This window comes from Planococcus glaciei (assembly GCF_900099655.1).
GTDB lineage: Bacteria > Bacillota > Bacilli > Bacillales_A > Planococcaceae > Planococcus > Planococcus glaciei.
The window spans coordinates 1-57,671 of the sequence record NZ_FNDC01000012.1 but is presented as its reverse complement, the minus strand read 5'-3'; the positions used below and the strand labels follow the sequence as shown (position 1 = coordinate 57,671).

Genomic DNA, 57,671 nt, shown 5'->3' with positions numbered 1-57,671 from the left:
TATTGCGGGCGCTTGCCCGAAATAGGGATCAACAAATGGTCAGACTGGCTCTTTTTAGCCGCTTTGCGGTCCTGCCAGAAGTTGAGTAAACCGATGACGGTATCGCTCCACTGATCGGCCTGGACCACGCTTTGTCTGTCGTTATCCACTCGTGACGCGATATTGACTGTCTGCGTCCGGACGGCTGAATTCAAATCGAGTACTGAATTTTTTGTGCCTTTAGCAGCGTCCACGAACACCGTAACTTTTTCGGATTTCACTTGCATGTCTTCTTTCAATTCATTCGCCGTATGCGACAGGCTCGAGGTTTCCAGTTTGAGCTTGTCCATGCGCCCTTTTAAATTGTCAGCTGAACCTTTGATTTCTTTCATCGGTTCTTTCATTCCTTTTATAAATAAGAAAACTCCGATTCCTGCAATGATTAGCCCCACCACAACTATTGCGAGTGCTATGTACCACCAAATAGCAGAGTCCATGCGATTTCCTCCTCCGTGTAATTGACGTCTCGGATATCCTATACCCGTTCTGCCGGCTTCAATAACCTGCAGGAATGCACAATTTCCTAAGAGATGGCCATAAAAAGAGTAAGATATCTGCTTTTGAAGCAATCAAAGCGGCAACCGCTGAATTTAGGCAACTATAGGAAAGGAAGCAGCCAAAGAAAAGCCTTGCAGCGTTACTTGTAAATTTTATAGTCGTCCTGCTCTGATTTTTTGGCTTCGTATAAAGCCATGTCCGCATATTTGATCAGTTGTTTTTCGTTTAGCGTGTGGTCTGGGTAAAGGGAAATGCCGATTCCTGCTCCTATTTTGATTTCAAAGCCATTGAAGACCAGCGGCGTTTCAAAGGACTTTAAAATCCGTTGTGCCATGTTTTCGGCTTCTCTCTTGGAGCTGAGTTCAGGCAATACCACTCCCATTTCATCTCCGCCTAAGCGCGCCGCAGTATCAATCGGGCGGACACAAGCTTGGAGCCGGTTTGCCATTTCCTTGATGACAGCATCTCCTGCATCGTGGCCAAAGCGGTCATTGATTTGTTTGAATTTGCGCCCGTCGAGCATGAGGATGGCCACTTTTTTGCCGGACCGTTTGGCTTGGTCAATGGCTTTTTGCAGCTTGTCATCAAACGTTCTGCGGTTGGGGATGCCGGATAAATGATCGTAAAAAGCCATTTTCGCGATCTTGTCCTGAAGCCTCTTCCGCTCCGTGATATCGCGGGCAATAGTGAATAAGCGTTTCACTTGCCCGTTTTCAATAACGGGAGTAGGGGAAACTTCCATCCAGATATAATGGCCGTCCCGGTGCAAATAACGGATTTCAATAGTGGCCGGCTTTCCGCCGTCAACCAGCGATGTCACGCTTTCCATTAAATCGAACGCATCTTCCGGGTGGACATTCATCGTAAAGGGGCTGCCGATATAAACATGGTCCGGGTAGCCCAGTATTTTTTCGTTGGCGGGCGAGACGTATTCAATCAGTCCGGAAAGGTTGATCAAGGTGATGATATCGAATGTGCTTTCGGTTATGATCTTGTATTTCTCTTGGCTTTTTTGCAGTTCCTTTTCGGCTTTTTTAAGTTCCGTCACATTTTTATAAATGATGGTGGCTCCAATGATTTCTTTTTCCGCATTTCGCACCGGGGTATAAGAAGAGATGATGTTGAGCGGTTGCCCGGATTTCGTCATGCGGATGGTGTCATGAGAGTTTACCGTTTCGCCATTCAGAATTCTTTCGACAATCTCGAATTGGTCTTTGACCATGTGCGGAGGAATAATGGTTCCTCTACCGGAAATCATTTCTTCTTCCGTAAAACCAAAGATTTCTTCAAACGCCGGATTCACTTTCAGGATGTCGCCTTTTGTATCAATATAAAAAATAGGATCCGTGGAATTTTTCCAGAACACTTCAAGCTCTTCTTTCGTTTCTGTCAAGGCTTTTTGGGCACGGTTCATCTCCGTCACATCGGTGACGATGCCGTGTAATCCAACCAATTGCTCATCGACTATGATTGGGATGTTCATCGCTTGAAGGTCGATCAGGTGGCCGTTTTTATGGCGGAAAGCCATTTCGAAACGTTCCGGTTGCTTATTATGAATCGTTTTGTAGAAATGGTGCTTTATTTTTTTCATTTCAGACTGCAGCAGGATCGGCTTAAAGGACTGCACCAGCATTTCTTCCATTAAATAGCCGGTAATTTGTTCTGCACCGGCATTCCCGCTTTTTAAAATGCCGTTTCGATCAAATGTGAAAATGCCGTGCGGATGGTTGTCAAACAAGGACTTGTACCGTTGTTCACTTTCCCTTAGAAGACGCTCCATTTCTTTTTGTTCGGTAATATCCTTTGCAATGGCATAGACGCCGATTACGTTTCCATCAATCATAATGGGAATGGTGTTGACGTAAAATTGCAGCAGCTGTTCTGTTTTTGTGTAAACAGCTGTTTCAAATTCAACGGAACTGCCTTCCAGCGCTTTGTCAAAATGAAATAATGTATTTTCCAGGCAAGATTCGTGCACCAAACCGACAATGGATTTGCCGAGCAGTTCTTCTTCGCTGAAACCGATAGCCTCGGTCACCATCTGATTGCTGCGGATGAAAATTTTATTGTGGTCAAATTCAAATACCGCATTTGCATTGTTTTCGATAAGCGAATTCAATCTTTTCCGTTCAATTTCAATTTCTTTTCGCGTTTTTTGCAGCGCCCGTTCTTTTAGTTCCCGTTCTGTGGCATCTCTGATGACAGCGAGTATGTAACGGCATTCCCCATTTTCGGCAACAATCGGATTGAGCACGGTCTCGCCGATAAACTCACCGTGTTCCGTCTCAATGCCTTCCATAAATTCTATCGATTTCTTTGAGGATTGGGCTTTCTGATGGAAGTGAATGACAGTTCTGCTGTGTTCCGGCGACAGCACATCTTCAATGCGTTTGCCAATAAGATCCTGTGTTGGCATAAGTGCCAAAGCAGATGGATTTACATAGGCATAACGGAAGGAATCAGCGTCTTTCTCCATTAAAAAAACAGGGTCTTTGATCAAGTCAAAAAGAGCGGTAGAAGCCAGAATACCCTGGCCTTTTTCTTCTGAAAAGTACTTCATAACTAAAGATCTCCCTCCGGTAATTAAAGCGTGGCGGTTCAAATGAAATAAACATATTAATAGGCTGTTGATTGACAGACCTCGGATGCTCGGAAAACTTTTTCAGTTAATTGTAAAAGGCATATATTCCCATGTCTCTTTAGTTTATCCGATTGGCCTTGAGGAAGATAGTAAGATATGAAATATATTTTGAGAATTTGATTAAGTTTAAAATCATACTGGAAGATTTGAAATACATGGCTGCAGAGAAATTAGCAGGAAGGAAGATGAAGTCTTTTGGAGAATGGGAAAGGCAGGCCAAGCGGGAGAAAAAAACCGCTTAGCCTGCCTTTTTAACTGTTTTTTAGAAACTTTGATCAACCCTTTTTATTTTGGCGACAATTCGTTTTCAACAACCCATTTGTGATTGGTAACCGGGTCCCCGCCTGTTGTGGGCGTGAAGTCGATCATATAGACTGTTGCTTCTTCAACTGAATCGATGGTGGCAGTTGCCCCGTTCATTCCTTCCATATGATCCGCTGCAAGTGTCGCTTTATCACCGGCTTGTAAGGGTTCATCTCCTGGCTGTTCAAGTTCTTCGTGAATCACCCATTTATGGTTTTTCACCGGTTCGCCTCCAGTTTCCGGGGTATAGGAAACCGAATAAGCGATGGTGTCAAAGGCACCGACAATTTCCGCTTCTGCACCTTCCATTCCTTCCATATGCCCGGTTTCAATTATTGCCTTGCTGCCCACCTCAAAAGCCGGATTTTCGGCTTTCTTCAAATTTGCCGGCACTTCTCCGGAACCCGAATGGTCCATATTCATATGGCCGGATTCCTGATTCATGTGTTCTTCCGGTGCGTTGTCCATCGGCATTTCACTAGTTTCGCTGTTTGTGCTGCAGGCGCTTAATGCGATAACTGCCAAAAGCGGCAGCATTCCGGTCTTCCATTTGTTTTTCGGCATGGTGATTCCTTCTTTCTGTGAAGTTATAAAAGAACTTTACCCGGGAACTATGCAATTTGTGTGCAGTAACCATGACATTTCCATGTTGCTTTTTAGCGGAAAAATTTTGACGGCTTGGTGAATTGGAGATAAATGAGCTCTACTTGGGAAGAAACTGCACAAAAACTCAAGAATTTTAATGTAAACTGGTAACGGGAAAATGCTCAAAATGAATTTGGAGGAATACAGTCATGACAAAAAAGATAAAGGTTTTCACACTGGGAGTGGCGGCGCTTTTGCTGGCCGCATGCAGCGGGGAAGCCGAGGACTCTTATGAAGTGCCGTTTGAAGGGGGCATGAGCCACGTACACGGACTGGGCTATGCTGGGGATGAAAATGCTTTGTATTTCGCTTCGCATCATGGGCTGAAAATCTACCGGGATGGCAAGTGGTTTGAAACGCCGGATAATTTACATGATTATATGGGATTCAATGCAACCGATGAAGGCTTTTATACATCCGGACATCCGGGCGCAGACTCTGACTTGCCGAACCCACTGGGGATTCAGCGCAGTGAAGACGGCGGGAAAACCATTGAAGAAATCGATTTTCAAGGAGAAACGGATTTCCATGCGATGGCCGCAGGATACAACAGCCATGACCTCTTTTTAATTAATCCCGCAAAGAATTCCAAGTTGGAAGCCGGCGTTTACAAAAGCGGCGATCAAGGGGAAACGTGGCAGCCTGTGAAGGCCGCTGGGCTTATCGGGGACGTAGCGTCTTTAGCTCTTCATCCGACCGATTCGAATTACGTGGCAGCGGCCACTTCAGCGGGAGTTTTTCTTTCAAAAGACGCCGGGGCTACATTCCGGGCTTTGACGCCAGATGGTGAAAGAGGCACAGCAGTGCATTTCACAAAAGAGGGCCTGATTTACGGAAGCTTTGGGACAGCTGCGGTTTTAATGAAGTATACTATGGAAAATGAAGCGTTGGAACAAATGGATATACCGGAACTGCCGGATGACGCCATTGCCTATATTGCGCAAAAACCGGCTGATGGGCAAGAACTGGCTTTTTATACATTGCGCGGGCACGCTTATTTGTCAGAAGACGGCGCGCAAAACTGGAAGCAGTTGCTGGACACTGGAAAAACCAAATAGAAACTTGAAATTATGTGATTTGAAGCGGATGGCTTTTTGTGAAATGCCGAATCCGTTTGTTGAGTCTGAAAGAAGGGTGCTATGTTTAACAAACTTGCATTGAAAATCGGGGCGCTGTTTTTCATTTTTATCCTCATTGTGGAATCGTTGTTGTTTTTGATTCTGTATGTGACGTTTGTCGATGAACGCGTGGATGAGGTCATGGCGAACCTTTTGGCCAGGGGCAATACCCACAGCGAAGTTCTGGAAGACAGTTTTACGGCTGCAACATTGAGCCATGTCGCCATGATGGAATCGGCTTCTGATTTTATTGTCATCATCACGGATGCCGATGGCAATGAATTGACCCACTCCGATTCGATTGAACCTGAAATGGAAGACGTACTGCAGCATACGGATTTTGGCCAGGTGCCGGAACAAGGGGAAATCCTTGTCGATGAGTGGGACAAGAAACGCTTTATCGCGACCGATAGCCCCATCACCATTGCCGGTGAACATCAGGGACATGTGTTCATGTTTGCCGAAACGGCGTTGATCAAGCAAATCGTCAATCACCTCCGCAATCAGTTTGTGCTGGTGGGCATCGTTGCTGCAGGCCTCACGGTTGTTACCATCTTTGTACTGTCACGCCTGATTACGCTGCCACTGATCCGGATGAAGGAAGCAACGGAACAATTGAGCAAAGGAAATAATCAAGTTCAATTGAATTTGGAGCGAAACGATGAACTGGGTGAATTGGCCAACGCCATCACGAGGCTGTCTACCGATTTGGACCGTCTGAAGCGGGAGCGCAATGAATTCCTGTCCAGCATTTCCCATGAGCTGCGAACACCGCTGACTTATATAAAGGGCTATGCAGATATTGCCGGCAGAGCGGATATTTCTGAAGATGAAAAAAGGGAGTACATTTCCATTATCCGGGAGGAAACCGCCCATTTGACGGAATTAATCCGGCAATTGTTCGAACTCGCACAACTGGATCACAATCAGTTCCCGATTCAAAAAAAGGCTGTCTCCGTCAACGCGTTGTTTGAATCAGTCGCCGCCTTGGTCCGGCCGGCATTCGAGGACAAGAATATCACCTTGGAGGTTCATTGCCAGCCGGACATGACGGCGTTCATTGACCGTGAACGCTTTCAGCAAGTGCTGCTGAACATTCTCGACAATGCCCGGAAATATTCGGACAAAGGCAGCCGTGTAATGCTTTTAGGAAAGTTAGAGAAAGATACCGTACTGATAACCGTCAGCGATGAAGGGAATGGCATTCCGGAAGAAGAGCTTCCCTTGGTTTTTGACCGGCTGTATCGGGTCGATAAATCCCGGTCGCGCCAGCATGGCGGCAGCGGATTAGGCCTCGCCATTGCAAAGGAAATCGTCGAATCGCACGGCGGCCGGATAGCCATTCAAAGCGACTACGGGAAAGGGACGACCGTCCGGATTGAATTGGGAAGGAGGGAGCCAGTTGCAGAAGGTCTTGTTGGTGGACGATGAACAGCGGATGCTGGATTTAGTATCTCTTTATTTAAAGCCTCATCAGTATGTTTGCACGAAAGCATTGGGGCCCTTTGAAGCCCTGAACTTTTTGGAAAAAGAAATTTATGATTTGGTGCTGCTGGATGTCATGATGCCGGAAATGGACGGCTGGGCGCTGTGCCGGGAAATCCGCAAGTTTTCGGATGTGCCGATCATAATGCTGACAGCACGGGAACAGAAAGAGGACATCATTAAGGGATTGAAACTGGGCGCGGATGATTACGTGACCAAGCCCTTTAACGAAGAGGAATTGCTGGCCAGGATGGAGGCTTTGCTGCGCAGAAGAGTGTCTAAAAACAGCATCGAAGTCGATGGCCTGCTATGGGACGAAGAACGGTTTGAACTGAGTTATAATGGTCATTCCATCAAGCTGACGCCGAAAGAGTTCCTGATGCTCGGGCAGCTATTGAAAAGCCCCAATAAAGTCTTCAGCAGGGAGCAATTGATCCAGTTGGTCTGGGGATTTGATTCGGAGACGGAAGGACGAACCATTGATTCGCATGTCCGCAATGTCCGGGAAAAAATCCGACAGGCCGGCTTTCCGATTGACAAGCACTTTCTCACGGTCTGGGGAATCGGCTATAAATGGATCAACGAAGCAATGGATTAGAGTGCCAATAGAAAAGGCCCGTTGGAAGAACCTCTTCCAGCGGGCCTTTTGGAATTACGCAATGTTGCGGCAAGCTTCTGCACATTTGCGGCAAGCCTCCGCACAATGTTTGCAATGGTCGTGATGGTCTGCGTGCTTCGCGCATTCGTCGCCGCATGCATCGCAAATTGCAGCGCATACTCTGGCCAGTTCCGGCACAAACGGCGAATTTCTCGAAATTGCCTGTTCCAAAAAGGCGCAGATGTCTGCACATTCCCGGTCTAACCGGATGCACTGAACCATCATCTTCACGTCTTCCTCTTGCAGGCAAGCGTCAAAACAGTGGTTGCACGCTGCAGCGCAATCGTGCAAAATTTGGATGAGTTCCTGATGCTGATCATGAGCCATATTAAAACCTCCATTTTTTTTAGTTTTCTTTAATACCTCTTCCCGTTCGCCCTTCCATTAAACGAAAAACGCCAAACTCCATCAAAACTGCATATTTTGGGTGGCTCTAGAAATCGGTACAATACTTTCGTGATTCCTATCGCTGCTGGTGTCCTTGCGCCATGGGGGTTAGTGATCAGTCCGGCGATAGGCGCTGTTGTCATAAGTCTGAGTATAGTGATCGTCGCAATCAATACGAAGCTTTTGAAGGCTTAATAAAATAATATAAAATATTTTTACAAATTAAGTAATTTATGAAAAGACAGCGTAAAATATAAAAGGAAGGAAGAAGCTCAGGTTGAACCGAGCCGCTATATCCTTCTTTTTTTATTTTGTCGATTAGATAACTAGATATACTTCATGATTAGAAATAAAAATCCTTGTCTAATAAAAAAGTTAAAACTATTTCTGCAGGCTTTACGAATATATGTAGGAAGCGATGAAAGAGATGTGATGAAGCAAGTGGATTTGGAAAAACGGTGGATTCGGCGTGTTCAGCGGTCGGGGCACGAGGACAGCGCGAATCAATTAGTAAAAGCCTACTATAAAGAGATATTCGCTTTTGTCTACAAACAAGTTGTCGATGAACAGGGGGCACTCGATTTAACGCAGGAAGTATTTATTCGCATGCTGCAGGCCATCAGCAGCTATGATTCGCGAAAAGCCTCTTTTCGGACATGGCTGTATCGCATTGCAACCAATCATTGCATCGATTATTTCCGGTCGAAAAGCTACCGGACGACTGCGCGGACAGATTACATAGAAGAACAAGAGATAGAAAGTCCGGAAGATATTTTACAGGAAATTACCCAAAAAGAACGAATGCAGGAGCTGCAAGCGAGTCTGGCGCTTTGTGATCATACAGCCCAACACATTTTCCGTTATAAATTGTTTCTGGATCAGACCTTTGGGGCAATTGCGGAGGCTCTGCATTTGCCGGAATCGACAGTAAAGACGAAGTATTACAAAACGGTCCGTTTTATACGAAAGGAAATGGAGGAGATGCGATATGACCAAGGATAACTGGAATATCCCGTATCCAGATGATCAGGAAATCGAACGGCAGGCGGCTTTGATTGTCCAAAAAGCTCTTCCGGCAAAACCAAGTTTTTTCAAGGCTATGAAAGGCATTAAAAATCAGATGGGCTGGCAGTATTTGTTTCCCAATCGCAGCGAAACTGTCTTCGCAAGTCTCCTGTTGGCGGTCACGATCTTTTGCATATGGCTGATTACCTCAGACAGCAAATCGATTTCACCTTCCCTTTACGGCTATGTGTTTCTTGCATCGCCCATTTCGCTACTGCTTATAACAGCCTATGCTTTTTATGAAAAGTGGGAGAAGCAGACTTTTGAACTTGAAATGACGATGAAGGTTACGATTTTCCAAGTGATAGCTGTGCGGATCTTGATCTTCAGCGGTATTGCTTTACTTATCAATATGACAGCGGCGCTTGTTATGGCCTTGAACTTCGATGTCGATTTTTTGCGGATATGGATCATTTCTTTGACGGGCCTCTTTGGTTTTTCGTCGGGGCTGCTGTGGTTTGTTGCACAGGGCAATGTCTGGCGCCGAACAATCATCTTTTCACTGAGTTGGCTGTTCATCAATAGCGCATGGCTGCTCACGATGAATGAGTCTTATTTGCGGGTCGTGTTTCAACTGCCGCTCGTGGTGTATATCGGCATACTGCTTATGTTAATCGGTTTCTTTTTCTATACATTTACAAAAGCATTTACTCGGAAGCAGGAGGGATTATGGACATGCTGACAGTCAGCGAACTAGGCAAGGATTACGGCAAATTTACAGCTTTACAGAACATGAACCTTCAATTTGACAACGGCATTTATGGCTTGCTGGCGCCGAACGGAGCGGGGAAAACGACGCTCATCAAAATGCTCGTCACTCTAATCAAACCGACAAGCGGCGAAATCCTCTATGACGGCAAACCCATTGAAGCACTGGGAGAAGACTACCGTGAACTGATTGGCTATTTGCCTCAGCACTTCGGCTATTATAAGCATTATACGCCGCAGAAATATTTAAGTTACTTGGCTGCGTTAAAAGGAATGGACAAGAAAACGGTGGACCGCCGCATTGATGAAGTATTGGAAATGGTCGCTCTGAGTGATGTGAAACATAAAAAGATGCGAAAATTCTCAGGCGGCATGATTCAACGTGTCGGGATTGCCCAGGCGCTTCTTGGGGATCCCAAGATATTGATCTTGGATGAACCGACTGCGGGGCTCGATCCGAAAGAACGTGCCCGTTTCCGCCATCTGCTGTCGGATCTGGCACGCGAGCGCATCATCCTGATTTCAACGCACATCGTGTCGGATATCGAATCCATTGCCAATGAAATCGTCATGATCCGCGACCAGACTCTGTTGTATAAAGGCGACACAGCCACTATTTGCGAAAGCCTGCGGGGGAAAATCTTCGAAGTGGCTATGCCTTATGGACATTTCGGTGAATTCCGGAAGCGATTCCTGACACTTGAAGAAAAGCAGGAGCACGGGCAGATGTTGGTGCGCTTTTATGCGCCGGAGCAGCAAGAGGCAGGATGGCAGCCGGCCGAACCGGAATTGGAAGATGTGTTTTTAGTGGAATATGCCAATGAAAGCAGCATCAGGTAAAGCCATGTGGATTACGTGGCATGAAATGAAAAAAGCCATCACTTCGCCGGTCATTGTGGTCTTGCTCGTCTTGTTTATTGTCTTTAACGGCTTTCAGATTTTCAGCCAGTCTTTTTTGAGGGATGAATTAAAAATCGTCAATGACATTACATCCTCCTACGGCAATGCCATAACGGAAGCCGGTTTACTGGAAATGCAGGGAGACATCGATGGCGATGCAGAACAACTTGGCGCACAACAAGATGCTGAAATGTATTTAGAAGAAATGACTTACGAAAAATATGAGCAGGTAAATCCCGCTGGCCAAAAAGCAATCGACCGCCTCAGTTTGAATTATACGTATTATGCATTGGGAATGGATTTGGAGGCACGCTACAAAGCCATCGATATGGAAGAGCTGAGAAAAGACCTGTTTGATGCGGTACCTATGGAAGGGAGATTGGCTGAATTCATGGGCGGACAATTTACAAAATGGGAAAACCGCTACAAGGAAATTGTGGAAACCGAAGAATACAAAGAATGGTTTTTTGCGGGACATTACCGCATGCACAGTGAATTGTTCCGCTCGCTCGTAAAGAATATCGCTGTCCAAAGCATTTTGCTTGTCGTCTTGATTACAGCGCTCATTGCGAACTACGAAGTGGAGCAGCGGACACAATTTACCATCTACGCGACAAAAAAAGGGCGCACTTTAATCTGGCATAAGCTTAAAGCTTGCTTAAATGTCAGTTTGCTGGCGTTCGTGCTGCTTGCCGGATGTTCTCTGGGGCTGTTTTTCATCGTTTATGACTATTCGAGTGTCTGGAGCACGGCAGTAAGCAGCGGACTGAACTGGGAATATAAGCTTCCTTACATCACATGGTGGCCGCTAATGGTCTGGCAATACTTGATTCTAGTTTTGTTGGTAGAGCTATTTGCTGTCCTGCTTGTCGCGATTCTAGCTTTCACTGTGAGCTTATATATTAGGAACAGTTATTTTACTTGGGTTATTTGCCTTTCGATGCTTATCGCATTGTTTTTGCTGCCCTCCTTCCTAAATGCTTTTCCCATGCTGCAATTTATCGCCAGCCTGAACTTAAGCTTACTGCTGATGAATCCCCATATGTATTTTACAGGGGGCACCACGTTTACGATGATCCAGTACTTTGAACTCTGGACAATTCTTCTTTGGTTGATTATTTCACTAATAAGCAGTGGCTGGTCAATACGAAGATTTTATAAAAGGGATGTGGCATAGAATGCAATTGTTCCGGTTGGAAATGAAGAAAATATTTTCTTGGAAGCTGTTGATTCTTATCGGCATTGTGAATGCCTTACTATTCCAATTGCGCCTGGAATTTGATTTGGAGTATTTTCCGAACGGCCGGCCTGCAACCGATCTCTTTTTGATTGAGCAGGAAATTATTCCGAAGTACGGTGCCACATTGGATGAAAGCGAATTCCAGGACTTGAAGGCGACTTACGGAGAACGTGTAAAAGAAGCCGATGCTTATTTTGCAAAAGAGAAGCAAGCACAAGAGCTCGGCATTACAGATTATCAGACCTTCCGAAATCATTCGAATACAAATCCAAACATGTCGGGATACCATTTGGATTTGTTGTATGACAATGTCCAAAATCTATTATGGGAACTGCAGGCATGGGAATCCTTGATTGAAAATCATGAAAATGAAAAATTGTCTTTAGAAGCGAATATCGAGACGACTGCTGGGGCACGCCAGCAGCATTTTGAACAACAGCAAACAGGGGAACAGCCCGGTTTTTATTCCAGCGTCGTGCTCGACAATTTTTATACGTACAAAACGAATATGGCAATCATTATTTTGATCAGCATCGCCCTATTGATGTCGCCGGTTTTTCTGCGGGATTACCGGGCGGGCTTGGTTCCTATCCAGTATACGTCGAAGCTTGGGAGAAAGGTCTACCGGGCGAAATGGCAGGCAGGCTTATGCAGTGCGGCTTTGCTGGCAGCGGTGCTCCTGACCATTTACATGGGCTTGTATTGGACAAACGGCACCGCAACCCACTTCAATTTGCCGCTTGCGTCTTTTGGCTGGTATGACTATTGGTATGACATGACGTTCCTGCAATACATCTTCTTATCGGTAGCCGCCATCTTTTTTGTGGCAATGCTTCTTGGTGTAGTGTCCATGGCGGTTTCGACCGTTGTTCCGAATGCCATCGTTTTGATTGGAATCCAAATCGTTGTTTTGTTCATCACGATTGCGGGCGTTGTGATGTACTTGATCCGGGATATCCTGAACATCTGGCTGCCGCAAGCATTAGTTCCAACCGGTTATAGTATGTTGGTTCTCGTCACCATCGTTTCCGCATGGCTGATCTGGAAGCGTGAAATGCGCAAAGATATTGCTTAGAACGTCAGAAAAATAAACCGCTGAATTTAAAAATCATGACAATAAAACCTTCGCTGCTTTTAGCGGAGGTTTTCGTTTTTAAATAAGAAAAAGATTTGAAAACCTTTAAAAAAACTTTTTCATAAAGCAGCTTGTTAAATGAAACTATTCCCGAAAATCTTACGTCTACGAAGTATAAAGGAAGGGGGAGGATGGGACTGTGGCCAGGAACTTAAACGAATCTAAAGTAAGTGATGAGCAGATGGAAAAGATTATGGACAGCTGCGGCGAAGAACTGATTCGCCTGGCTTATTTTTACGTTCAAGACTGGCAGGCTGCCGAGGACATTGTGCAACAAGCCTTTCTTGCTTATTATCAAAAGGCCCATCAGTTTGAAAACCGCTCCTCGCTGAAAACCTACCTTTCCAAAATAACGATCAATAAATGCCATGACCATCTAAGAAGTTGGAAAAATAAGCGGGCCTTGTTTACGGATACCATCGAAAACCTGATGTCAGGCGGAAAGTCTCCAGAAGAAAATGTGGAAGTCCGATCGGGCCAAGCCAATTTAACAAGAAAAGTATTGGGGCTGCCAATTAAATACCGGGAAGCCATCCTTCTTTACTATTACCAGGAATTCACGACGAAAGAAATCAGCCATTTGCTAAACAGCCAGGAGAACACAATTAAAACGAGAATGAGAAGAGCGAAAAAGCTGTTGAAAGACCAAGTCGATGCAAGCGAATGGGAGGGGTTCCAGGATGAACAAGCTTAAACGAGAGATGGATGCGTTTATCGGCAGCGATCCCCGGTTCAAGGAGTCCTTGAAACAAAAAATAAGAATGGAAATCAAAAATGGGAACAGAGAAGAACCTTATGCTAAAAGAAGAAGTCCCATTAAATACGTCGTCATTTTTGCGCTTCTCCTGTCAGCCATCAGCTTATTTCTGGTCCTGAATTTGAATGAAGGTGAGCAAGAACCGCAAAATACAAATTTCGGCCAGCCGGAAACTGCTGTCCTGACTGACCCCGACACGGAGGCAGAAATTGCTGTTTTTACGGAATACGAGGCGCCGATGGAAATCTTGAATTTTAAGTACGATGCGATGGACCGGGGAAATCATGATTACACTGTTTATCCTTTATTGATTGACCCCAAAGCTTATGATGACAAATCCGTTTCCAGAGGAGATGTGATTGTCTATGAAATAGAAGCATTTGATGGGAAAAAGAAGACTGTCTCCCGCATAATCGGGCTTCCGGGGGAAACAATCGAAATCAAAGAAGGGCAATTCTATGTCAATGGCCAGCAGCTGGATACTTTTTACGGCAAGGCACATCGAATGGGCATCGGGACTCTTAAAGAATACGATGCCGCCCTGAAAGAACAAGGATCTGAACAGAATGTCGGATCGATGAAAGAAGTCTTTTCACAGACAACACCCGCATTCCGACTAGCAGAGGATGAAGTGTTTGTGGCGGGCGATGATTGGTTCAGAGGCAACCAGGAAACGCTTCTGCTTTCTGAAATTGAAGGAGAAGTAATGGGGTATGTAAAATGAGATAGTGGATTCGAACCGCTAATAAAAAAGGAGGGACTTGGCTGCAAGTTCCTCCTTTTTTAGTATGCCGACACTTCTTAATATTAGCCAACTTTCGCTTATGAATCGTATTTTCGGCGTTACTGGTCGTATTTCGGTGACATCTGGTCGTAAATTTGCGACTACTGGTTGTATTTCAGAAACTACTGGTCGTATTTCCAAAAATCGCGGCGATTGACAACGCTGAGCATGAAGAAAACTCATATTTCCGCTTCAACTTCCTTCAATTTCATTAACTGCATCCCGCTCCAGGCGTAGACAAGAGAAGCAATGTAAAAAATCGTGGCAATCGTCAGGAAGTCGACGAGGTATCCGGTGGCAATCACTGCAATCGCTGCCGCAATGGACGTCCATACATGATAGCGTCCGATTTGGGTGCCGGCCAATTCTTTGGTTACAAAGCGTGCCAGAACGGTTTTTTCAGAGTTTTTTTGGACTGCTCCAAGTACGCCCATCAGCACCTGCAGGATGTAGACATGATAAACTTCAGTGGCCAAAGGGAAACAAAGGAGAAGGACTGCCATCCCCCAGGAATAGACGCCTAGCAAAGTTTTGTCGCCGACGCGGTCTGCGTATTTCCCGATCAGCGGATAGCATAGCGCCGCTGTCAGCGCAAACAGCCCATAGGACCAGCCGAATTGTGCGTAGCTGTTCCCGACATTTTTGATCAGCAGAATATAAAACGGGAAAATCATGCTGGACGCCATGCCGATGGTGCCTTGATAATAGATGAAACGTTTATAATTCATGGCCGGTACTCCTCATAAAACAGATTTTTGAAGCGGTGGTCCGGATCGTAGCGGTCTTTCAGCTGGAAGAATTCATTTGTTCTCGGATACGCTTTCTGCATTTGCGCTTTGGTCGGATAGCCGAAATAAGGCAAGTAATAACTGCCGCGGTGGGCGAGTGTCACATCAATCATTTCCTGCACGATTTCCCGAGTATCTGCCACACTTTCGGGGTCGGTTCCTTGGTTGATGAGCAGCACCAAAGAAAACATATCTTCTTTGGCATACGATAATACCGCATTGTCGTTTTGGCCGACATAGCGGACGGTGACATTCAATAGATTGAAATCGGGATGGGCTTCCAAAACGGCTTTCAATTCCGGAATGTACGATTCAAATTCATCGACGGGAACGAAATATTCCTGTAGCACTTCCGTTTTCCGGCTATTGTCGTATTCCATGAATTCCGAGTCTGACCGCATGACGTTGTTTCTTGAAACGAGCTTCCCGTCTATCCCTTCCGTGTACGTTTTCTGGGTCTTCCAAAATGTTTCTTTTCCGGCATCATTGATGCGTGACAGTCCTAGGAAAAACTTCGGCACCGCCACGAGGTTTTCCGTTTTCAACTGCTTGTGTTCAGGAAGCTTGCTTTGGTCCGGAGCCGTCTCATACGTGATGGCATACATTTCTTCCAGCAGCGATTCCGGTGCAATGGAAAGGCGCGCCAAATGCATTTTGGCTTCCGGTTTCGCTTTCACCTGTTCTTTAAAATAAGCCGGGTAATCCCGGAAATCCATGCTTTGAGTCTCCGTAACATACAATTCGTCTTCAGTAAGCTGAAACGTAGCATCCAATATGATGCCAAACAAGCCATAGCCGCCGATCACCGCATAAAACAGCTCCTTGTTTTCCGTGGGGCTCAAGTTCCGGATTTCTCCGTCAGCAGTCAGAACGCGCATCGACAATACCGTATCCGACAAGCCGCCGTGGCGGATGTCCAGGCCATGGGCATTGACGCTGAGTGAGCCGCCGATGGTAAAAATGTTTTGCGACTGGCTGACTTTCAGCGACAAGCCGTACGGGTTGACTGCTTCCTGGATATCCGCCCATGTGGCCCCGCTTTGTACGGTGACTGTCTTGGCGTCTTCATCGACTTCGAGTATCTGGTTGTACGGCTTCATATCGACCATGATGCCATCCGGATACACGGTCTGCCCGCCTTGGCTGTGCTGCATGCCGGCAATGGAAAGAATATCTCCGCTCCGGTTGGCATTCTGTACAAGCTGCTGCAGTTCCTTTTCGTCTGTCCCTGGTTTTACCGTTCTGATTTTGACGGGCAAAAGCCGCTGGTGCGCTTCTGCAGTGGAATCATGGAGATGAGCGGAATAGAAGTAAGCCGATAAGCACAAGATAAAGCAGTATAATAAAACCAACCCAATTTTTTTCATCGCTTTCACCACCCTTTATTGATTAAGTTGTGTTCAAATGTTATATTTGGTGTAATATTACACTATAAGTGAAAATAAAACTAGAGGTGTTTGGATGAATCAACAAGAATTAATTGAAGTCGTGTCACAAAAGATGCGATTGATCCGGCTGGAAAACGAATTTTCACAAGAAGAAATGTCGAAAATTCTGGGCCTATCCAAAAAGACATTGATTCAAATTGAAAAAGGCAGAGCCGAAGCCAGCTGGAACGTAGCGGTTACGTGTGTGGCGTTATTTGAGCAAAGTGAAATTCTGCAGAACGGTTTAGGGGATGACCCGCTGGAAGTGGTCCGGCTGGTAACGTTCAACAATATCGACCAGGCTTCCGTAAAGACGATGGGCGGGAAGGTTTGGTGGAAAGAACTTGAAAAGCGTGGAGCGTACAAGCTGCAGCAGAATGTGGTGAGCCAGCATTTCCGGATCATTGATGAGGCCAATTACCGCCGGTTCAGTTCGTTTGACGAGGAAGAAGCGAAGCTGCACTTGAATACGCTGGAGCGAAAAGCAAAGGATGCAAGCAAGAAGAAACCTTCAAATTGAAAAAAGATGGATGAACGCAACGGATCTTTAACACAAGCGAAGGAGGAACTCAAATGAAACCAAAAGTATTCATAGCAAGGCCGGTGCCGCCGGCAGTAGAAGCCTACATAGCCAAATATTGCTACTACAAAATCTGGAACAAACAAGAACGCATTCCGGACGCTGTTTTGCTGGAAGAAGCGAAAAGCGTGGATGGGCTGCTGGTCCAAAACCCGCCGATTACCCGTAAATTTCTTGCACAAGTGCCGCAGGTGAAAATCATCAGCAATACATCGGTCGGCTACGATTCATTTGACGTGGAAGCGATGAAGGAACTCAGTGTGATCGGTACACATACGCCATTTGTACTGGACGAAACGGTGGCTGATCTGGTCTTTGCGCTGATGCTGTCAGCTGCAAGAAGGGTGCCGGAAATGAATGAGTTTGTCAAACAGGGGAAGTGGACCAAAGACACAAAGCCGGAGGAATTGTTTGGGGTGGATGTACACCATGCCACGCTGGGGATTGTCGGAATGGGCCGCATTGGGGAGAAAATCGTCAGAAGAGCCGTTCATGGTTTTGAAATGAATGTCCTTTTCCACGCGACGACGCCAAAACCGGAGCTTGAAGAACAATACGGCATTCGCTACAGTTCGTTAGACGAGCTGCTGGAAAAATCCGACTTTGTCGTATTGATTGTCCCGTTGACCGAGTCGACTCGCCGTCTATTGGGGGAGGAACAGTTCCGCCGGATGAAACCCACAGCCTATTTAATCAATGCCGCAAGAGGAGCCGTGGTGGACGAACAGGCGTTAATCGGTGCACTGGAAGCAGGAGAAATTGCTGGTGCGGCACTCGATGTGTTTGTACAGGAGCCGGTCGACCCGGAAAATCCGTTGTTGAAGATGAAGCAGGTGACGGCGGTGCCGCATATCGGCTCTGCGACGGCCAAAACCCGCGAGGCGATGGTCATGAAAGCTGCTGAAAATTTGGTGGCCGGTGTAACAGGGGGCACTCCTGAAAATGTGATGAAAGAATTGAAAGAGCTGGTGGAGCAGAAGAGCGAATGATTGTAGGGTTCAATCAGCTTTTTCTTTGAGAAATGGATACAGTGATAAAGAAAGAAAAAACACCTTTTGTTGGTTTAAAGGAATTGCATTTCCTTTATTCAACGAAAGGTGTTTTGTTTTTTATGGAACCGCTGGATTTTTTCGGCATTGAGTTGCTCAGGCTACGCTCTTTCTGCTTCTGACGTCTCTGCCGCGTCTTCTGTGTCGCCTGTCCGTACTACCAAAACGTCGCAATGGCTGCTGCGGACGATGTGTTGGGATACACTTCCCATCAAATATCGTTCCACGGCATTCAAGCCTTGAGCCCCGCAGACAATCAGGTCCGCTTCCACCCGTTTTGCGTAATCCCGCGAGATGACTTTATACGGCGATCCGGCAGCAACAAACGCATTCACTTCTGGAATGCCTGCTTCCAGCGCATTTTTTTTATAACGATCGAGCAGTTCCTTCCCATGATCGAATACCCGGTCATCGACATCGGGTATCCGCTTCGTCATTGCGGAATAGGAACGGGTATCTACGACGTAGATTAAATTCAATACGGACTTGTTTCGAAGCGCAATTTCCACGGCTTTTTTGAATGCCCATGCAGCTTCATCGGATCCATCTACTGCTGCCAAAATTTGTTTGTACGCAAAATCCACTTTTATCTCCTCCAATAGTTAGTCTTCTTAATGAGTAAAATTCTCCAAAGCGGGAATGAAATCCTGCAGGCAAAAGAAAGAATTTTCAATTGTCAGTATAATTGAGAAAAATCCAACTTCCGTTCTGCTAAAAAAGATTGAAGTGTTTTTCTTCTATTCAAAGCAGCGGTCCAGGATTAGAAGGTTTAGAAGTGTCCAGAACGGTCATATGAGGAGTAAAAGAAAGGAGAGAGGAAGAATGGCAAAAAGAATTTTATGCATTGTTGCAAACCCGGACACTCGGGCCGATTCTTTCAGTTCGTCCGTTTCCAGAGCATTTTTGGATGAGCTGCGCGCAAGCCAGTCAGATTACGAAGTCAAGGAAGTGGATATATTTGAAACGGAGCTGCCGGCTTTGGATTTCAATTCAGAAAACAGAGTGGAGGAGGCGGAAGGAAAAACAAAGGATTTCGGTCTTTTGCTTGATCAAATAGCGGATGCAGAAGCTGTGGTTTTCATTACGCAAACAATCGGGTTCGGGATTCCAGGCCACTTAAAGTCATGGATTGAAGTATTGGTGGCAACAAGAAACACGCAGAAACTGGCAAATAAAAAAGGCTTCCATCTGCAGATAGAAGACGATACGCTTGTTCCGGTCTTCCAGTTGAAAGAACATGATTTCTTGCGGAATTTTTTAAAGGAATGTTCAATGGATATGTTGGAAACTTGCGCATTAAGGCATCTCCATCAGGAAAGGAGCGAACCCGACAACTTCCTGATGGAACTGATACAGGATGCAAGAGAAGCGGCCCGGGACTTTTCAGGGTTTCTTAAACGGTAAAAAGAACTTCATTTTGAAATAACCATCTGTTTTTAACGCGGAATATTAACATCTTTTTAGTCTAAGGCATAAAATCCTGTACGTCCTTCGCAAAGGGCTTACAGGATTTTAAATTTCACTGATTATCAGCTGTTTTATCTAAAGGTTCCAAAACCCAGGGAAGATCCACTTCAAACTCCAGCTGAAGAACCGGCGCTGGAAAATCTTCAGGAACAAACATCAACTCTGTGGAGAAACCGATGGTGAAATTGTCGAGGTTCAGCGTGTTGGATTCTTTCCAGGTAGAGGAAGTGGTCAGTTCGCCTTCTATAACAGTCCCCGTGAAATGGTAAAAACCCAAGTACGTATGAAGCCCTTCTTCGTTGGATGGGAATTCTGAGAGTTCTGCAGGCATCTTCGGGTCGATTCCAAGTGCTGCAAGCAAAGCAATGAACTTTGAACTCATCCTTCCAGTGGAAGCTGTGAAATTGCTGCAGTATGCACAATTGCAAACGTCTACACCTTTAGCATAGAATTCCTGAGTTTGATCGGAATCCAACCCCAATAACCAATTAGCGATTTTTAACTGAGATTTCATGTATAGCGTTCTCCTTCCCGCTTTTAAAAGAAGTGTCCGATAGGAAGTTAATTCTTCGGCGAAGGTGTTTTCTTCTCCATTACCTCTGCCAGCTGATGGGAATTCGGATCTTTTTCTTCGTGGAGTTTCGCTACGATGTTTTCGTAATCCTGCGCATTGCGGTTCTGGCTTAATTTGTTTGCCGCCTGGATCTCTTTAATCTTAATTTTGAATCCGACAATGCCTTTCACTTCTTTTTCCAATAGCTCAGAAGACAGCTTGTCCCATAAGACCGGGTTCTCCCGGTGCTCTTCGTATTTCAATAACAGATTCGTCAAGTCCTGTTTCAATTCTTCCTCACTTAATAGCTGTGCCGCTCCGTAAACATGGACCGACTGGTAGTTCCATGTTGGAACGTTTTCATGCTCGTACCAGGAAGAGGAAATGTACGCGTGCGGTCCTTGGAACATGACCAGAACCTCATCATTCGCCTCAAACGTGCGCCACTGTGGATTGCCGTATGCCATGTGTCCGGTTATAAAGGTATCTTCACCTTCTTTGGCCCACTGCAAAGGCAGGTGGGTAGCAATGGGCCTTCCTTTTCGAGTGGTGACCAGTGTCCCAAAGGAGTTTTGCTGGACAAATTCCCGAATTTCTTCAAAATCGCTGACTTTAAACTGTTTTGGAATAAACATGATGGACCGCCTTTCAGAAGCTGTTATTGGAGTGACTTTGTCATGATCAAGTCGATTTGTTCGTCGTCGCCCATAAAGAACGAATGGGCGCCAGTTTGCACAAAGCCTTTCTTTTGGTAAAACGCAATTGCGTTATCATTTTCTTCCCATACGCCAAGCCAAACTTTCGACTTGTTCAGCTCCAAAGCCATTTCCATCGACTTGTTCAGCAGCTGCTTTCCGAGCCCGTGTTTCTGAAAATCTTTTTTTACGTAAATCCGTTCAACTTCCAGCGAATCCTCGCCCATTTCTTCCGACTGGGCATTCCCGGTATTGATTTTCAAATAACCCGCGACTTGCTGGTCGTATAGAACAAAGTAAAAGTGGGAAGAGGGGTTGGCTATTTCACGTTCCAATTGCTCCAGGTTATAAGCCCGTTCCAAATAGGCATTCAAATGTTCCGGTGAATTTTGTTCCTGAAAAGTTTCCGTAAATGTTTCTTTGCTGACCGCCTGGAGTTCGACTACGTCATCCAGGGTGCACTTCTTAATCATCATCTGAACTTTCGCTCCTTTGCTTAATAATCCCGCTTGTTTCCTTTTTTTACAAAATCCCAATCCGTTTCGATGTTCTTCCGGATCCGCTGCAGCAATTCAAAAGCCATTTCTTCTTCCAGCTCAGAAAAACCGTCCAATGCCACTTTATTGGAGTGATCGTTTTCCCGTTTGATGAACGGGTAGACAGCGTTGCCTTTGTCTGTCGGGAACAGCTTTTTGATTTTTTTGTTGCCCGGATCGTCTTTCTTTTCAATAAACCCGTTTGCCTCCATCTTTTGAATCGCCCGTGTGGCGGTGGAGCGGTCGACTTTAATCAAGTCGATCAATTGTTCCTGGATAATTCCAGGGTTCTCGCAGATCCGCACCAAATACAAATACTGGCCTTTGGTCAAATCGAATTCCTTGAATTCGATGTTGCTGATGGAATCCAGGGCCCGGGCAATCATGCCGATTTCGCGCAGAATTTCTTTCATAAGGAGCTCCTTCAAAAAAAGTTTTTGTTGCATTTGCAATAAAATATCGTATATATTGAATGTACTGCAAATGGACCGCCAACGCAACAGGAAAATGAAATTCTTATTAAACCATTAGGGGTGAAGGATATGGAAACCAAACTTATGTCGAACGAACAAGACCTAAAGAAGGCCTTTGCGATTCGGGAACAAGTTTTTGTGAATGAACAAGAGGTGGCGATAGAAGATGAATTCGATGAATTTGACGTGATTGGAAGCCCATGCCGGCACATACTCGTATTTTACGACGGGCAAGCTGTAGGAACCGGGAGAATCCGGTTTCTGGAGCAAACAGGGAAACTGGAGCGAATTTGCATATTGGAACCGTACCGGAAACTGGGAATCGGCAAAATCATTATCGGGTCATTGGAGGAAATTGCCGAAAGCCAAAGCGCAGCCCAAGTGAAATTACACGGACAGACGCAGGCAGCAGGCTTCTATAAAAAACTGGGCTATGAGAGCCGCTCGGCTGTCTTTATGGAAGACGGAATCCCTCATATTGTTATGACGAAAGATCTGTCTCATGGAAAACGAATATGAAGAAGCCATACGCAAACTTTGCATTTTTCCTGCTGGGAATCATGGGACTGGCCCTTGGCATTTCCTTAACCATCTTATCTGACTTAGGGACGTCGCCATTTGACGCAGTTTTGGTGGGCTTGTCTATTAAGGTGGGGCTAACCGTTGGGAGTTGGGAAGTCTTGCTGGCTGTCCTCATGATCGGCTGCAATTCTTTACTGACCAGGCATCGGCCGGAAGTGATGGGACTGATCACAGCAGTCATTACAGGCGTTGGAATTGATTTATGGCTTTTTCTCTTAGGCAGCGTGGTCACACCTGAAATCTGGAGCGCCAAGGCCATTTGCTTTACTTTCGGCCTGGTTTTAATCGGAGCGGGGACCGCCACTTATCTCCTGACAAATTTCGCCCCCATTCCGATAGATCGGTTGACCTTAATCATTAAAGACTTAACGCGAACCGACCTCTTTGTTTCACGGACGCTGATCTATCTTGGCTTTTTGATTGTGGCTTTTCTCGTGGGAGGGCCGATTGGAATTGGAACGGTTTTAACGGTTTGTTTTGGAGGCCTGATCCTTAATTTCTTTATGAAGCCAATCGGAAAAGCCTTGAAAGCAACGCTCCATACAGAATCATAAAATAAAACTTCAAGCTCATCTTGTAAAAAATGGCATCTGCAGATATACTAATCAAAAATAAATAATTTAGCGATGATGAGAAGAGTAGATTGACTGCGTTTTTTCCAGAGAGCTTCGGCAGCTGAAAAGAAGCAAAAATGCGCAATCGAAAATGGCCTCGGAGCTTCGCGTTGAACCTTCCGTTTGGAACCAGTAGAATGCGACAAGAGTTGGCACTTGTTATCAAAGCCACAGTACAGGAGCAGAAGCTTTGTACTGACTGAGGCTGCTGGCGTGAGTTGGCAGCAAATTAAAGTGGAACCGCGAGTGAACCTCGCCTTTATTCGATTCGGATAAAGGCGGGGTTTTTTACTTTCTAAAAGAGGAGTGGAGAAGATGAGCGTATTTATTGGAGGCGCCTGGCCGTATGCCAACGGTTCGTTGCATTTGGGTCATATCGCGGCCTTGCTGCCGGGGGACATTTTGGCGAGGTATTACCGGTTAAAAGGTGAGCGGGTTTTGTATGTTTCAGGCAGTGACTGCAACGGGACGCCGATTTCCATCAGGGCCAATCAGGAAGGGAAAACAATCACAGAAATCGCCGATCACTACCATCAGGAATTTACGGAAAGTTTCTCGAGGCTCGGCTTCACCTACGATTTGTATACAAGGACGGACAGTGCTTTTCATCATGAAACGGTTCAACGGATCTTTTTGGACTTGATGGAAAACGACCATATCTATAAGAAAGAAACCGACCAGATGTACTGTGAAACTGATCAGCGTTTTTTGCCTGACCGGTATGTAGAAGGGATTTGTCCGGTATGTGCCCATCCGTCCCGCGGCGATCAATGCGACAATTGCTCAACCATTTTGGATCCGCTGGACTTACTGGAGCCGAAATGCAAGCTTTGCGGAAATGCGCCGACGGTGAAGAAAACGGAACAATTTTATTTTGCGTTAAGTGCTTTTCAAGGAGAACTTGAGACCTATGTTAAAGAAGCAAAGGACAGGGGTGCTTGGCGCGAAAACGCCATTCATTTGTCTGAACGCTACTTAAAAGAAGGGCTGTTGGACCGGGCAGTGTCCAGGGATTTGCCAAACGGCGTCCCTTTGCCGGTAGAGGGCTATAAAGATAAAAAGGTGTATGTCTGGATCGAAGCCGTTTCGGGCTATTATTCCGCAAGCCGGCAATGGGCTGCTGAAAATCACGAGAGCGATGAAGAATTCTGGCAAGGAGATGCAAAGGCTTATTATGTCCACGGCAAAGACAATATCCCATTCCATACGATCATTTGGCCGGCAATACTAAAAGGCATTGGCGTCCAGGGCTTGCCGACTCATATCGTCTCCAACGAATACTTGACGCTTGAAAAACGGAAGCTGTCGACAAGCAAAAATTGGGCTGTGTGGGCACCGGATATTTTGGATAGATACAACCCGGATTCCATCCGCTATTTTCTGGCCATCAACGCGCCTGAAAACCGCGACACGGATTTTTCCTGGCGTGAATTCATTTACAGCCACAACGGCGAACTGCTTGGAGCCTATGGAAATTTCATCAATCGAACTTTGAAATTTATCGAGAAAAGCTACGAAGGAACCATACCAAAAGCAGAAGTGGATTCCAGCATAAAAAGAACAATTGAAGGGCTTTATGAAAGCGTCGGCCGAAAAATCGAGGAAGGCCATTTCAAAGAAGGCATTGAAGAAGTGTTCGCGTTCGTCCGCTTTGCCAATAAATACTTTGACGAAAAAGAACCGTGGAAAGAAATCAAAGAAAACCGGGCTTCGTGTGATCAAACGATTGCCACGTGCATGCTGATCATTGCGAACCTCAGCCAGCTCTTAAACCCGTTTTTGCCGTTCTCGACGGAAAAGGTACAAGGCATGCTGGCAATGGAAGTGTTGAGATGGGGCTATGTAGATTGTGAAACTGTGCAGGTATCGAATATCAAGCCGCTGTTCGAACGCTATGACATAAAGCGGATTGAAGAAGAGGTTGAAAAGCTAAATAGTGAAGCGAAGTGAAATTGAAGCCGTGTAAAATAATCTGAATAGAAGAGTTTTAAAAAAGCAGAGATTATTATGGCATGATTTTTTACAAGATTAATAATTTTAATTAAACTGCTCAGAAAATATTTAAGCGAGTATAATAGGAAAAAAGAGCCTGTAGATTGTCTTATGTTATTAAGATAGGGGTGAGGGCAAATGAAAATAGTGATTATCATTCTAGGAATAATTGTGCTCGCATTTTCTGCCTATGGATTGCTTACAGGAAATACCGCAGGGATTTTGCCTTTTATGTTGTTGGCTGTAGGACTGTTGTTTATAGCGGCTGGAATTTCTGAATTCCGAAAACGAAAAGTAGATGGTTTAATCAATTTTGTCCTTGCTGCTTTTATTTTAGTAGCTGCTGTTTATGCGTTTCAATAAAACGGAACATGAAGTTGTAGGATTAAACAAGATTAAAAGGATAGCGCCTGCTATCCTTTTTTTGCGGCCTTTAACCGGTTTATTTAAAATTGATTGATCTCTTCCATGATCGATTTCAACGTTTCAATCGACTTAAAAGGATCGCCTTTGTATTCCATGCTGTGATCCACATTGGGGAAAAGTCGCGAAATCAGATTTGAATTCTCCGTCAATAATTTGTACCTTTCCTCTGAATAGCAATAATCGTTGTCGCCAATGAAAGACAAGCCTTTGTTGGGGTTCTGGACCATTTTATCCAATACATCATCACGGTGGATTAATGGCGTCAGCCAAACCACTTTAGCATCTTTAAAAGCGTCTCTTTCCAGTTCGGTGCACAATGCAATCGTTCCAAGTGATTTGCCGACTAAATAAAATTCTTTATAAGCCCCATCCTTCAACACTTCATCAATAACGGTCTTCACATCCAGTTTAATTGCTGTACTCAGTTCATCCATATCAAAGCTGTCATAATCCGTGTCGTTGTATCGGTAGTTCACATTCAAGACATCAAATCCTTTTTTTAACAGGATTTCTTCTGAGTAGTGGAACAAGGGCCTTTGTGTCGTATATCCAGCGCCGGGCAGGAATATGGCCAGTTTATTTGATTGTTCTTCATGCGTGATAAGTGAATAAGGAATATCTAAATCCTTGTAGCCTTTGATTGTTTCTTTTTGCATGTTCATTAAATGTACCTCCTTTTTCAATAAGATATTAAATTAAGAAGAGACTCCATAAAGCTTTGGAGATCAGCGGTCCAGATGTTCAAATAATACATTTTGTCAAAGTAAATCATGATGCCTAAAAGGACAATGATGGCGCCGCCAAATCTCATCAGTCCAGCTGAATATTTCAAGATGAATTTCGTCTTGCCGATAAAGAACGCCATGATGATAAACGGCACACAGAAGCCAAGCGAATAGGTGGTTACCACTGCAATCGTATGAGCAGGATTGACTAAGCTTCCATATGTGATAATCGCACCAAATATCGGTCCGATGCAAGGCGTCCATCCGGCCGAAAAGATGAAGCCGACCACAAACGAATTCAAGTAAGTGGCGGATTTCTTTTGGTAATTGAGGCGTTTTTCACGGAACATAAATTCAGGTTTGATAATGCCCATTAAGAACAAGCCCATGAAAACCAGGAAAATGCCGCCAAGCATTTGGATCAGGGTCTGGTTCGTCCGGAATAAGCCGCCAATTGTGCTTAACGAAAAACCAAATATGTAGTAGATGACAGAAAAGCCTAATGAGAAGAAAATCGAGTGCATTAAGATTTTCTTTCTGAAAGAAGCCTGCTTGTTTTCCTTTAGCTCGTTTACAGAGACACCGGTGATATACGAAATAAAAGAAGGGTATAAAGGCAGACAACACGGAGAGACAAATGCCAAAAATCCCCCGGCTAACGCAATGAATATTGTAATGTTTTCCAAGTTCAACACCTCAACAATATTCTAGCACAATAAGATAACTTTTATTTCCATAGTTCCCATTAAATATTACAATTAAGAGGACATCCATTTTGATTGAAAAAATAGAGATCTGCCATTATTTCTGAACGAGGAGGAGTAAAATGATTTCCAAAGAACAACCGGCTTATTTGTCTACTGGAGAATTATCCAAGCTATTGAACGTTTCCGTTCGGACCATCCGCTATTACGATCAAATTGGTTTAGTGGAACCTTCTAAAAAAGAGGCAGGTGGAAAACGGTTCTATTCCAAAGAAGATATCCTGAATCTGCAAAAAATCCTGTTGCTTAAATCGTTGAACCTGTCCCTGGAAGACAGCCGGCGTATCCTTGCAGAGCAGTCGATGGCGGCGGTGTTGCTGGCACATAAGACAATTCTAAAAGAAGAAATCGAAAGGCTCCATGCCTCGTTGAAGCACACACAGTCGCTGTTAAATATTCTGGACTTGCAGGACAGCCTGCACTGGGAGGATTTGATTGCTCTGGTCGCGGGTGCTGATAAGGAAAAAGAATGGCGCCGCTATTTTTCCAAGGAGCAGCAGACCACTTTGAAAAGCCAGTTGCCGAAACTGGAAAGTGATGATTCTACGACGAAAAAGTGGATCAATTTGATCAAGCGGATAGAACTGTGCCTGGAAAAAGGGATTACCCCTCAATCACGGGAAGGGCAGCTAATTTCAGAAGACGCAGATCTCCTGTCTGCGGAAACTTTCGGCAACAATCCGGAACTCACAGAAGCGTTTTGGGAAGTCCGAAAATCAGCCCAAGCTTCAGAGGAACTTGGACTGTATCCGATAGACCCCGGAGTCATTGATTTTTTGGAAAGCGCCAGTAAAAAGGAAACTCTCTAAAATAGAATCAGCCGATTATTCAGCCTAAAAGCAAGTTAAGCGATGGCCGTTAAGATTACCGCGATTCCATTGAAAACTCCATGGATGATGATGCTGGGAATGACAGATCCCGTTTTTTGGTAGACCCACGCAAAAATAAGGCCAGATACAAAATTGACGGGCAAGGTGTTATAGGTCGGGATGTGGACAATCGTAAAAATAACTGAGCTGAACAGCATGCCCGACAAAATGCCGTAACGGCTTTGAAAGAACCGGTAAAGAAAGCCGCGGTAAAAAATTTCTTCATATACCGGCGAAATGACGGCTGCGGAAACAAAGGCGATAATGAAATTGAAAACGTTCATGTCCGTTTGAAGGCTTTCGGTCTTGCTGTTATCGGAACCAATTCCCATAAAAGACATGATCATCACCAATCCGACACTGACCAGGATTAAGATAAATGTCCATACGGCAATGAGCTTCCAATGGCCAGGCGAAAAGGGCCGGACTCCGACTGCTGCCCATGACTGGTTTTTGGGTTTTAATACGAAAAAGAAGAGTGCCGCCATAAAAATAAAGGACATGATCAAGCCAATGGATGTGCCGGCATAAAGCTCGTTTTGGAAAAGTTCCAGCAATGTGTTATATAAGCTGTGTTCAATAAAAAAGGGGACGAAAACCAATGCCAGGAACAGCAAACTGAATAGGTCCCGCCAGTGCCAATTAGTATTTCTTTCAAATGTTTCCGTTGTCAATTTAATCCCTCCAACTTTTTTTGGTATCTCCAGCATAGATGGTGACGTAAGGTCACCTGCAAGTGTTTTATCTTAATAAAAAAGGCAAAAGGGCCATTTCATATTAAGTTGACTTTGGGTAAATTAGATGGTAAATTGATTTTAATTAAAGACTATAAGGCTCTTTAATATCTTTTTTAAAATAGCAGCAAATGATTTGGTGAATTAATAACGCCGTTTTTACAAAACGGCATAGAGGAGGAAATGAATGATGGCCCATCATCGCAATCACACCCATGGACAGCACCAGCACAAAGGGAAAGTATCTTACTTAGATAGCCCGAAAAGAAGAGAGGAAATGCCGCCGGAAAAACTATTGAACTTAATTCCCATAAAACAGAATGCTACAATATTGGATTTCGGGGCAGGGACCGGTTATTTTTCCATTCCAGCAGCTAAACTAGTGGACGGACCAGTATATGCGTTAGATCTGGATAACAGCATGCTCGAAATGATCCGCTCCAAAGCTCAGCAGGAAAACATTACAAATATTGTGCCAATCCAAGGCCATTCAGATAAAATCCCATTGCCTGACTCATCCATCGATGTCGTCATCGCTTCATTGGTTCTGCATGAAATCCAGCCCTTAGCGCCGACTTTAACGCAATTGAAGAATGTACTGAAAGAAGACGGCTATTTAATTTGTGTGGAACTGGAACCTAAAGCCGGACCGGGCCAACACGTGCCCAGAATTACGTTGGCCGGCATGGAACAGGCAATTACGGAGGCAGGACTTCGGATTACGGAAAAACACTTTCCAGCTGAATCTTTGTATGTCCTGATTGCCCAAAAACCATAAAATTTTTTACTCAAATAAAGGACTTAATGTGTCTGCAAAGGTTTTGATTAAAAGGGCATGCGGCAAAACACGTACCGGGGCATGAAGAGATTAGAATCTGCAGATAAGTTGACGTGCAACAATTTGGTTGCGTATAATAAAGATATGAAAAATGACGACGCAGTATTCAAAGCTCTTAATGATTCGACGCGGCGGCTGATCCTGGACGAAATGGCGGAGCGCCATGAACTGACTTTGTATGAATTGTCGATCCGCCTTATTTCAAAACACAAGCTCGATATGTCGCGGCAAGCCATTGCCAAGCACCTTGCTTTATTGGATGAAGCGGGCCTAGTGAAATCGGAAAGAAAGGGGAAGTACCGGGTTCTCCGGTATAATAGTGAACCGTTGAAGAATTTGCTGAACAGATGGATCGATTGACCCGCAAACGTACGGCATGTCTCACAAAGTTGTAGCGGAGAAGTTAACAAGGAGGATAAGACAATGAACATCATCGTTACCAGTTTGTTTGTAGAAGACCAGGACAAGGCATTGAAATTTTATACGGAAACGCTCGGCTTTGAAAAAAAGCACGACATCCCCATGGGGAAATTCAGATGGATTGCATTGGTGTCTCCTGAAAATCCGGAAGGCACGGAACTGTTGCTTGAACCGAACGATCACCCGGCATCCCGAGAATACCAGCAGAAGATCTTTGCTGAAGGCATCCCGGCCACCATGTTTGGCGTTTCGGATATTCACGCTGAATACAAACGCTTATTGGATTTAGGGGTTCAATTTTCAATCGAGCCGACTGAAATGGACACGGTCACAATCGCAGTGTTCGACGATACATGCGGAAATTTCATTCAGATTGCGCAGCCGAAATAAAAAAGTTAAAGAGCAAAGCAAAAAAGGGTTTCTTCGGAGATCCTTTTTTTATGAGAAAAAGGTGCTCCAAAGGAAGTGTGGGCATCAAGTAAAAAAATTTAAATGTCGAAATGAAAATTCGCTTCTCTGCGTATTGCAGTTACTTAAAATTGCTATGCATAAGCAACAGGTATACTCTGAAGGTGATAAATTGAATTTTCTGTAATTTTTAATCTGCTATCAGTCCCTTGCAAGCGTGTAACGAAGGGAGAGTTTCATCATGAAAGCAAGTGTCCATCAAAAATACGGACCGCCAGATGTAATGGAATTAAGAGAAGTGGATAAACCGTTGCCTAAAGATGACGAAGTACTTGTAAAAGTGCATGCTACAACAGCGACTTCCGGAGACTGCAAAGTACGGAGGGCGGATCCGTTTGCCGTCAGGTTGTTTTATGGCATGAAAAAACCGAAAGTCGGGATTTTAGGATCTGAATTATCCGGAGAAGTAGAAGCGATTGGGAAAAACGTCAAGCAATTCAAGGTCGGGGATTTCGTGTTTTGTGGGACCGGGGGTAATCTCGGTGCTAATGCCGAGTATGTCTGCCTGCAAGAGAAAAGTGCCATCAGTCTCAAACCTTTCAATATGACGTTTGAAGAAGCGGCTTCTGTTCCATTTGGAGCGACTACTTCTTTATTCTTTTTAAGAGATAAAGGCCATATTAAACCGGGCCAAAAGGTTCTGATATACGGCGCTTCCGGTGCACTGGGCACATATGCGGTCCAGCTCGCCAAATCGTTTGGCACGGAAGTGACCGCGGTCTGTGGTCCGAAAAATTTAGAGCTCGTAAAATCGCTGGGAGCCGATTTTGTGGTCGATTATACGAAAGAGGACTTTACAAAAAACGAAAAAACGTACGATTTGATCTTTGACACGGTCGGAAAAACCTCGTTTGCAAAATGTAAGAATTCGTTAAAGGAAAACGGCATCTTCTTAGCGGCTGTTGCAGGAGTGCCGCAATTTGCCCGGATGATAGTTACTTCAGCTGGCCGCCACAAAAAGCTGAAAGGCGGAGTAGCATCGATGAAAAAAGCAGATCTGCTTTTTTTGAAAGAATTGATTGAAGAAGGGAAGATCAGATCGGTTATCGATAGAAGGTATCCACTGGACCAAGTGGCGGCTGCGCATAAATATATTGAAACGGGCCACAAACATGGAAACGTGGTTATCACGATGATCCCGCAATTTTAAATTCTGAAGGAATTTACAGGTTAAAAACAGAGCATGCCTTTCCGGCGGATTTACTATAAAAAATGACCCAAGCAAAAGCGGCAAGAGTAGCCTTGCGCTTATGTTCAGGTCTTTTTTTATGGAAGAGACTAGCAGTTCACTGTAGTTCTGGCTGTTGATAGAGTTTTGAAACGCTGAAAACTTAAATGGATTTGACTCTTTTTCTTCTTTTCACAATCATTAAGACAGTGATTGCCGCAATTGGCACCAACAGAAGGTTGGCGTACTGGCTGAAAATCTCTCCAGCTTGGGTCCACTGAGGCCCAAGTTTGAATCCTAAATAGACATAAACGGTTGTGATCGGAAGCATCGCGATGTATGTAAAAAAGATGAATTTCCAGACGTTCATTTTTGCCATGCCGCATGGAATGGAGACCGCTGTACGGACGCCCGGCAAAAAGCGGCCGAAGAAAGCGACACCGCCGCCGTATTTTTCGAAAAAGCGGTCAGACTTATTGATATGTTCTTCGGTGACCAAGAAGTATTTGCCGTATTTCAGCACCATCGGCCGTCCGCCGTATCGGCCAAGTGCATACAGCGTTAATGGGCCAAGCACGCCGCCGATCGAGCCAGCCAAAATTGCGCCGTATAAAATCAAATCGCCTTCATAGACCCAATAGCCTGCTAAAGGCAGAACCAGCTCCGCCGGCATAAATTCAAATGTCAAAGCAAGCATGATCCCGAAGTAGGAGAGCCCCTTAAACACTTCCATTAATTGCAGAATGATCGTTTCCAAATCTTATAGCCTCCTTACTCTCTGCTGTTCTTACGAGAAAATGATTCCCGATAAATTCTCTGTTTCAAAGTACGAAGTATACCACGAATAAGGAGGACGGAAAAGTAGCTGCATAAAAAAACTACATGAGCTAATCTAAAAGCAGACATGGAATACGTGAGTTGTAGAGACAGTTGAAGAATCCTGTAAACGCAAAAAGGAGAAGAGGCATAAAGCAGCATCTTCTCAATACCTATAGGATGTTTAAAAATGAAAATTGGGTCTTCCCGTTTTTCTTCATAGACGAAGAATCAGTGTTTACCCTGAAAATTGGTGCTCCCAGCATTTTGCAAGGAAATCTTTCGTTTCGGGAGTAGCACTCATCGCCAAAGGTTCATGGAGACGCTGGACATGTTCGACCATAATATGGCCAATGCCCTCATTCCGGAAATCAGGATGAACGCTGGCATGATGAACGTTGAATGTATGTTCATTTAATTCAATGCCAATGGCACCGACAAAATTTTCATCCACTTTCCAAAAGTACAGGTGCCAATTCGGATCTTCTTCATATAAATGGATGGTGTGATGGAGGACATTTAATTTTTGCTCGTTGGACATGAAAGATAACAAATCCATGGCAACTTTCTCATGAGAATTCTCGAACTTGATAAGTACCATTAAAAATCCCTCCTTAGTGATAAAAAACGCAGAAACGCCGAAAAGAATGGTTCATTCTTTTCGGCGTTATTTCCAGCGCTATTGTCTGGTATACTCGTCCTGATTTTAAATTTTAAGTCTTCATAAAAATGATACGGAAATTTTCATGACATTTTTAAAAGATTGATATTATATTTTTTAGATATATTTATGATACTAAGTCGGATATAAAAAGTCAATGAAAGTAAAATATAAGGAATGCATAATAAATGCTCCATTATCTAACGTGCCGAATAATCGAGCATTCGGAGAAAGAAACTTAAATTCGATTAATTTGTTAAAGCTGGCATTTACGATATTTTCGATGCTTTTAAATGACTTAGAAACATCCGATTTATCTGCTTGTACTTTAGAAAAGCGAAATAACAATAAATTTCTTTTTCATCTCCCATAGGCAGGGCTGGGTAAATTTGTTAATATTGTAATAACCATAATTTGTCTGGATTTACTTTATTAAGAGGAGGCCGTTCCAATGCCGGAAAAAAAGCCATTTAATGACGCGGTCGCACATATGCAAAACATCGAAGGGGCTCCAAGTTCGATTGAAGTGAAGAAACTTCCACGCTTTTTGCGTTATTTCGGCTATTTCATGGCCGGATTTTTTGGGTTGTCTTTGCTGATTATCTTGATCGGCATATTCATTCAATAAGTTAAGAATAGTTGGCGTAGTTCTTTTTATTAATGAAGAGAAAAGTTATCAAGTTTTTTAAGATTTTAATTTGTGTCAGCTTTACAGATTTTAAGTCTATACGAAATTAATCGCATAGGAGCTATCTGGATGAACAAGCGCGCTAAGGGAAGTGCATCAGTATTTTGCGGATCTCACGCGATTGCATCAAAACCGTAGAGTCGAAATCATTCAATTGTTGAATTCAAGTTTTGTTGGTTTGGCAGTTCAAGAAAAAAAGCAACTGCTCTGGCTGGAAATGACTTGGCCAAAACAGCTACTGTTAAAAAAGATTCATATGAGTGCAATTGAAAATTTTAAAGGCTGCATAGTCTGAATAGGGGGACGGAGTTGTGGAATTTATCAATTGGTTCGATGTAGTACTTACAGTCATTTTCTTTACGGCTATTTTCTTTATTTTTTACTTAGTGAAGGGAAAACTTTTGAGGTGAGTTAACTGAACAAAATACATAGCAATATATAATGAAGGAGCCATACAAAATGAAAAAGGATTTGTTTTTTAAAGTGGTCTTAAGCGGAATCTTGATTTGTTTGATTGTAATCATCGACAATATGACTACCGAGGCAGAAGAGCTCAATCATCCGGAAGTTCCTGTCAGTGTAGAAAGTCCGGAGAATCGCATCATCCAAATCGCGCCTAATAAAATCGGCATCGTCGATGAAGGAACGGTAAGCGGCTGGAAGCAGCTGGTGATTTTTGAATACAAAGAACAAAGCGGCGAATACGAAGTAAGTTCTACAATTCCTTACGAAGAAATGTTCACCCATCCAGAATTCAGTGAAATTCCGGTAAAGAGTGATGCATACGGCAATTAATGAAAATATTGTGATTCAAATAATCAGATGGAGCATGCCGATAGCGGTGTGCTTTTTTAATTTCCATAAAGTTTAACCTGCTCCATTAAGGGACTCTTGAACATATAAGCAAATGCTGATATGTTGTAAAAGAGAAAAACTAATAAGCAGCTAATCATGCATTGAATTTTAGTTAATCATGAATAGCAGGCAAACAACTGGAAAAGGGGTTTTATTGAATGACGAAAAAAACATTGTATTTCCTATGCACAGGCAACTCTTGCCGTAGCCAGATGGCAGAAGGCTGGGGAAAAGAAATTCTCGGAGACGAGTGGCAAGTGCTGAGCGCGGGAATCGAAGCGCACGGCTTGAATCCTAAAGCCGTGAAAGCGATGGACGAAGTAGGCATCGACATTTCCAAGCACACATCGGACATCATCGACACGGACATCCTAAACAATGCCGACTTTGTGGTGACGCTTTGCGGCGACGCAGCGGACAAGTGCCCGATGACGCCGCCCCATGTAAAACGCGACCACTGGGGATTTACAGATCCTGCGAAAGCCCAAGGAACGGAAGAAGAAAAGTGGACCGTATTCCAGAATGTCCGCGATGAAATCGGCGAACGAATCCGCCACTTTGCCGAGACCGGAAAGTAATTAAGGTAGATCTGATAAAGGCCGGTTTAGGGTTATAGAACGGCAAATGGCACTGTTTATGATAAGCGAAAATAGGCTATACCCATTTGAAAGAGCGGTTCTCGAAAGTTAGCATGCAAAAAATATTTTGGAACGCGGAGGAAGGTGGAAGCGTAATGGACAAAGCCTATCAGGAATTGGTGGAAGGCCGCATTTTCATTGGCGGTGCAGCAGATGCTCAAAAAGCATTTGATACAGAACAAATCGATGTGGTCGTTGACTTGCGTTCAGAAGCGGGAGCAGGGGACTACGGCTATCAGCGGATCCACAGCCCAATCATAAACGAAACCGACCAGCAGCAGGATGAATCGGTCAAAGAAGCAATCGATCAGGTTGTCGGCGCATACAACGACGGCAAGAAAATCTACTTCCACTGTGCCAGCGGCAGCAACCGGGCCGGGACTGTGGCCATTGGCGCGTTGCTCGCCCTGGGTAAAGCCGGCAGCATCCAGGATGCGGAAGCACAAGCCAAATCCGTGCGCCCGATTATCAGTGTGAATCCGCAATTGAAGGAATCTTTGCATCGCCTTTTTCCGGACGCCTAGCAAAAGCGATTACAGGGTCAATAAAATCGGAAACGTTAAGGCTTTCCAGCCTGTAATGACGAGCTCATCTCTGAGCTCTTTTTTTATTGTTGATTGACGAAATAGTTTGAATTTGAGGGAGATAAGTTTTATGATGGCAGTACATCCAGATGTTCAGCGTCGGAAGATTGAAGTACTAATCCAAATGGAGGAGGCATCATTTTTATGACGAAAATTGGCATCATTACAGGAAGCACGCGTCCAGGGCGCAACAGCCCGCAAGTTGCGGAATGGGTCAAAGGCATTGCAGACAAACGGGGTGACGCCGACTATGAAATCGTCGACTTAGCAGAGTTCAACCTGCCGATGTACGCAGAACCGATTTCTGCGGCATACAGCCAGGACTACCAGACGCCGGAAGCGATTCCGTGGGCCAAGAAAATAGCTGAACTGGACGGCTACGTCTTCATCTGTCCGGAATACAACCGCGGAGTAACATCGGCCCTAAAGAACGCCATTGATTATCTGTATATTGAATGGAACAACAAAGCGGCGGGCATTGTCAGTTATGGTTCGGCAGGCGGCGTCCGGGCGGCGGAATCGCTGCGGATCATCATGGCCGAACTGCAAGTTGCGACTGTACGGGCACATCCATCGATGTCGCTATTTACCGATTTTGAGAAAATGAGCACATTCAAGCCGGCGGCCGTCCATGAGAAGTCGGTCAATATCATGCTTGACCAAGTCAATGCCTGGACAAATGCACTGCAGCCACTGCGCAGTAAATAATTCGAACACCAAAAGCAACCGGACTTTTTGAACTGCACCGAAATTGTTAGACACAACTAACAATGGAGGTGCAGTTTTTCTATGGCGAAATTTACGATTGAAAAGAAACTCCGGGCCGTTCGAGAGTATTTAGCGGGCCACACGTCGATTAAACAAATCGCCAAGCGACATACGGTGAACAAACAAGTGCTTCATCATTGGATTGAACGATACCGGCATCACGGCGAAGACGGCTTGCGAAAACGATATACAAACTATACACCTGAGTATAAAATGGACGTACTTAACTTTATGAATGATACGGGGGCGTCCCCTTCGGAAGCAGCTACCGTTTTCGATATCCCTTCCAGAAGCACAGTCTCGAACTGGAAGGCGGCACATGATCTAATCGGACCGGAGGCCCTCATTTCAAAGAAAAAGGGGCGTCCATCTATGAAAGAGAAACCAAAGAAACCCGTACCGCCAAAGAAGTCGAACGAAACACTTCAGGAAGAAGTCGAACGGCTGCGCATGGAGAACGCGTATTTAAAAAAGTTGAATGCCTTAGTGAAGGAAAAGGAACGCTCACAACGCAACTCAAAGCTCAAGTAATCTATGAGCTAAGGCATGATTTCAAGGTCGTCGACCTCATCCAGGTGGCATCCATTCCGAGAAGCACCTATTATTATTGGATCAAACACCATGAGCGTCCCGACAAGTACAAAGAGGTGAAAGCGAATATCGCCGAAATCTACCATGAGCACAAAGGGCGTTATGGACACCGGAATATCCAAATCGAATTGGGCAAGCGAGGCATCCAGCATGATCCGAAAACCGTTCTGAAGCTAATGAAAGCGATTGGCCTCACCTGCCGGGTGCGGATGAAGAAATACCGTTCTTACCGTGGCAATGTCGGGAAGGTGGCACCAAATGTGCTGAGCCGGGATTTTACGGCCGAAAAACCGAACCAGAAATGGGTGACGGATGTGACGGAGTTTTCCCTTTTCGGCCAGAAACTCTACCTTTCCCCTGTGCTGGACCTGTTCAACAGTGAAATCATTGCTTATACGATCCAAAGCCGGCCAACGTATGACCTGGTTTCCACGATGCTCGAACAGGCTTTTGAGCAGTTGGATCCCGAAGTGGAACTCGTTCTCCATTCTGACCAAGGCTGGCACTATCAGATGGAAAAATACCAAACAGCGCTGATCAACCGCAACATCACCCAAAGCATGTCCCGTAAGGGGAACTGCCTCGACAACGCGGTGATTGAGAACTTTTTCGGAATTCTTAAGACTGAACTCCTCTACCTGCAGGAATTTGAGAGTATCGAACATTTCCGCCAGGAACTGGATGACTATATGGTGTATTACAACCAGAAACGAATGAAATCCAAATTAAAAAACATGAGCCCGGTGGAATACCGAACTCATGTCGAGCAAGCTGCTTAATTTTTGTCTAACTTTTTTGGGTCAGTTCATTTTCCGGTTGCTTTTCTTATGGGAGAGCCTTTAAACAAAAAGTAAAAATCCCAAAGTGTTGACAGCCGAAAATAGCCATGATATGATTATCTCGAATTAAAGATAAATTAATTCAAGATAAATGAGGTGATACCATTGGAATTCTCCAATCTCAATTTAAAAGCTGTAACGGTCCTGGTCCGTGCGGCAGACGCGCTTCACGAAGCCATCAAAAACGATGTCGCCAAATACGGATTGAATCCAACTGAGTTTTCAGTGTTGGAATTGCTTTATCACCAGGGAAAGCAGCCCATTCAGCTGGTTGGCAAAAAAGTATTGATTGCGAGCAGCAGCATCACGTACGTCATCGATAAACTGGAAACAAAGAATTACGTTAAGCGGCAAGCTTGCCCAGAGGACCGGCGCGTCACCTATGCGGAACTAACAACTGAAGGCCAAGGCTTAATAGCAGAGATTTTCCCAAAGCATGAAAAAACGATCGATAAATTGTTTCATGGCATCGATCGACTTGAAATGAAAACGATGATTGCAGCGATTAAGAAAATCGGTTTTCAAGCACAGTACGCTTAAATTTTTTTTATCTCATATCTCGAATTCGAGATATTTAGATGAAATAAATAAGAAGAACAGTTAGGAGCATCAAACATGAGTTTATTTTCGAAATTATTTGGTAAACAACAAACAACCCAAAATGAGGAGGAAACAACAATGACAAAATTAAACATAGGTATCGTATTAGGATCAACACGTGAAGGGCGCTTAAGCCCGCAAGTAGGAAACTGGGTAAAAGAATTGGCAGACCAACGCGGCGACGCCAATTACACCATCATCGACATTGCAGATTACAAATTGCCATTGCTTGGCGAAGCTGGTACAGACGCATCCGGAGCAGCAGCATGGTCGGAAGCGATTGCTGCACAGGACGGCTTTGTCTTCATCGCACAGGAGTATAACCACTCCATTACCGGATCTTTGAAAAACGCACTTGATTACCTTCGTGCAGAATGGAACGACAAAGCAGCGGGCATCGTATCTTACGGTTCAGTCGGAGGGGCGCGTGCTGCGGAGCACTTGCGCGGAATCCTGGGCGAATTGTCAGTGGCAGATGTCCGAGTCCATCCGGCTTTGTCTCTGTTCACCGACTTTGAAAATGGCGCTGAATTAAAAGCGGCCCCGGTCCAGGAAGCTTCTGTTAACCAAATGCTTGACCAAGTGATCCCATGGGCAACGGCTCTTAAGTCAGTCCGCCTTAAAACAGTAAACGCATAAGCCCTTCATCTTTAGAAGCCACAAAATGTGCAAACTGTAGAAAAAGTCTAGATGAAATATATAGCGATACCTAAAACCAACCGGGCCGGCCACTTCGCTTTCCGTGGGTTCGGCTTCAGCCTCCTCGCCGCTTCGCACCTGTGGGGTCTTCAGCTCTCACTGTTCCCACAGGAGTCTCCGTGGCCGTACCGGTTGAGGCATCTCTCTTTGATTCGAAAGTGAACGATGATCCAATTGAAGCCAAACTATCTAGTTGAGAAAGAAAAGCGACACCTTTGAATAGCTTCACGTTTAGGATCCGAAGTGGAAGCCGGCGACTCCAGCGGGATAGCGAAGTGCCGAAATCCACTCGGGACGCAAGTTCCGAGTTAGTTCGGTGCGAGCCCGCGGAACGCGTCCGGCTGAAACGGAGGATCCTAAATTTTCTATCCAATCGGATATTTATTTAGCTATCATGTGTAAAAATTCTTTTGCCTATAAGCTCACATAAAATGTGCAAAAGCACATTTTGTGTTTCTAATAAATTTTGAGCAAAGCGGTTCAATGGATCGACGAGTTTTGCTGAATATTTATTTGAAAGTAAGAACGGCTTAAAAAAGGAGCGTTTTTGATGAATCATTCTACAATGATGGCAATTGATCCAAAACAAAATACAGAACGCGAAAACTACAAGCTATTGATCGGTTCGATTATCCCCCGTCCGATTGCATTTGTTACCACCCAGTCTGAGGCGGGGATCGTCAACGGTGCACCGTTCAGTTATTTCAATATCGTCTCGTCGAACCCGCCGATGGTGTCGCTGTCGATTCAGCGGCCAAAGGGCGAGCTGAAAGACACGGCGCGGAATATTTATGGCAACGGCGAATTCGTGGTGCATATCGTGGACAACGAAAATGTAGCGAAGATCAATGAAACCGCTGCTTCTTTGCCCCCATCGGAAAGTGAAGTGGAGTCGGCAAATCTGACGTTGATTCCGAGTACAGCGATTTCGGTTCCGGGTATCAACGAATCGAAGGTGCGCATGGAATGCCGGTTGGTACAGGCGATTCCGCTAGGCGAAGGTGAGTCAGGCAGTGACTTGTTCATCGGAGAAGTGGTTCGTTTCCATGTGGAAGAAGCGATTTATGAAAACGGGCGCATCGACCCGAGAGGACTGGATGCCGTCAGCCGGTTGGCAGGCGCCAATTACGCCGCCATCGGAGAAATCTTTTCAATGGAGCGACCAAAATAAAAAAAGAAAGAAGGAACAATGATGGAACATATTTTTAAAAAAGGATCCAATCCGGAAAAACCGGTTCTTCTGTTGCTGCACGGAACAGGCGGGAATGAGCAGTCGCTCTTGTCATTGGCGGCGATGATTGATGCCGAGGCTTCAGTACTCAGTGTAAGAGGAAATGTCTCGGAACACGGCATGCCCCGTTTCTTCAGACGGTTGAGCGAAGGCGTATTTGACGAAGAGGATCTGGTTTTCCGTACGAACGAATTGAACCGCTTTTTGGATGAGGCTTCGGCGAAATACGAGTTTAGCCGGGACCACATCGTTGCGATTGGCTATTCGAACGGGGCAAACATTGCTGCAAGTTTACTCTATCACTTTAGCGATGCCTTGAACGGCGCAATCCTTCATCACCCGATGGTGCCAAGACGCGGAATCGAGCTGCCGGACCTTGCCGGAAAACAGGTCTTTATCGCTGCTGGAACCAACGACCCGATTACACCTGTAAAGGAAGCAGAGGAGTTGCAAGCTTCGCTAGAATCGGCGAACGCCTCTGTGGAAGTCCACTGGGAAAACCACGGCCATCAGTTGACCGGAAGTGAAGTGGAAGCGGCGAGACAGTGGTATGAGCGGAAATACGGACAAACAGTCGAATAATTCACAGGAATGGAATCCACTCAAAACATATCTGAATTAGGAGGAAGATAGATGAAAAAAACAGCGGGCATACACCATATCACGGCAATCGTTGGGCATCCGCAGGAAAACGTCGATTTTTACGCAGGCGTACTGGGATTGCGGATGGTCAAGCAAACCGTCAATTTTGACGACCCGGGCACCTATCATTTGTATTTTGGCAGCGAAGGCGGAAAACCGGGCACCATCATTACATTCTTCCCGTGGGCAAATGCCTACCAAGGGAAAATCGGAGCCGGGCAAGTCGGCGTGACTTCCTATGTAATTCCAAAAGGCGCGATGCCGTTCTGGGAAGAACGTCTGGAACGACTCAACATTCCTTTTGCGAAAGAAGAGCGTTTTGGCGAAACGAACCTATTGTTTGAAGATCCACACGGCCTCCAGCTGGAGCTTGTGGAACGGGAAGCGGGCGAAGTGAACCGCTACGAATCCGGCAGCATCACACCGGAAGTGGCAATCAAAGGCTTCGGCGGGGCGACTTTGCTGTCAGCCCGTCCGGAACAAACCGGCAAAACTTTGGTGGACGTCATGGGGCTTGAAAAGGTCGGAGAAGAAGGCGATTTCACGCGCTACCGCGCTTACGGCGACATCGGGAACGTCATCGACGTCAAACAGACGCCGCTCGGCCGCGGCCAAATGGGCGTCGGAACGGTGCACCATATCGCTTGGCGTGCAGAAGATGACCAGGACCATCTCGGCTGGCAAGAACATGTCCGGAACCAGGGCTACGGCGTAACGGAAGTGAAAAACCGCAATTACTTTAACGCGATTTACTTCCGGGAGCATGGAGAAATCCTATTTGAAATCGCGACCGATCCGCCAGGCTTTTCGCATGACGAAACGCCCGAAACGATGGGCGAAAAATTGATGCTGCCGGAACAATACGAACCGCGCCGCACACAATTGACCGAGTCGCTGATTCCATTTGAAATCCGCCAAATTGATTAATAGAAAAAGCAACTGATTAAATAACGATCCACAAAACGAAATGCTTGCTCAGTGAAAGGAGTCCAAGAAGATGATTACATGTTTGAACCGAATTAATGAACTCGCTGCTTTGCAGAAAACGAAAGGGCTGACGAAAGCTGAGCAGCAGGAGCAAAAACAGCTTCGGATGGAATACTTGGCTGCGATTCGGGGACAAGTCATTTCCACCGTAGAAACGATTAAAATCATAGGCTAAGGCATACCTTCATTTCGGTGAAGCGAACCGAAAATCAATTCAGTCAAAGAAGCAATTGCAAGCAGGGAAAAGTCCATACTTTTCTCTGCTTTTTTTATTTAAAAATTTAAGTCAGCTGGTTAACCTTACTAGTCTAACAAAGGATACATATCGATAAAAGAGAAAAACATACTGAATTATACAAAAATTCAAAGGGTTAAACGGGTAGCCCTTCATCTTCCTCAACGGTATATTCGGTACTAACAGTTTCCATTTTAAAGAAAACCTTTGCAGAGGCCTCTAATGAAGAGCGAGTGGCAACTGTTTTCTTTAGTGATCAGGAGACTGGACCAGAAACAATGGATTCCAAAAGGAGGAGTTGCAGAAGTGAAAAAAAGAGGATTGACGATCGCTATACTGGTTGTATTATTACTCGCAGCAGCGGGCTTTGCCGGCGCTAAAACCTTTTACGAAACAAAACCGGTGCCAAAAGAAGAACGGCATAAAATTTCCGAAATCGTGCCCGCGAAAGCCAAATGGGAAAAAGTCGTAAAAGGCGACGGTGGATTCATGGAAGGCATCAACTTTGACCGCAAAGGCGCCATTTGGATGGTGAGCCCGATGTCCGGAGAACTGCTGACCGTCAAAGGAGACAAAGTCCAGCAAGTCAAAAAATATCCGGGGCCCGTCGGAGCGAAATTCCATAAAGACGGCCGCCTGTTCATAACGGACATTACAGGCGTGATCCACGCCTACGACCCGAAAACAGGCAAAAGCGAAACGGCTGTCAGTACGTATAAAGGCCAAGCCTTGAACGGGCTAAACGACTTGATCTTTGATAAGGACGGCGGCTTGTACTTTACAGAACCGATGGGGTCGAGCGCCACCAATCCAGTTGGACGCGTCTTTTATTTGCCGGCAGGCAGCACGGAGCCTGTCCTGTTTGCGGATAAAATCGCCTATCCAAACGGGGTCGCCATATCGGCTGACGGCAGCCGGGTGTATATATCCGAGTTCGGTAAAAACCGAGTGCTCGCGGTGCCTGCCAAAAATGCACCGCCTTCTCCCGAAACTCCCTACGTTTTCGGGCAATTTGAAGGCGGAATCGGACCGGACGGCTTAGCGGTAGATCAGGAAGGGAATCTGTATGTCGCGCACTTCCAGGCCGGACAAATCGTGGTCCAGGACAAAGACGGATTCAAATACGGCACCATCCGTCTTAATGAAAACGCCGGAACATTCACGACGAATCTGGCGTTCCACGAAGGCTATCTGTACATCACAGAATCCTCGAAAAACGAAGTATGGCGCATTAAAGTAAACAAGAAAGGCTTAGTGCCGTACGGCTTGCAATAAATTGAAGCTATCACCACGAAAGGGAAACAAAGTCCGGGGCGTCCGGTGCTTTGCTTCCCTTTTCTTTATAACGGGTTCTCTCCATAAACTGCCCATAGCTGCGGGAACATGCGGCTCAGCCCTTCTTCATCGTCTTCATCCCAATCAAAGTCGATATCCGGATCCGGGTCATCGTCCTGCATCAATTGATCATACAGCTTCCAATAATCTTCCATGTCACGGCCGGTTTTCTCTTCAAAAGCCTCACAGGCAACCAGTAAGAATTCTTCCAACTGCGGAATTTCTTCCTGTTCCTGCAAAAGCTTAAAATAGGGAAGAAGCGTCTCCGGATCTTCAATGGCTTTATAATAGACGTCTTTTCCGAGGTACAACAGCCACGCCCGGAAATAGTCAAAGCAGTCGTCCGAACAGCCGCCCATGGCAATATAGGCAGCGGCCCACAAATCGGAGGTATAGGACTGGCTGAAATGCTTTTTTAGGATGGAATCAAAACTCAGAATATCAATCACCGGCCCTTTTGCCAGCTGGGAAGTGAGCCACTCCATTTGTTCTTCTGAATCATCGCCTTTTTCCTTGCAGCGGTCGAGCATTTGCCAAAAGTAATCTTCAGTCATCGCACTTTCTTTGATGAGTGGATCTGCCGACACTGCCGGCTGGTAGCCTTTTTTCAGCTTGGACTGAATGAGGCGGTGGGCTTCTTTTTTGCAGTCTTCCGGGGTCGGAAAGTCTTTGACGTTGACGGAACCTGCTGTACCGATTTTTCCGTAATTGACGGCGAACGAAGTGCCGGCAACCGTGATTTTCCAAAATTTATTTGAAAATGAACTTCTAAAAACTAATAGGGTTTCCAATCTGCTATCTCCTTGCATGGTGCATTTCATGAGCCATTCCTATTTCGAATCCTTGAACCATATCTTTTATTGTAGCGAAGACGCCCTGGATTCACACCAAAAGATTGGCTATTTTTCTTGAAATATTTTCAACCAAATTTCTGCGCTATGGATATAAGTTGTTTGTTAAATCAATTAATTCCGAAAATTACATTTACATCTTAAAAATCTTGCCATATACTGAATGTATACAGTATACACTGTGGTGATTATTTATGTAGGGAGGAGGAAATATGGAGAAGATAGCGAAAAAAGTCACACTTGCCGAACAAGCTTATGAATACATCAAAAAGTTGATCATGATTGGCGAATTGAAACCCGGCGATGAATTGCCGGAAGAAAAACTGGCAATGGAACTGGGAATCAGCCGGACCCCGCTGCGGGAAGCGTTGAAAAGGCTGGCTGGTGATGCGCTTATTGAATTGAAGCAGCCCAAGCCGGCCGTAGTCGCTGATTTCACCCAGCAAGACGTCGAAGAAATTATGGAGCTTCGAAGACTGCTGGAAATTTATGGGCTTCAGGAATGGCCGAAAGCAGATCAAGAGCGTGTAGTAGCGGAGATGAAGCAAAACGCTGAACTTCAGCGGCAAGCGATCCAGGAAAAAGACTTTGTCCGGTTTATGGATTTGGACGAGGAATTCCATTCGTTATTGTGCAGCAACCATCGAAACAAGCGTTTGAAAGACATCATCAAAGGCATCAATACGGGCGGGAGCCGGGCGTTTATGCTCGTATCTGATACGATAGCCGGCAGTTCAGAAAAGGCGTATGCCGAACATTTGGCCATTATCGAAGCAATTGAACAAGGAAATTTTCAGGAGGCCAAACAGCAACTGGCCGTCCATCTGAACAACATTGAATACCGGTTGCTGAAATACATCACGCGGGAGGATCTATGAAAAAACTAATTGGATTATTATTTATCGCATTATTTGTCTTAACAGCTTGTGGCCGTCCGGAAAGCGGCGGTTCGACGTCCGAAGGCGGAGAATCAAGCGGAGAAACCTTCACCATCCGACTGGCGCATTTGGTGCCGGAAGAGCAATCGTCCCATGTGGGAGCCGTTGCTTTTAAAGAGAAATTGGAAAAAGAATCGGATGGCCGCTTGAAAGTGGAACTTTATCCGAATGGCCAGCTTTACGGCTCTGACCGCGAAGCGATTGAAGCGGTTCAGCTTGGAAACGTCGAGATGACGATTCCAGCGGTTGCGGCAATGGCATCGTTCAACGAGAAATTCCAGGTGTTTGATTTGCCGTTCCTGTTCAACAACAACGAAGCCGCTTACCGTGCGCTTGATGGGGATTTAGGAACGGAGCTGCTGGCGGACCTGGAAAACAACGGCATCAAAGGGCTGGTTTTTGGCGAAAATGGTTTCCGCCATGTATCGAATAACGAAGGGCCGATTGAAAAACCGGAAGACATGGAAGGCCTGAAAATGCGGACGTTGGAAAGCCCGCTGCACACCGATACATTCAACGCATTTGGCGCGAACGCTTCGCCGTTTGCTTTCGGTGAATTGTATACAGCGCTTCAGCAAGGAACATACGATGCGATGGACTGCCCGATTTCCTTGTACTACACAAACAAATTTTATGAAGTGCAGGATTACCTGACATTGACGGGGCATGTCTATGCGGCAACTGCACTATTGGTGAACAACGATTTCTACAACACCTTGCCGTCAGACTTGCAGGACTTGGTGATGGAAGCTTCTGAAGAATTCCGCACCGAGCAGCGCGAATTGGCGCAGCAGCAAGACAAAGAATTCCTCGAGCAATTGGAAGCAGAAGGCATGAAAGTCAACGATTTGACGGACGAGCAGCGCAACGCGTTCCGTGAAGCTGCAGAGCCGGTTTACACGAAATACGAAGACCAAATCGGCAAAGAGTTGATCGATCAGGCCCTTGCTGCGAATGAAGAATAATAAGACACCACAGTTGAAGAATCAAGGAAGGCTTTCCTTGGTTCTTCGCTTTTGAAAGGAAGTGTGGATATGATCAAGAAGTTTGAAAAAGCGGAAGAAGCTTTTTTAGTCCTGACGCTCGTCGTCATGGTGGTTTTGATATTCGGCCAAGTGGTCGGGCGCTACGTATTTTCCAGTGCGCCCAGCTGGACCGAAGAAATGGCCCGCTATATACATATTTTCCAGGTATGGATCGGGGCCAGCTACGCCGTCAAATTGCGTGAACACATCCGGGTCGAAGCGTTTATCACCAGGTTCAAAGGCTTGCCGAGAAAAATCCTGGAAACCATCACGTTGGCGATTTGGTTTGTGATGGCATTATTCCTGGCGTATTTCGGCACCGATTTGGTCCTTTCCAGCATTTCCAATGGCCAGGTCACACCAGCCATGCAATTGCCGATGTGGATTCCGTTCCTGGCGATTCCTTTAGGCGGCATCGGCATGTGCATCCGCTTGATCCAGCAATTGATCCAGATCTGGAAAGGCGATTACGAAATGCATAAGGGAGGCGACCTTCCAGCATGACGATAGCACTCCTTTTTGGCACATTATTCGTTTGCTTATTGATCGGTGTTCCGATTGCCATCGCGCTGGGCGTCTCCGCCTTGACGGCGATTTACTTCGGCACCACCTTGCCGCTCAGCATCATCACGCAAAAAGCGTTCACGTCGCTCGATTCGTTTCCATTGCTCGCGATTCCGTTTTTTATGCTGGCCGGCATCCTGATGGGCAAAGGCGGCGTGTCGCGCCGGCTCCTGGCACTGGCATCCGCTTTGGTCGGCTGGATGACAGGGGGCCTGTCCATGGTGACGATTGTTGCCTGTATGTTTTTTGCGGCCATTTCGGGTTCAGGCCCGGCAACAGTTGCCGCCATCGGAAGTTTCATGATTCCAGCTATGATTGCCCGCAATTATGACGGGGGCTTTGCTTCCGCCGTTGCGGCTTCCGCCGGGTCTATCGGCGTTATCATTCCGCCGAGCATTCCGTTTGTCTTGTACGGCGTCATTGGCGGCGTATCGGTCGGCAGCATGTTTTTGGCCGGCATTTTCCCGGGGCTGCTCATTGGCGTCGGCCTGTTGATCACTGCTTATCTCATTTCCAGAAAACGCGGCTACAAACCGCAGCCCGGCGAAGCTGCGACGTTTGAATTCAAAGATGTCGTCAAAACCTTCTGGGATGCCAAATGGGCTTTGCTGATTCCGGTCATCATTCTTGGCGGCATTTACGGCGGGATTTTCTCGCCGACAGAAGCGGCCGTAGTTGCGGTTGTCTATGCCGTCATCATCGGGAAATTCGTCTACAAGGAATTGTCATGGCAAGGCCTGTACGAAAGTTTCCGCCAGGCCATCGTCATCAACGCCACGACGATGATCATCATTGGCTTGTCGGTGTCGTTTGCTTACTTTATGACGATTGAGCAGATCCCGGGCGAAATTTCGGATTACCTTACCAATCTGTCGACGAATCCGCTTGTCATATTGATTGCCATCAACTTATTGTTGCTAGTGGTCGGCATGTTCATCGATACGATTTCAGCACTCGTCGTCTTAACACCGATCTTGCTGCCAATCGTTATTGCAGTCGGTGTTGACCCGATCCATTTCGGCGTCATCCTGGTTGCCAACTTGGCGATCGGCTTTATCACACCGCCTTTGGGAGTCAACTTGTTTGTGGCGTCTAGCGTCGGTGGCGTCCGGTTTGAACGGATTGCGGTTTCGGTATTGCCGTTCTTGTTTGCGATGATTATTTGTTTAGCCATCATCACATTCGTTCCGGCGCTGTCCACGTGGCTTCCTGGATTGTATGAATAAATGAAAAAAAGCAATGGCAAAATGGCATGCGGCTTATTGCAGCGGTTCTAATTGAAATCAACTACCGAAATACTAGAAAACCCCTGGATGCTCACAAAAGAGTGTGGGCATCCAGGGGTTTCTTGTTTTGTGCTAAATTTAACATCTGACATATTTTCGCTTGAATACAAGCTGGTTCTTATCGATGGCCTTTTGAATCGTTTCAATGGCATTCAAGGTTATGTTTTTTTCTGGTCTTTCTGGATTTCGAAAGGTAGCCTATCTTGGCGGTTTCAACCGCTTTGTGATGGAGTGGTATATAAGTAACACGGCACATTCTTGCTAAATGAGCATAATACCGAATGATGCTTCACTTCGAAATATCAATAAACATGCAAATGAAACTAAATATAATAATTTTTTCAGATAATTATATTTAGTAATAAAAGTAAATATGTTACAATTAATAAATAAATATAACTATACATAAAGACTATGGCTAAATCAAATAACACTTATTACTAAGAATATGCATAAATAAATATATTCAGTAACTGGGGGGATAATATGAACGTCGAAGAGTATTTAAATTATACAGAGTCGAGAATGGCAAAATACTTCAAAGAAATTAAAATCGTCAGCGAAGCAAACCTTCCATATACCGAATACATAAAGATTTTAGGATATTTCAACAAAATCCTAAGTCAGAATATCCAGCGTCAAGGAAATGTTGTTAAATTTATTTGGAAGCTCGCTCCACGTACAGCATTGCTATTGACAGTGAATTATGCGATTTACAATTATGATGGGAATTTTTGGGGGAAATTTAAAAAAGATATTTCCTTATTAAAAGATCATGATTGGAAAGTTTTTTTCCTCCGACAAATTGAATTCGAAAATTTAAATATTTTCAACAAGAATAGCAGTCAAAAATACATTGAAAATATTTTGGGGCATGCGGGCATTCCTAAACATAATATAGCAGGATTTCTTAAGCATGTAATCGATCCTGCCGCCAGCTTTGATTTAAAGGCTGAAGAAGTTATTGAAGCGGTCAAAAAAGATAAAAATTATGGTTCTGTGGTGAAAACCTATGGCTTATATAAAAGTGTCAAAGATTTTATAAGGCTGGATAATTCCGTTTCTAACAGCCTAGTTTCCCGTTGCATAGAAGTCTGGAGAGAGCAGGAGCGGCCATTTACCGAAAAATACAGAAACTATTTACCAGATCATATTTTGGACGAATTCGAAAAATATGCATCTCTGGAAGTAAATACAAAAATTCGACAGACCCGGAAGCAACGTGTGGCAAGGCCGATACTCAGTTATTCGACGCAGTTTCAGAATGTTTTTATCAAGTTGCCAATCCAACGATTCAACAGGAAAGAACACTTGAAAGTCGAATGGAGAATCATATCTGGTGAAGATTCGATTATATTGGCTACAAAAATGTATGTTTCCGATGAGGAACAAGAATATATAGTCGATAAAAAGAATGGTGAGCATCCTGTTTCTCCTTTAAATGACTACACTGTGCATCTTTTAATTAATGAGGAGATCAATGGCGAATGGAGTTTTTACTTGGAAGAAGTTGCAGTATTTGATACTGCCAGCTATGAACAACTTAATAAAAAATATTTGACTGCTTCTAACATTTTAATGATATTGCATGAAAATGAGTATAAGAAAATGGAAAGCTGTAAGAACGATTTCTTAGTCCGTCCACTGTTTAATCAATGGCATGGATATTATGAAATAGACTTGTATGTAGAAAAGCCAGATATAGTTGAATTTTCTAAAACAACATTGACGATGAATCCGTTGCGCCATCTAATGGAAATTGAAGGTACAAGAGTAACAGATGCAAAGGCGGACACTGCCATTTACACAGACCAACCGATTATTATAATAAATTCTGATATCTCATTATTAAATGAAGACTTTGCTAAATGGAGCATTAAACTTTATCATCCTTATTCCAAAACAACAATCTGGAAGAGGATCAGTGAAGTGGAATATGAACAATCATCAAAGGGGATAAATATCAACTTGCTGAATTTGTTCAACGAAAAAAGCGGTCTTTTTGGAAAATACTCTATAAGCTTGACTGGCGTTCTAGGACATGACCAGTCAATTGACTTCCTCTATATCTCAAGAGAAGATTTTTCATTTTCTGTCCAAGAACAAAAAATGAACGTGTTAACATCACCGAATATTGATTTCACTATTCCTACAATCCTCGATGTTGAAAAGAAGAGTGAAACAGAAACTTTATTCAATCTTCCGAATCATCCTGATTTCGTTCGAGGAAATCTTCTGAACCTCCAAACAAAAGAAAAACTGGACCTGAAACTTTATTCCAGTCTAATTTCGAGTGAAATGGTCACTACTGATGGGGCTCTAGCATTAGGCGCAGTTTTTAATGCCAATGAATTTGATTTTAGAGAGACGTATGTATTGCTTGATTTGGAGAATCCATCCTTGCTCTATTCTGGTAAGGCGGTAGCTGTCTCATTAATAGAAAGGTTGAAGACAGGAGAATTTGCTAGGAAAACATTTAACTGCAGAGTCGGTAGAAAGCATATTTTAGATTTGAGGTATTTTGATGGCTTACATGAAACACGTGGAAAAAGAACGATTGGCTTGTCTATCGCCGAATTGAATGTATCTGAAAAAGTGGTAACTGTAGAAACTGAATGGATATTAAATTCTGTAACTGCTCCCAACTCAGACAATGATAGTTTAACTTTCGATTGTTCCTTCCAACCTGAAAAGCTGAAAGTCCGGATTTGGTCTTTCAATCCCCAGAAAGAGCTAGTCCTTGAACAGAAAATTAATTATCCAACACACTCTTTACAATTCGACGAAGAAAAATTGCCCGATGGATATTATATTTTTGATTTATACGAAGTGGAAGAAGATGATTTTTTCGATATTTTTGATAAAGTGAATTATCCATCCTCACTTGATAACCATAAGAAATTTATAAAAGTAGAGCGAAAAGCTAGTGTTCCTACTTTTGTTGAATGGCTGTTCTTACTTGAAGGGGATGGAGAAGAAAAAGAATGGTCATTAACTGAATTAGAAAAGCTTTTGAAATTTATATGGGATAAAAAAGAAGTAATAGAACCATTATTATTTGCTGACTATAATTCGTGCTGTGATTTTGGTCTTCAGAACATCGATTTTTTGCTAGAAATTACTAAGAAAGAAAAGAATGATGAATTTGCTTCATTTATTTGCAAAGTGGCAGGTTACCAAGAATGGGATCCTGATTCTTTTAATAGTGCCATGCAAAATCGTTTGGAAAAAGCAAATTTAAAAGCTCTTTATGCCCCGGAAAAATTAAATTTGCTAGGTACACTGTCGAGAAGGGAAAGAGCAATCAGCTTTCAAAGAAAAATAAAAAAAAGTCAGTTTATCAAGGGATTTAGTATACAACATGAATACCTGTCTTTTTTTGAAAAAGTTGATAATGAAGAATACTATAGGTCAAAAATAGAAGCGTTTTATGCTAATCACAAAAGCTCCTTAGACAAAATGCTCGTTTCACTGATAGATTTACAGCTTATATCGAGAGAAAACTTAAATCGGCTAAATACGAGAAAAATGACTACGAATTATTTTTTTTATGAGTTTCCATACTATATTGGTCTTTCTGCATTAGCATGTGCTTTGATTATTGACCATGAAAGCAAAATGGATGCGCAAACATTATTTGCATTAAGACAAGCTATTCCTGCTTTATATGAAGTTTCAGAAGATTGGTATTTACATGACCTATTATATTGGAAAGAAAAATTAGTAGCCGATAAAAAAGAAATAATCAATTTTAAAGAGAGGAAGCAAAAATATGAGCATCCATCCTTTACATGGAAAGAATAGAATCGATAACGATTACCGAGATTACTTAGCTACGACTTTTCCGATTAACGATGAAGAGATAGAGGCTGCATTTTCGAAAGAACTTAGAAAAGAAAATCTTCTTTCCAAAGGACCTTTCCTAGAAGTGACGCCCCCTTACAAAAAAGGAGCTTCTATAAGTGACTTGGTTAGAGAAGGAATTTTATCCAAAGAATTTCTAACACTGAACCAGGAAGAGATGCCTGCTGAACGCCCATTGTATACCCACCAGGAAAAAGCAATTAGAAAAGCTAAAGAAAAAAAGAATTTCGTCGTTGCGACTGGTACAGGGAGCGGGAAGACCGAATCCTTTATGATGCCAATTTTAAATGATCTTTTTTTTGAAGATGAACACAAAGGTCTGCGGCCAGGGGTCCGAGCGCTTTTTGTCTACCCGATGAATGCGCTTGCCAATGATCAGATGAAAAGGCTTAGATCTCTATTGAAAAACACACCGGAAATTACTTTCGGCAGATACACAGGGGAAACTGAACAATTGGAAAGCAAAGCCTTAGATAAATTTAAACAACAAAATCCTGGAATAGAAAAATTGCCAAATGAAATTCTCTCACGGAATGAAATGAGGAATAACCCTCCACATATATTAGTAACGAACTACGCGATGTTAGAATATTTACTTCTAAGACCGACTGATACTGCATTTTTCGATGGACCTTTTTCAAACGAATGGAAATTTATTGTATTGGATGAAGTGCACTCTTATAACGGTGCCAATGGCATCGAAATTGGGATGCTCTTGAGAAGGTTGAAGGATCGGGTTTTGAAGAAGAGACCTTATAGAGGTAGTTTGCAATGTATCGCGACCAGTGCAACACTGGGATCTGGAGCTGAAGCAAAACAAAAAGTCCTTGAATTTGCAGGTAATATTTTTGATGAACCCTTTTATTTTAAATCAGAAAAAGTAAATGACCTGATCGAGTCAGAAAGAATCGATTATCGAGATGAACATGAATTGTTACATCGTCCTGACTGGACTGTGTACTCTTATCTATTGGAATTGAAGCAAAAAGATCGGTTAAATGACAACGATATTTTAAAACTAAATGATTTCGGCATTGAAAACGCAAATTCTTTACTGACAAATGAAAGAAAAACTAACGAATTTCTTTACGATTTTCTTAGTGGGGATGAAAATCTGTTTAATCTCCGGGATCTATTAAAGAATAAACCGCAGGATTTAAATGCCTTATTATATCGTCTCATAGCTCTTCAAGCAAAATATGGGGAAGTAAAAGCGGAAGAAGTACATCAAGGGTTAATTAATTTAGTGGATATTGCAGGAAGCATTTCAGCGAAAGATTCCCAGGAACCGCTTTTGCCAGCGAGATATCATGTGTTTGTTCGTGCGATTGAAGGCTGTTATCTTAAGCTTTATCCTAATTATGAAGTGTCTTTGCAAGCAAAGAAAGTGGATGAAAAAACTAATCATCCTTTTTTTGAAATGGGTGTTTGTTCGAATTGTGGTCAAGTCCATCTTATCGGTGAAGAAGAAGATGGGAAACTCATGCAGCGTAAACAATCACAGACACAAGATGAAAAAATTACTTATACAGCATATATGATCAAAGAGCATGATCAAAAATTAGCTGTCGATGAAGATGAAGATGATCTTACAGAAGAAGATAAAGAAACCTATGAAATGTGTCCATGCTGTGCGAGTATTTGGCAAAAAGGCGACGACTCGTCATCTTGTTGCCGGGAAAGAGAGATTACCTATCCGAAACTTGTAACACTTGTTAAAGAACCAATTAAATTTTCAGGTCACTCTTCCTGCAATCATTGCGGAAAAAAGAAGCAGAATCCGATTAAGTTATTTGTGAGCGGCAACGATGGCCCTGCTGCAATTTTGACAACTTCTCTTTACCAGCAATTAGTATTAGATTCAAAAAAGATAATAAAAAATGAAAATGTCACAGTCGGGAATGATCTTTTTGGAGATTTATTCAATGATGTACTTTCTGACGAAGAAGTAAAAGAAGTAACAGAAAATAAATATGAGCCTCAGAAATTATTAGTATTTTCCGATTCACGTCAGGAAGCTGCTTTTTTCGCTCCTTACTTGGAATATACCTATGAACGCGATTTATGGAGAGCCATCCTATATAAAACAATTGGAAAGTATGATGAAAAAGAACCGATTAGTTTAAAAACATGGGCATTAGACGCCTATAGTGAAGCTTTGAAATGGGATGTTTATACTCCTGAGATGGACAGAGAGGAACGGAAAACAGTTGCCGAAGAATATGTGATGTCTGAATTCATTAAAGGGAACGTCCGGATTTCTCTTGAGGGGACAGGATTGGTTTCATATCAACTTGATATACCTGATCAGATTGAGTCAAATCTGGAAGTGCTTGCACAACGTCTAAACTTCGATAATGGACAAGAACTGAAAGTCGCTCTACAGGTATTGCTAAGCACTTTAAGACATAAAAATGCTGTCACTCACCTTGAAAGAAGTAAATTCAACTCAGATCGAATGAAACCTATCAATTTTGAGAATTCAGTAAATAAAAATGCAGCTGATAATAAAGGTTATGTCAGTGCATGGATTCCAAAACGTTCAAATATTAGACTGGACTATTTAAAGAAAATTTTTATTCGAAAAGGATTGAATGAAAATGCTGCTATTAATGCTGCACAGGAACAACTTTTAAAGATTTGGGACTTAATAAACCTGCCCCTTTTTTACGAAAGCTTCTTTAAGAGCAAAAATGGCAACAATCTCTTAAGACAGAGTATTTGGCGAGTCCGTAAAAACCTGCCGATTTTTCAGTGCAACGCCTGCAAAATTATCACAACTTATAATGTCAAAAATGTGTGTATGACAAACGGTTGCTCAGGTCTTTTGAATTCTATAAAAAGTGACTCATTAAAATCCCATTATATTAATCAATACAATAACTTGATACCCGTCAAAATGAGTGTGAAAGAGCATACTGCTCAATTATCTCCTGAAAACGCTTCACACTATCAGGAGAAATTTGTAAATGGAGATATCAATGTGTTAAGTTGTTCGACCACATTTGAAATGGGTGTTGATGTTGGTGGTTTAGAAGCTGTTTTTCTAAGAAACGTGCCACCGGAAACAGCTAATTATATTCAACGAGCTGGACGAGCAGGACGGAGAAAAGCGTCAGTTGCTTTTGTTCTGACTTTTGCCCAAAGAAAATCGCATGACTTAACATACTATCAAGATCCGGAAAATATTATTGCTGGTGTAATAAAACCTCCAGTTTTGAAAATGAATAATTCAAAAATAATTAAACGGCATTTAAATTCTTTAGTTTTATCAAGTTTCTTTCGAGAAAATGAAGAGTTGTTCGGGAAAGTATCAGATTTCTTCCAAGACTCTATGACTATAAAATCAGGACCAAAACGAATTGATCACTACATTAAAAATATGCCAACTCATTTACTTGAATCTGTTCAGAAAGTAGTTCCGAATTATGGCCAGCTTCAATATCACCCTGAATTTATTTCTTGGGAAAAAGATCTCATGCTAGAAGAAACAAGCCTATTTAACAAGGTCTCAAAGTTATATTATCAAGATTTAGAAGAACTAAAAAAGATAAAGGAAGAAGATTTTAAAGCTAGCCGGAACACAGATAGATTAAATCGTGTAATGAATCGAATTCAAAATGAAGGGTTAATTAGTTTTTTATCCAGTTCAAATATCATTCCGAAATATGGTTTCCCAGTTGATGTGGTGGAAATGGTTATTTCTCAAACAGAGAAAGATGATATCCGATTAAGCAGAGATTTATCAATGGCAATTGGAGAATATGCACCAGGGTCGCAAATTGTGGCAAATGGAACTATTTACGAAAGTACTGGCATCAGAAAAGTAAAAGGTTTTGAGCTACCAACCCTTTATTATATTGAATGTAATAATTGCAAATCTTATAAAGTTATTGAGCGATTAAATCCCAATTACCGCGTTATAACTGCACAATGTGAAACATGCGAAGAAATTTGTGAAGTTCATAAGATGATTATTCCTAAATTTGGCTTCAATGCAAAACGCTTAGAAAAAGCAAGTGATAGAAAGCCAGCTAGAGAAAATCGCTCTAGAGTATTCTTTTCTGAATACTTTTACTCGGAAGAACAAGAAGTTCGTGAACACCAACAAGCATCTGAGCAAGAAAGAACTTTCAATTTGAAAGGACAGGAATTACGGATCAAGTATTCGCCTTATGGCAAGTTGTCAGTTATTAGTAAAGGACGCAGTGGACAAGGTTACAAGATTTGCACCTTATGCGGTTCAATGATGAGCACTAAAGACTCTAAGCATAGAAACCAAATGAATAAGATTTGTGAAGGCACTATTGATAAAAAATCGATACATCTTGGACATGAATTTATTAGTGATATTTTAGAAGTTGAATTTATTAACAGTACTCCTGAACCCGAATTATGGGATTCTTTACTTTATGCATTTTTAAATGGGATTAGTATTTCCTTGGGCATAAATCGACGTGATATTGATGGATGTATTAAGTACAACCATTTGGCTACCCCGACCATTGTGTTATTTGATAAAGTTCCAGGTGGGGCTGGTTATATGAATGAAGTCTTTGGTCAATTAGAAAAAGTGATTCAAGCTGCCAAAGAACTAGTAAGTTCTTGTCAATGCGGTAAGGAAACCAGCTGCTATGGCTGTTTGAAGGATTATTCAAACCAATATTGTCACGACACACTATCGCGCGGAATGGTGGAAGAGTATTTAAGTAAGTTAGTTAAATGAAAATCAACCTCTTAATATAAGTATACTTAGAAGATAGAGGATACGATGGTGTTAAATACGTAGGCTATTGAAGAGCGATTAAGTGCGGACAATTTAAAGGAAGTGAAGGACTACTTATATACAAAAATTGGAGATCAGAAAGGGGCTAGCTGAGATTGATCAGTATATCGCATTGCCACCCTCTTGTTGTAAGTAATCGGGAAGCAGCTGAGGATTTGCATAAGAGTTATAAAGGGCTGAGTTTTGGAAAGATATTAAAGAAGTTGAATCTGTTAATTAAAAAGATGAAAAAAGAGTGTCCATATGGGCGCTCTTTTTTGTTAGCGGTTAACAAATTACAGCTGAAAGATCATTACTACTTAATCAATATTTTGAGTTATATGGAGTTTGTTTGAATATATAGTGTAACCGTCAAGTAGAATAGATCAATTTTCCCCAAATAAGATAGATCAACTTTCCCCAATTAAGACAGACCACTTGTTTCGGGAAACAAAGTTTTTCGGTATTTCATACGGATGCTGTCCGTTTCTTCACCAAAGGTAATGATTTCGCTCCGGTGGAGCAGGCGATCTAAGATGGCCGTCGTCAATGTGGGATCACCCAGGAATTTACCCCATTCATTCGGACCCTTGTTCGAGGTTAAAATGAAAGCAGCTTTGTCATAGAGGTCGTAAATGAATTGAAAAAACAAATGGGCTTCGTGTGCTTCATACGTCA

At 43.8% G+C, this 57,671-nt stretch carries 59 protein-coding genes and 1 other annotated feature (1 of these 60 running past the window's edge); of the genes, 41 read left to right on the top strand and 18 right to left on the bottom strand.

Annotated elements, in window-relative coordinates; genetic code table 11:
- The 3 genes from BLQ32_RS14295 to BLQ32_RS14285 form a co-directional block, all read right to left on the bottom strand.
- Positions 1–476, bottom strand: the 5' portion of a protein-coding gene (locus BLQ32_RS14295) for a DUF948 domain-containing protein (RefSeq protein ID WP_074510852.1). It extends 1 nt beyond the left edge of the window; 476 of the gene's 477 nt are visible here — the first part of the coding sequence; it begins with the start codon at positions 474–476; the stop codon is cut by the window's left edge — 2 of its three bases fall inside, at positions 1–2.
- Positions 477–676: 200 nt separating this feature from the next.
- Positions 677–3,097 carry a PAS domain S-box protein gene (locus tag BLQ32_RS14290; RefSeq protein ID WP_074510851.1) on the bottom strand — a complete coding sequence of 807 codons (2,421 nt, stop codon included), beginning with the start codon at positions 3,095–3,097 and terminating at the stop codon, positions 677–679.
- A 366-nt stretch (positions 3,098–3,463) separates the two neighbouring features.
- Complete coding sequence (locus BLQ32_RS14285) at positions 3,464–4,045, bottom strand: YdhK family protein (protein WP_074510850.1); 582 nt, start codon at positions 4,043–4,045, stop codon at positions 3,464–3,466.
- A gap of 230 nt (positions 4,046–4,275) precedes the next feature.
- On the opposite strand from BLQ32_RS14285, the gene BLQ32_RS14280 reads away from it, so the two are divergent.
- From BLQ32_RS14280 to BLQ32_RS14270, 3 genes are all read left to right on the top strand, one after another.
- A complete protein-coding gene (locus BLQ32_RS14280) occupies positions 4,276–5,184 on the top strand; it encodes a F510_1955 family glycosylhydrolase (RefSeq protein ID WP_074510849.1) in 909 nt (302 codons plus the stop codon).
- Between the two features lie 81 nt (positions 5,185–5,265).
- On the top strand, positions 5,266–6,675 hold the full coding sequence (locus BLQ32_RS14275) for a sensor histidine kinase (protein ID WP_074510848.1): 1,410 nt from the start codon (positions 5,266–5,268) through the stop codon (positions 6,673–6,675).
- The gene (locus BLQ32_RS14270; RefSeq protein WP_175557125.1) at positions 6,647–7,327 is read left to right on the top strand and encodes a response regulator transcription factor; all 681 of its coding nucleotides are present in this window, start codon (positions 6,647–6,649) and stop codon (positions 7,325–7,327) included. The genes BLQ32_RS14275 and BLQ32_RS14270 overlap by 29 nt, the downstream gene beginning before the upstream one ends.
- Before the next feature lie 54 nt (positions 7,328–7,381).
- On the opposite strand, the gene BLQ32_RS14265 is transcribed toward BLQ32_RS14270, so the two are convergent.
- Complete coding sequence (locus BLQ32_RS14265) at positions 7,382–7,714, bottom strand: four-helix bundle copper-binding protein (RefSeq protein ID WP_074510847.1); 333 nt, start codon at positions 7,712–7,714, stop codon at positions 7,382–7,384.
- A gap of 492 nt (positions 7,715–8,206) precedes the next feature.
- On the opposite strand from BLQ32_RS14265, the gene BLQ32_RS14255 reads away from it, so the two are divergent.
- The 7 genes from BLQ32_RS14255 to lepB all read left to right on the top strand — a co-directional run bounded on the left by BLQ32_RS14255 (position 8,207) and on the right by lepB (position 14,303).
- Positions 8,207–8,776: an RNA polymerase sigma factor gene (locus BLQ32_RS14255; protein ID WP_244890371.1), complete on the top strand. Its 570-nt coding sequence runs from the start codon at positions 8,207–8,209 to the stop codon at positions 8,774–8,776.
- A complete protein-coding gene (locus BLQ32_RS14250) occupies positions 8,763–9,521 on the top strand; it encodes a hypothetical protein (protein WP_074510846.1) in 759 nt (252 codons plus the stop codon). The genes BLQ32_RS14255 and BLQ32_RS14250 overlap by 14 nt, the downstream gene beginning before the upstream one ends.
- Positions 9,509–10,387 (top strand): ABC transporter ATP-binding protein, encoded by an 879-nt coding sequence (locus BLQ32_RS14245; RefSeq protein ID WP_244890368.1) that lies wholly within the window; start codon positions 9,509–9,511, stop codon positions 10,385–10,387. Before BLQ32_RS14250 ends, BLQ32_RS14245 begins: the two co-directional genes overlap by 13 nt.
- The gene (locus BLQ32_RS14240; protein WP_074510844.1) at positions 10,368–11,624 is read left to right on the top strand and encodes a hypothetical protein; all 1,257 of its coding nucleotides are present in this window, start codon (positions 10,368–10,370) and stop codon (positions 11,622–11,624) included. The genes BLQ32_RS14245 and BLQ32_RS14240 overlap by 20 nt, the downstream gene beginning before the upstream one ends.
- A 1-nt stretch (position 11,625) precedes the next feature.
- The gene (locus BLQ32_RS14235; RefSeq protein ID WP_074510843.1) at positions 11,626–12,762 is read left to right on the top strand and encodes a hypothetical protein; all 1,137 of its coding nucleotides are present in this window, start codon (positions 11,626–11,628) and stop codon (positions 12,760–12,762) included.
- Positions 12,763–12,961: 199 nt separating this feature from the next.
- Complete coding sequence (locus BLQ32_RS14230) at positions 12,962–13,516, top strand: sigma-70 family RNA polymerase sigma factor (RefSeq protein ID WP_083335348.1); 555 nt, start codon at positions 12,962–12,964, stop codon at positions 13,514–13,516.
- Complete coding sequence (lepB, locus tag BLQ32_RS20050; RefSeq protein ID WP_074510842.1) at positions 13,503–14,303, top strand: signal peptidase I; 801 nt, start codon at positions 13,503–13,505, stop codon at positions 14,301–14,303. Before BLQ32_RS14230 ends, lepB begins: the two co-directional genes overlap by 14 nt.
- Before the next feature lie 239 nt (positions 14,304–14,542).
- On the opposite strand, the gene BLQ32_RS14220 is transcribed toward lepB, so the two are convergent.
- Entirely contained in the window at positions 14,543–15,091 is a 549-nt protein-coding gene (locus BLQ32_RS14220; protein ID WP_074510841.1) for an MFS transporter, read from the bottom strand.
- Complete coding sequence (locus BLQ32_RS14215) at positions 15,088–16,527, bottom strand: FAD-binding oxidoreductase (RefSeq protein ID WP_425312173.1); 1,440 nt, start codon at positions 16,525–16,527, stop codon at positions 15,088–15,090. Before BLQ32_RS14215 ends, BLQ32_RS14220 begins: the two co-directional genes overlap by 4 nt.
- A gap of 85 nt (positions 16,528–16,612) precedes the next feature.
- Between BLQ32_RS14215 and BLQ32_RS14210 the strand changes: the two genes are divergently transcribed.
- Both BLQ32_RS14210 and BLQ32_RS14205 read left to right on the top strand, forming a co-directional pair.
- Positions 16,613–17,098: a helix-turn-helix transcriptional regulator gene (locus BLQ32_RS14210; protein ID WP_036803403.1), complete on the top strand. Its 486-nt coding sequence runs from the start codon at positions 16,613–16,615 to the stop codon at positions 17,096–17,098.
- 53 nt (positions 17,099–17,151) lie between these two features.
- On the top strand, positions 17,152–18,147 hold the full coding sequence (locus BLQ32_RS14205) for a 2-hydroxyacid dehydrogenase (protein WP_074510839.1): 996 nt from the start codon (positions 17,152–17,154) through the stop codon (positions 18,145–18,147).
- Between the two features lie 161 nt (positions 18,148–18,308).
- On the opposite strand, the gene BLQ32_RS14200 is transcribed toward BLQ32_RS14205, so the two are convergent.
- Positions 18,309–18,791, bottom strand: coding sequence for a universal stress protein (locus BLQ32_RS14200; protein WP_074510838.1), 483 nt, complete (start codon positions 18,789–18,791; stop codon positions 18,309–18,311).
- Between the two features lie 238 nt (positions 18,792–19,029).
- Here BLQ32_RS14200 and BLQ32_RS14195 point away from each other — a divergent pair, with 238 nt between their 5' ends.
- The gene (locus BLQ32_RS14195) at positions 19,030–19,611 is read left to right on the top strand and encodes an NAD(P)H-dependent oxidoreductase (protein WP_036803407.1); all 582 of its coding nucleotides are present in this window, start codon (positions 19,030–19,032) and stop codon (positions 19,609–19,611) included.
- Positions 19,612–19,726: 115 nt separating this feature from the next.
- Here BLQ32_RS14195 and BLQ32_RS14190 read toward each other — a convergent pair whose 3' ends face one another.
- The 4 genes from BLQ32_RS14190 to BLQ32_RS14175 are packed head-to-tail and all read right to left on the bottom strand — an operon-like array spanning position 19,727 to position 21,871.
- Positions 19,727–20,188, bottom strand: coding sequence for a hypothetical protein (locus BLQ32_RS14190; protein ID WP_074510837.1), 462 nt, complete (start codon positions 20,186–20,188; stop codon positions 19,727–19,729).
- Between the two features lie 47 nt (positions 20,189–20,235).
- Positions 20,236–20,862 carry an FMN-binding negative transcriptional regulator gene (locus tag BLQ32_RS14185; RefSeq protein WP_074510836.1) on the bottom strand — a complete coding sequence of 209 codons (627 nt, stop codon included), beginning with the start codon at positions 20,860–20,862 and terminating at the stop codon, positions 20,236–20,238.
- Positions 20,863–20,885: 23 nt separating this feature from the next.
- On the bottom strand, positions 20,886–21,398 hold the full coding sequence (gene paiA, locus BLQ32_RS14180; RefSeq protein ID WP_074510835.1) for a spermidine/spermine N(1)-acetyltransferase: 513 nt from the start codon (positions 21,396–21,398) through the stop codon (positions 20,886–20,888).
- Between the two features lie 20 nt (positions 21,399–21,418).
- Positions 21,419–21,871 carry a MarR family winged helix-turn-helix transcriptional regulator gene (locus tag BLQ32_RS14175; protein WP_074510834.1) on the bottom strand — a complete coding sequence of 151 codons (453 nt, stop codon included), beginning with the start codon at positions 21,869–21,871 and terminating at the stop codon, positions 21,419–21,421.
- A gap of 129 nt (positions 21,872–22,000) precedes the next feature.
- Between BLQ32_RS14175 and BLQ32_RS14170 the strand changes: the two genes are divergently transcribed.
- The 4 genes from BLQ32_RS14170 (at position 22,001) to BLQ32_RS14155 (ending at position 25,482) form a co-directional block, all read left to right on the top strand.
- Positions 22,001–22,450, top strand: coding sequence for a GNAT family N-acetyltransferase (locus tag BLQ32_RS14170; protein WP_074510833.1), 450 nt, complete (start codon positions 22,001–22,003; stop codon positions 22,448–22,450).
- Positions 22,447–23,067: a YczE/YyaS/YitT family protein gene (locus BLQ32_RS14165; RefSeq protein ID WP_074510832.1), complete on the top strand. Its 621-nt coding sequence runs from the start codon at positions 22,447–22,449 to the stop codon at positions 23,065–23,067. The genes BLQ32_RS14170 and BLQ32_RS14165 overlap by 4 nt, the downstream gene beginning before the upstream one ends.
- 63 nt (positions 23,068–23,130) lie before the next feature.
- Positions 23,131–23,391, top strand: a binding site (T-box leader).
- Between the two features lie 51 nt (positions 23,392–23,442).
- Positions 23,443–25,077, top strand: coding sequence for a methionine--tRNA ligase (gene metG / locus BLQ32_RS14160; protein WP_074510831.1), 1,635 nt, complete (start codon positions 23,443–23,445; stop codon positions 25,075–25,077).
- A 180-nt stretch (positions 25,078–25,257) separates the two neighbouring features.
- Entirely contained in the window at positions 25,258–25,482 is a 225-nt protein-coding gene (locus BLQ32_RS14155; RefSeq protein WP_074510830.1) for a DUF3953 domain-containing protein, read from the top strand.
- Between the two features lie 83 nt (positions 25,483–25,565).
- Here the strand turns inward: BLQ32_RS14155 and BLQ32_RS14150 are convergent, their stop codons facing one another.
- Both BLQ32_RS14150 and BLQ32_RS14145 read right to left on the bottom strand, forming a co-directional pair.
- Complete coding sequence (locus tag BLQ32_RS14150) at positions 25,566–26,207, bottom strand: alpha/beta fold hydrolase (protein ID WP_083335346.1); 642 nt, start codon at positions 26,205–26,207, stop codon at positions 25,566–25,568.
- A gap of 17 nt (positions 26,208–26,224) precedes the next feature.
- Complete coding sequence (locus BLQ32_RS14145) at positions 26,225–26,956, bottom strand: cytochrome c biogenesis CcdA family protein (protein ID WP_074510829.1); 732 nt, start codon at positions 26,954–26,956, stop codon at positions 26,225–26,227.
- 140 nt (positions 26,957–27,096) lie between these two features.
- On the opposite strand from BLQ32_RS14145, the gene BLQ32_RS14140 reads away from it, so the two are divergent.
- Entirely contained in the window at positions 27,097–27,843 is a 747-nt protein-coding gene (locus tag BLQ32_RS14140) for a MerR family transcriptional regulator (protein ID WP_074510828.1), read from the top strand.
- Positions 27,844–27,878: 35 nt separating this feature from the next.
- Here BLQ32_RS14140 and BLQ32_RS14135 read toward each other — a convergent pair whose 3' ends face one another.
- Positions 27,879–28,577 carry a CPBP family intramembrane glutamic endopeptidase gene (locus tag BLQ32_RS14135; RefSeq protein ID WP_074510827.1) on the bottom strand — a complete coding sequence of 233 codons (699 nt, stop codon included), beginning with the start codon at positions 28,575–28,577 and terminating at the stop codon, positions 27,879–27,881.
- Positions 28,578–28,824: 247 nt separating this feature from the next.
- On the opposite strand from BLQ32_RS14135, the gene BLQ32_RS14130 reads away from it, so the two are divergent.
- The 4 genes from BLQ32_RS14130 (at position 28,825) to BLQ32_RS14115 (ending at position 31,513) form a co-directional block, all read left to right on the top strand.
- Positions 28,825–29,415, top strand: coding sequence for a class I SAM-dependent methyltransferase (locus tag BLQ32_RS14130; RefSeq protein WP_139150556.1), 591 nt, complete (start codon positions 28,825–28,827; stop codon positions 29,413–29,415).
- Positions 29,416–29,559: 144 nt separating this feature from the next.
- Positions 29,560–29,835 (top strand): ArsR/SmtB family transcription factor, encoded by a 276-nt coding sequence (locus BLQ32_RS14125; RefSeq protein ID WP_074510932.1) that lies wholly within the window; start codon positions 29,560–29,562, stop codon positions 29,833–29,835.
- 63 nt (positions 29,836–29,898) lie between these two features.
- A complete protein-coding gene (locus BLQ32_RS14120) occupies positions 29,899–30,285 on the top strand; it encodes a VOC family protein (protein WP_074510826.1) in 387 nt (128 codons plus the stop codon).
- Positions 30,286–30,544: 259 nt separating this feature from the next.
- Positions 30,545–31,513: an NAD(P)-dependent alcohol dehydrogenase gene (locus tag BLQ32_RS14115; RefSeq protein WP_074510825.1), complete on the top strand. Its 969-nt coding sequence runs from the start codon at positions 30,545–30,547 to the stop codon at positions 31,511–31,513.
- A 181-nt stretch (positions 31,514–31,694) separates the two neighbouring features.
- Here BLQ32_RS14115 and BLQ32_RS14110 read toward each other — a convergent pair whose 3' ends face one another.
- Positions 31,695–32,288 carry a DedA family protein gene (locus tag BLQ32_RS14110; protein WP_175557123.1) on the bottom strand — a complete coding sequence of 198 codons (594 nt, stop codon included), beginning with the start codon at positions 32,286–32,288 and terminating at the stop codon, positions 31,695–31,697.
- Positions 32,289–32,585: 297 nt separating this feature from the next.
- Positions 32,586–32,948, bottom strand: a complete 363-nt coding sequence (locus BLQ32_RS14105; protein WP_074510824.1) for a GNAT family N-acetyltransferase — start codon at positions 32,946–32,948, stop codon at positions 32,586–32,588.
- Positions 32,949–33,459: 511 nt separating this feature from the next.
- Between BLQ32_RS14105 and BLQ32_RS19725 the strand changes: the two genes are divergently transcribed.
- The 13 genes from BLQ32_RS19725 (at position 33,460) to BLQ32_RS14035 (ending at position 43,640) form a co-directional block, all read left to right on the top strand.
- Positions 33,460–33,636, top strand: a complete 177-nt coding sequence (locus tag BLQ32_RS19725; RefSeq protein WP_139150555.1) for an amino acid transporter — start codon at positions 33,460–33,462, stop codon at positions 33,634–33,636.
- A gap of 519 nt (positions 33,637–34,155) precedes the next feature.
- Complete coding sequence (locus BLQ32_RS14095) at positions 34,156–34,491, top strand: hypothetical protein (protein WP_053168035.1); 336 nt, start codon at positions 34,156–34,158, stop codon at positions 34,489–34,491.
- 218 nt (positions 34,492–34,709) lie between these two features.
- Positions 34,710–35,129 (top strand): arsenate reductase (thioredoxin), encoded by a 420-nt coding sequence (arsC, locus tag BLQ32_RS14090; protein ID WP_053168032.1) that lies wholly within the window; start codon positions 34,710–34,712, stop codon positions 35,127–35,129.
- Between the two features lie 155 nt (positions 35,130–35,284).
- The gene (locus BLQ32_RS14085) at positions 35,285–35,713 is read left to right on the top strand and encodes a protein-tyrosine phosphatase family protein (protein ID WP_036803444.1); all 429 of its coding nucleotides are present in this window, start codon (positions 35,285–35,287) and stop codon (positions 35,711–35,713) included.
- Between the two features lie 204 nt (positions 35,714–35,917).
- A complete protein-coding gene (locus tag BLQ32_RS14080; protein WP_074510822.1) occupies positions 35,918–36,481 on the top strand; it encodes an NADPH-dependent FMN reductase in 564 nt (187 codons plus the stop codon).
- Between the two features lie 81 nt (positions 36,482–36,562).
- Positions 36,563–37,911, top strand: a protein-coding gene (locus tag BLQ32_RS19615) for an IS3 family transposase (RefSeq protein ID WP_139150554.1) whose coding sequence is annotated in 2 segments (ribosomal slippage) — positions 36,563–37,007 and positions 37,007–37,911 — 1,350 coding nt in all. Because the reading frame shifts where the segments join, the coding sequence is not laid out codon by codon here.
- Positions 37,912–38,076: 165 nt separating this feature from the next.
- Positions 38,077–38,511: a MarR family winged helix-turn-helix transcriptional regulator gene (locus tag BLQ32_RS14065; RefSeq protein WP_074510819.1), complete on the top strand. Its 435-nt coding sequence runs from the start codon at positions 38,077–38,079 to the stop codon at positions 38,509–38,511.
- A gap of 75 nt (positions 38,512–38,586) precedes the next feature.
- Complete coding sequence (locus tag BLQ32_RS14060; RefSeq protein ID WP_175557122.1) at positions 38,587–39,210, top strand: NADPH-dependent FMN reductase; 624 nt, start codon at positions 38,587–38,589, stop codon at positions 39,208–39,210.
- A gap of 625 nt (positions 39,211–39,835) precedes the next feature.
- Positions 39,836–40,441: a flavin reductase family protein gene (locus tag BLQ32_RS14055; protein ID WP_074510930.1), complete on the top strand. Its 606-nt coding sequence runs from the start codon at positions 39,836–39,838 to the stop codon at positions 40,439–40,441.
- Between the two features lie 18 nt (positions 40,442–40,459).
- Positions 40,460–41,083 (top strand): alpha/beta hydrolase, encoded by a 624-nt coding sequence (locus BLQ32_RS14050; protein ID WP_175557121.1) that lies wholly within the window; start codon positions 40,460–40,462, stop codon positions 41,081–41,083.
- 51 nt (positions 41,084–41,134) lie between these two features.
- A complete protein-coding gene (locus BLQ32_RS14045; protein WP_074510817.1) occupies positions 41,135–42,070 on the top strand; it encodes a ring-cleaving dioxygenase in 936 nt (311 codons plus the stop codon).
- A gap of 70 nt (positions 42,071–42,140) precedes the next feature.
- Complete coding sequence (locus BLQ32_RS14040; protein ID WP_081720604.1) at positions 42,141–42,305, top strand: DUF896 domain-containing protein; 165 nt, start codon at positions 42,141–42,143, stop codon at positions 42,303–42,305.
- Positions 42,306–42,587: 282 nt separating this feature from the next.
- Positions 42,588–43,640 (top strand): SMP-30/gluconolactonase/LRE family protein, encoded by a 1,053-nt coding sequence (locus tag BLQ32_RS14035; protein WP_083335344.1) that lies wholly within the window; start codon positions 42,588–42,590, stop codon positions 43,638–43,640.
- Positions 43,641–43,705: 65 nt separating this feature from the next.
- Here the strand turns inward: BLQ32_RS14035 and BLQ32_RS14030 are convergent, their stop codons facing one another.
- Entirely contained in the window at positions 43,706–44,491 is a 786-nt protein-coding gene (locus BLQ32_RS14030) for a DUF4240 domain-containing protein (protein WP_074510816.1), read from the bottom strand.
- A 272-nt stretch (positions 44,492–44,763) separates the two neighbouring features.
- On the opposite strand from BLQ32_RS14030, the gene BLQ32_RS14025 reads away from it, so the two are divergent.
- The 6 genes from BLQ32_RS14025 (at position 44,764) to BLQ32_RS14000 (ending at position 56,954) form a co-directional block, all read left to right on the top strand.
- Positions 44,764–45,429, top strand: coding sequence for a GntR family transcriptional regulator (locus BLQ32_RS14025; protein WP_074510815.1), 666 nt, complete (start codon positions 44,764–44,766; stop codon positions 45,427–45,429).
- Entirely contained in the window at positions 45,426–46,454 is a 1,029-nt protein-coding gene (locus BLQ32_RS14020) for a TRAP transporter substrate-binding protein (RefSeq protein WP_074510814.1), read from the top strand. Before BLQ32_RS14025 ends, BLQ32_RS14020 begins: the two co-directional genes overlap by 4 nt.
- 69 nt (positions 46,455–46,523) lie before the next feature.
- On the top strand, positions 46,524–47,018 hold the full coding sequence (locus BLQ32_RS14015) for a TRAP transporter small permease (RefSeq protein WP_074510813.1): 495 nt from the start codon (positions 46,524–46,526) through the stop codon (positions 47,016–47,018).
- On the top strand, positions 47,015–48,304 hold the full coding sequence (locus tag BLQ32_RS14010; RefSeq protein ID WP_074510812.1) for a TRAP transporter large permease: 1,290 nt from the start codon (positions 47,015–47,017) through the stop codon (positions 48,302–48,304). The genes BLQ32_RS14015 and BLQ32_RS14010 overlap by 4 nt, the downstream gene beginning before the upstream one ends.
- A 546-nt stretch (positions 48,305–48,850) precedes the next feature.
- Positions 48,851–52,168 carry a hypothetical protein gene (locus BLQ32_RS14005; RefSeq protein WP_074510811.1) on the top strand — a complete coding sequence of 1,106 codons (3,318 nt, stop codon included), beginning with the start codon at positions 48,851–48,853 and terminating at the stop codon, positions 52,166–52,168.
- Complete coding sequence (locus BLQ32_RS14000) at positions 52,137–56,954, top strand: DEAD/DEAH box helicase (protein ID WP_074510810.1); 4,818 nt, start codon at positions 52,137–52,139, stop codon at positions 56,952–56,954. The genes BLQ32_RS14005 and BLQ32_RS14000 overlap by 32 nt, the downstream gene beginning before the upstream one ends.
- A 463-nt stretch (positions 56,955–57,417) precedes the next feature.
- On the opposite strand, the gene BLQ32_RS13990 is transcribed toward BLQ32_RS14000, so the two are convergent.
- A partial coding sequence (locus BLQ32_RS13990; protein WP_175557120.1) for an ATP-binding protein occupies positions 57,418–57,671 on the bottom strand: 254 nt, incomplete at its 5' end.

Bases quoted from the DNA above. Each gene is read 5' to 3' on its own strand.
- BLQ32_RS14115 (WP_074510825.1), top strand. From the start codon at position 30,545: ATGAAAGCAAGTGTCCATCAAAAATACGGACCGCCAGATGTAATGGAA.
- BLQ32_RS14240 (WP_074510844.1), top strand. From the start codon at position 10,368: ATGAAAGCAGCATCAGGTAAAGCCATGTGGATTACGTGGCATGAAATG.
- BLQ32_RS14010 (WP_074510812.1), top strand. From the start codon at position 47,015: ATGACGATAGCACTCCTTTTTGGCACATTATTCGTTTGCTTATTGATC.
- BLQ32_RS14080 (WP_074510822.1), top strand. From the start codon at position 35,918: ATGACGAAAATTGGCATCATTACAGGAAGCACGCGTCCAGGGCGCAAC.
- BLQ32_RS14165 (WP_074510832.1), top strand. From the start codon at position 22,447: ATGAAGAAGCCATACGCAAACTTTGCATTTTTCCTGCTGGGAATCATG.
- paiA (WP_074510835.1), bottom strand. From the start codon at position 21,398: ATGATGATTAAGAAGTGCACCCTGGATGACGTAGTCGAACTCCAGGCG.
- BLQ32_RS14105 (WP_074510824.1), bottom strand. From the start codon at position 32,948: ATGGTACTTATCAAGTTCGAGAATTCTCATGAGAAAGTTGCCATGGAT.
- metG (WP_074510831.1), top strand. From the start codon at position 23,443: ATGAGCGTATTTATTGGAGGCGCCTGGCCGTATGCCAACGGTTCGTTG.
- BLQ32_RS14005 (WP_074510811.1), top strand. From the start codon at position 48,851: ATGAACGTCGAAGAGTATTTAAATTATACAGAGTCGAGAATGGCAAAA.
- BLQ32_RS14235 (WP_074510843.1), top strand. From the start codon at position 11,626: ATGCAATTGTTCCGGTTGGAAATGAAGAAAATATTTTCTTGGAAGCTG.
- BLQ32_RS14275 (WP_074510848.1), top strand. From the start codon at position 5,266: ATGTTTAACAAACTTGCATTGAAAATCGGGGCGCTGTTTTTCATTTTT.
- BLQ32_RS14265 (WP_074510847.1), bottom strand. From the start codon at position 7,714: ATGGCTCATGATCAGCATCAGGAACTCATCCAAATTTTGCACGATTGC.
- BLQ32_RS14085 (WP_036803444.1), top strand. From the start codon at position 35,285: ATGGACAAAGCCTATCAGGAATTGGTGGAAGGCCGCATTTTCATTGGC.
- BLQ32_RS14255 (WP_244890371.1), top strand. From the start codon at position 8,207: ATGAAGCAAGTGGATTTGGAAAAACGGTGGATTCGGCGTGTTCAGCGG.
- BLQ32_RS14025 (WP_074510815.1), top strand. From the start codon at position 44,764: ATGGAGAAGATAGCGAAAAAAGTCACACTTGCCGAACAAGCTTATGAA.
- BLQ32_RS14055 (WP_074510930.1), top strand. From the start codon at position 39,836: ATGATGGCAATTGATCCAAAACAAAATACAGAACGCGAAAACTACAAG.
- BLQ32_RS14280 (WP_074510849.1), top strand. From the start codon at position 4,276: ATGACAAAAAAGATAAAGGTTTTCACACTGGGAGTGGCGGCGCTTTTG.
- BLQ32_RS14250 (WP_074510846.1), top strand. From the start codon at position 8,763: ATGACCAAGGATAACTGGAATATCCCGTATCCAGATGATCAGGAAATC.
- BLQ32_RS14040 (WP_081720604.1), top strand. From the start codon at position 42,141: ATGATTACATGTTTGAACCGAATTAATGAACTCGCTGCTTTGCAGAAA.
- BLQ32_RS14125 (WP_074510932.1), top strand. From the start codon at position 29,560: ATGAAAAATGACGACGCAGTATTCAAAGCTCTTAATGATTCGACGCGG.
- BLQ32_RS14210 (WP_036803403.1), top strand. From the start codon at position 16,613: ATGAATCAACAAGAATTAATTGAAGTCGTGTCACAAAAGATGCGATTG.
- BLQ32_RS14050 (WP_175557121.1), top strand. From the start codon at position 40,460: ATGATGGAACATATTTTTAAAAAAGGATCCAATCCGGAAAAACCGGTT.
- BLQ32_RS14095 (WP_053168035.1), top strand. From the start codon at position 34,156: ATGAAAAAGGATTTGTTTTTTAAAGTGGTCTTAAGCGGAATCTTGATT.
- BLQ32_RS14245 (WP_244890368.1), top strand. From the start codon at position 9,509: ATGGACATGCTGACAGTCAGCGAACTAGGCAAGGATTACGGCAAATTT.
- BLQ32_RS14140 (WP_074510828.1), top strand. From the start codon at position 27,097: ATGATTTCCAAAGAACAACCGGCTTATTTGTCTACTGGAGAATTATCC.
- BLQ32_RS14015 (WP_074510813.1), top strand. From the start codon at position 46,524: ATGATCAAGAAGTTTGAAAAAGCGGAAGAAGCTTTTTTAGTCCTGACG.
- BLQ32_RS14285 (WP_074510850.1), bottom strand. From the start codon at position 4,045: ATGCCGAAAAACAAATGGAAGACCGGAATGCTGCCGCTTTTGGCAGTT.
- BLQ32_RS14170 (WP_074510833.1), top strand. From the start codon at position 22,001: ATGGAAACCAAACTTATGTCGAACGAACAAGACCTAAAGAAGGCCTTT.
- BLQ32_RS14000 (WP_074510810.1), top strand. From the start codon at position 52,137: ATGAGCATCCATCCTTTACATGGAAAGAATAGAATCGATAACGATTAC.
- BLQ32_RS14195 (WP_036803407.1), top strand. From the start codon at position 19,030: ATGGCAAAAAGAATTTTATGCATTGTTGCAAACCCGGACACTCGGGCC.
- BLQ32_RS14120 (WP_074510826.1), top strand. From the start codon at position 29,899: ATGAACATCATCGTTACCAGTTTGTTTGTAGAAGACCAGGACAAGGCA.
- BLQ32_RS14190 (WP_074510837.1), bottom strand. From the start codon at position 20,188: ATGAAATCTCAGTTAAAAATCGCTAATTGGTTATTGGGGTTGGATTCC.
- BLQ32_RS14150 (WP_083335346.1), bottom strand. From the start codon at position 26,207: ATGAACATGCAAAAAGAAACAATCAAAGGCTACAAGGATTTAGATATT.
- BLQ32_RS14175 (WP_074510834.1), bottom strand. From the start codon at position 21,871: ATGAAAGAAATTCTGCGCGAAATCGGCATGATTGCCCGGGCCCTGGAT.
- BLQ32_RS14035 (WP_083335344.1), top strand. From the start codon at position 42,588: ATGAAGAGCGAGTGGCAACTGTTTTCTTTAGTGATCAGGAGACTGGAC.
- BLQ32_RS14185 (WP_074510836.1), bottom strand. From the start codon at position 20,862: ATGTTTATTCCAAAACAGTTTAAAGTCAGCGATTTTGAAGAAATTCGG.
- BLQ32_RS14220 (WP_074510841.1), bottom strand. From the start codon at position 15,091: ATGAATTATAAACGTTTCATCTATTATCAAGGCACCATCGGCATGGCG.
- BLQ32_RS14205 (WP_074510839.1), top strand. From the start codon at position 17,152: ATGAAACCAAAAGTATTCATAGCAAGGCCGGTGCCGCCGGCAGTAGAA.
- BLQ32_RS14155 (WP_074510830.1), top strand. From the start codon at position 25,258: ATGAAAATAGTGATTATCATTCTAGGAATAATTGTGCTCGCATTTTCT.
- BLQ32_RS14020 (WP_074510814.1), top strand. From the start codon at position 45,426: ATGAAAAAACTAATTGGATTATTATTTATCGCATTATTTGTCTTAACA.
- BLQ32_RS14130 (WP_139150556.1), top strand. From the start codon at position 28,825: ATGATGGCCCATCATCGCAATCACACCCATGGACAGCACCAGCACAAA.
- arsC (WP_053168032.1), top strand. From the start codon at position 34,710: ATGACGAAAAAAACATTGTATTTCCTATGCACAGGCAACTCTTGCCGT.
- lepB (WP_074510842.1), top strand. From the start codon at position 13,503: ATGAACAAGCTTAAACGAGAGATGGATGCGTTTATCGGCAGCGATCCC.
- BLQ32_RS14060 (WP_175557122.1), top strand. From the start codon at position 38,587: ATGAGTTTATTTTCGAAATTATTTGGTAAACAACAAACAACCCAAAAT.
- BLQ32_RS14045 (WP_074510817.1), top strand. From the start codon at position 41,135: ATGAAAAAAACAGCGGGCATACACCATATCACGGCAATCGTTGGGCAT.
- BLQ32_RS14290 (WP_074510851.1), bottom strand. From the start codon at position 3,097: ATGAAGTACTTTTCAGAAGAAAAAGGCCAGGGTATTCTGGCTTCTACC.
- BLQ32_RS19725 (WP_139150555.1), top strand. From the start codon at position 33,460: ATGCCGGAAAAAAAGCCATTTAATGACGCGGTCGCACATATGCAAAAC.